Genomic DNA, 55,622 nt, shown 5'->3' on the forward strand with positions numbered 1-55,622 from the left:
CGCTACGCGCCTCCCCCCCCTGATGGACACCTTCGCTCAGCCTGCCGATGGGGCGGGTGGATCAAGATCAAAAGCCAGAGCACGGCGACCTGCCGGTCGGCCTGAGTGGTAAGGGCGGGCGAGGCGGTCTACCGGCCGACCTGCTTTTGTGGGAGCGGGCTTGCCCGCGATGACGATATCCGCCACACCATAGATCTGGGGGTATACCCCCCCCGCAGCTGCCGAGCCCGCCAGCCAAGGGCGGTAAAAGACAAAGGGGCGGCGGTGTGCGCGGGGTTTTTCGAGCAAGCTTGCAGGGAATGAATGTTTAGCGAATCTGCAACCAAGGTTCTTCAAGTGTGGATTTAACGACGTATTGCCCCGTGTGACGCTGTTCGCCCTCTGTGTTCTGCGGTTTGCCTTATGGACGGTTGCTCGATCGACACTCACCCCGCCGCGGTGCCTGGCGCTCGTGCGTCATGCCGTCAGTCTCGGCGTCGATTCCTGCCCGCCAGCGCCTTGAACCTGTCTGCCCTGCCTTCGGAACTGGCCTTTTGGGCGCTATGGCACTGCCGCCATGCGCGCCCACCGGACGCGCGTATTTCCCGTTGAATCCCCTCAATGGCCCCGGTGTTGCGCCGGGGCCTGACTGGCGGTGCCTGCGCGCCTGCCTGACCCGGACATACGAGCGTTCCCATGAGTGTTGCCCCGAGCCCCTTTGCCTCCCTGCAAGAAGCCAGCGATTTTCTGCAAGCCAACCCGGATATCGAAATGTTCGAGCTGTTCATTGTCGATAACAACGGCGTGCCCCGGGGCAAGCTGTTGCATCGCGATGAGTTGCTGGCGGTTTACCAGAGCGGGCGGCCGCTGCCCAGCACCATTCTGGGCCTGACCATCAATGGCGATGACGTGGAAAACTCCGGGCTGGTCTGGGAAGTCGGCGACATCGATTGCCGCGCCTACCCGGTCAGCGGCAGTTTGCAGCGCATGCCCTGGCGGCAGATTCCGACGGCGGCGGTGCAGGTCAGCATGCACCCGCAAGAAGGTATGCCGGCGACCGTGGCCGATCCTCGGCGTTTGCTGGCCAAGGTGATCGATGGGCTCAAGGCCGATGGTTATTACCCGGTGATGGCCGCGGAACTGGAGTTCTACCTGCTCGATCAGCAGCGCGACAGCCAGGGTCGGCCGCAACCGGCGCGGGACGTCGACGGTGGAAGGCCGCGCTCGACCCAGGTCTACGGGTTGCGCGAGCTGGAGCAGATCGAGCCGTTTCTCGCTGACCTCTACGCCGCCTGCAAGCTGCAGGGGATCCCCGCGCGCACGGCGATCTCCGAATACGCTCCGGGCCAGGTCGAGATCACCCTCGAACACCGCGAAGATGCCCTGCAAGCCATGGACGAGGCGGTGCGCTACAAGCGCCTGGTCAAGGGCGTGGCCCACAAGCACGGGATGAGTGCCTGTTTCATGGCCAAACCGTTCGATGACCTGGCCGGTACCGGCATGCACATGCACGTCAGCATCGCCGACAAGGACGGCAACAACCTGTTTGCCAGCGACGCCCCCGATGGCACGCCACTGCTGCGCCAGGCGGTCGGTGGCATGCTCAGCACCTTGCTCGACTCCTTGCTGTTGTTCTGCCCCAACGCCAACTCCTATCGCCGCTTCCAGACCAACAGTTATGCGCCACTGGCCGCCACCTGGGGCGTCGACAACCGCACCGTGAGCCTGCGGGTGCCCGGTGGGCCGGCGTTCTCGCGGCATATCGAGCACCGCATCTGCGGCGCCGATGCCAACCCCTACCTGGCCGCCGCGGCCATCCTGGCCGGTATTCATCGCGGCATTCGCGAGCAGTGCGACCCGGGAGCGCCGGTCGAGGGTAACGGCTACGCCCAGGCCAAGGAGCTGCTGCCCACGGACTGGCTGACCACCCTGCGTGCGCTGGAAGGTTCGGCCTGGGCCCGGGATGCCTTGGGTGCGCCATTCCTCGGGGTCTACCTGGCGGTCAAGCGTGCCGAGTATCGCCAGTTCATGGGCGAAGTCGGCGAGCAGGACTGGCGCTGGTACTTGCATCAGGCGTGAGACAGCAAGAGTTAACAAACAAGACGCCGACAAACAGTGGTTAACCCACTATTTGTTGGCGTCTTTTTCACGAAATATTGATGGATGGCTGCTTAAAGTTTGTGCTGTGGTCAGGAAAGAATAGTTCGTTCTTTGCTGGCGGCACTTACTTCAGGAACAAGCAGACCGCCCATGTTTAAAATAAAAGCCGTGCGCCCGGAATGGGCGACGTTGATTGCCAGTGCGTGTCTGTTGGCTGGCCACAACGCTGTCCTCTGGCAACACCTGTTCGACATTACCGCCAGCGATGCCCGGGGCATCGGCATGCGGGTGGCGTTCGGTGTCATGCTGCTCTGTGCCTTCAACCTGGTCCTGACCCTGCTGGCCTTGCGTCCATTGTTCAAACCCGTGCTGACCCTGGTGTTCATGGCCAGTGCCGGTGTGGCGTATTTCATGAGTCAGTACGGCGTATTGATCGATGCCGGCATGTTGCGCAACTTGGCCGAGACCAATGCCACCGAAGTGCGTGACTTATTGTCACTGAAGTTGCTGGCGTACACCTTGTTATTGGGAGTACTGCCGTCCTTTATTCTGTGGAAGACCCCGATTAGTTATCGACGCTGGCACCGTGAGTTACTCAGTAAAGTGTTGGTCGTCGGCGCCTCGGCCGTGGTGATCGGTGGCGTGGCACTGCTGAACTATCAAGGCCTGTCTTCGTTGTTTCGCAATCACCACGAATTGCGCGTGATGGTGGTGCCGAGCAATTACATCGGCGCCTCCATCGGTTACCTGCGCGAGCAAGTGCAGTCGGCGCAGCAACCGTTCGTCAAGCTGGGCGAAGACGCCCAGCGCAATCCGGCCTGGCAGACCCACGGGCGCAAATCCCTCACCGTACTGGTGGTGGGCGAAAGTGCCCGCGCCGAGAACTTCGGCATTCTTGGCTACGAGCGCGACACCACACCGCAACTGGACAAGGAAGCGGGGCTGATCGCCTTCACCGACGTACATTCATGCGGCACGGAAACCGCGGTCTCGGTGCCCTGCATGTTCTCCAACATGGGGCGCAAGGGCTACGACGCCAGCAAGGCGAAGAATGAAGAAGGCCTGCTGGACGTGCTCAAGCATGCTGGGCTGGATGTGATCTGGCGGGACAACCAATCGGGCTGCAAGGGCACCTGCGACCGGGTGACCCTGGAAGATGTCAGCAACCTCAAGGACCCGGTGCTCTGCGCCAACAGTGAATGCCGTGATGAAATCCTCCTGCAGGGCTTGCAGCGCTTTATCGACACCCTGGACAAGGACACCGTGCTGGTCCTGCACCAGATGGGCAGCCACGGTCCGGAGTACTTCAAGCGCTACCCCAAGGAGTACGAGCGCTTCACCCCGGTGTGTGAGAGCAACGCACTGAACAATTGCAGCCGGGAAAGCATCGTCAATGGCTACGACAACACCCTGGTCTACACCGACCATGTGCTGTCGACCCTGATCGACCTGTTGCGCAGCAACCAGGGCAAAGTCGACACCGCCATGCTGTACCTGTCGGACCACGGCGAATCCCTGGGCGAGTACAACCTGTTCCTGCATGGCACGCCCTACATGCTTGCCCCCGATCAGCAGAAGCATATCGCGATGCTCGCCTGGTTCTCCGACAGCTATCAGAAAGCGTTCTCGGTCGACACCCACTGCTTGCAACTGAGCCGCGAAAAGCCCCTGAGCCAGGACAACCTGTTTCATTCGATGCTGGGGCTGCTGGAGGTCAACAGCAAGGTCTACAACCCTGGCCTGGACCTGTTCGCCGGCTGCCGAGGTGCCATGGTCGACGGCGTCCTGGCCAAGGATTGAACGCCAGCCTCCCTGGCTGGCCTCAAGGTACGCAAGCACCTTGAGGCTGAATTCGCGACCGCCGGCTTAAAGACCCTCATGCACCAGAATGTGTTGCCGGGCATTGCGGCGACACCGGTGTAGGTGCTGCGCGAACGCGACCAGGACTGCCTGGCCGCGTGCCGTAGATCATTTCGCCTACGCTCTTGCTCAGTGGATGCGCGGAAATCGCCGGGGGCGATATATACTGCGCGCCATTCTTCAAGGGAGAGCCGTGTGGCCATCGATATTCACTGGATTCGCGACAACGATAGCCTCGGTCAGTTTTGCGCCCAATGGCAGCAGTTGCCGTTCGTCGCCCTCGACACAGAATTCATGCGGGTCGACACCTTCTATCCGATTGCAGGCTTGCTGCAGATCGGCGACGGCGTGCGCGCTTACCTGATTGACCCTTTGACCATCGACAACTGGCAGCCCCTGGCCGCCTTGCTGGAAAACCCGGCTGTGCTCAAGGTGCTGCATGCCTGCAGCGAAGACCTCGAAGTCCTGCTGCGCCTGACGGGCAGCCTGCCGGCGCCGCTGTTCGATACCCAGCTGGCCGCCGCCTACCTGAACCTGGGCTTCTCCATGGGCTACTCGCGCCTGGTCTCGCAAGTGCTGGACATCGACCTGCCCAAGGGTGAAACCCGCTCGGACTGGCTGCAACGTCCGCTGTCGGAGACCCAGATCAGCTACGCCGCCGAAGATGCCCTGCACCTGGCAGAAGTGTTCGTGCGCCTGCGGCCCAAGCTCTCGGACGAAAAGTTCGCCTGGGTCCTGGAGGACGGCGCCGAACTGGTGGCCAACCTGCGTCGCGAAACCGACCCGTACGAGGTCTACCGCGAGGCCAAGCTGGCCTGGAAACTGTCCCGCGCCCAATTGGCCGTGCTGCGCGAGCTCTGTGCCTGGCGCGAGCTTGAAGCCCGGGCCCGTGACCTGCCGCGCAACCGCATCGTGCGTGAGCATTCGCTGTGGCCGTTGGCCCGGACCCAGCCGGACAACCTGGCAGCGCTGGCGAAAATCGAAGACATGCACCCGCGCACCGTGCGCCAGGACGGCGAGTTCCTGCTGGACCTGATCAAACGGGCCGCCAGCGTGCCCCCCGAGCAATGGCCAGCCGCTGTGCCCGAGCCATTGCCGATCGAAGCCGCCGCCCTGGTCAAGCGCCTGCGCGCGCTGGGCCAGGCCGAAGCGGAGCGCTTGAACATCGCCCCCGAATTGATGTTGCGCAAGAAGACCCTGGAGGCCTTGCTCAAGAGCGGCTTCCCGGACGGTCCCTACCAATTGCCTGAATCGCTGCGTGGCTGGCGCCGCGAACTGATGGGCCAGGCCTTGCTCGACAGCCTGGCCACTGCCGGAGAACAGCCTTGAAACGTATTTGCTCGATCTACCGAAGCCTGAAGAAAAACGAAATGTACCTCTACGTGCTCAAGAGCGATGCCCTGGAGCGTGTACCGGAAAGCCTGTTGCTGGCCTTCGGCAAACCCCATCACGCTTTCGACCTGGTGCTGACCCCGGAGCGCAAGCTCTCGCGCGAGGACATTAACCAGGTCCTGGAAAACCTCGACAAGCAGGGCTACCACCTGCAAATGCCGCCGGCCGAAGACGAGTACATCGAGCACTTGCCCGAAGAGTTGCTGCGACGTAACGATCCGATTTGACGGCGACCGGCACAGGCTTGGTTCCGGTCCCGGTTCCGGGCCTGTCGCCCCACGACACTGGATATTTTCTGGCGGTGGCCGCAAACGGGGGAGCACACTCCTTCGGCGGCCTTGTGCACTGTTTTTTAAGGTTTGAACCATGCGCGTTCTGATTGCCGAACACGACCACGCTGTGTATGCCCAACTCCTGGGTCAGTTGGCGCCCGAGCTGCAGGTCATGACCAGCGGCGACTCCGCGGAGCTGGCCGGCCTGGCCGCCGATTGCCCGGTATGGCTGGGGCAACCCGACCTGCTGGCGACCCTCTTGCGCCAAGGCCACCAGCCCCAGTGGCTGCAGTCGACCTGGGCCGGCATCACGCCGCTCTTGGTCGAGGGCTTGCCGCGCCATTACCGCCTGACCCGGGCCGTGGGGATTTTCGGCCAGGTCATGGCCGAGTACGTGCTGACCTACATGCTCGGTCACGAGCGTGAAGTGCTGCCGCGCCTGGTCAGCCAGGTCGAGCGCAAGTGGGACAATCGCCAGGGCCAGAGCCTGGCCGGGCGCAAGGTGTTGATCGTCGGCACCGGGGACATCGGCCAGAGCGTTGCCGAGTTCCTCAAGCCCTTTGGTGTCCAGTTGTACGGCATCGCCAGCACGCCCCGTGAACAGGCTCCGTTCATCGAAGTGGCGGGGCTGCAGGAGCTGGGGCGCCTGGTGGGTGAAGTCGACTACGTGGTCAACCTGCTGCCCAACACCCCGAGCACCCATGATCTGTACGACGCCGCGCTGTTCCAGCAGTTCAAGCCCACGGGCCTGTTCATCAACGCCGGGCGCGGTGTGGCGGTGGTCGATGCCGACCTGGTGGAAGCCTTGAAGGAAGGGCACCTGGCCGGTGCCGTCATCGATGTCTGCCGCCAGGAGCCGCTGCCCCAGCGCCATCCATTCTGGACCGCCTGGGGCTTGCTGTTGACCGGCCACAGCTCGGCACCGACCTCGCCGGCAAAGATGGTGCAGTTGTTTGTCGAAAACCTGCGGGCCTATCAGGCCGGGCAAGCGCTGCGCGGCGAAGTGGATTTCAACCGCGGCTATTGAAACTACCCCCGCACCCCCAACCCCCAACCCCACACTGGTTTTGTGGGGGTATGGGGGGTTTAGCAACTCCCCCGGAAATACAGTGCTTACAGGGTGAAATCACCCTCGGCCGCCAGTTCGCTCAGTGGCCGGCGTGGGCTTGGGACTTCCCGGGTTTGCAGGTACTCGGCCAGGCTGGCCTTGTCGCCCAGCTTGCCGATCGCCACGGCCGCGTGCAGTGCGTAGCCTTCTGGAATATTCAGCTCTTTGCGAGTCAGCTCCTGATCGAAGCCGGCCATGCCGTGGGTGTGCCAGCCGCTGATGGAGGCTTGCAGGGCCAGGTGGCCCCAGGCCGAACCGGTGTCGAAGGTGTGCCACAAGGCCGGGGTTTCGGCATCGGCACCCGGCGCTATGAAGGTGGTTTTCGAGATCACGATGACCAGCGCCGAAGCGTGCTGGGCCCAGCCACGGTTGAACTCATTCAGCAGGCCAAGGAAACGCTCCCAGTTCGGCGTGTCACGGCGAGCGTAAAGGAACCACCAAGGTTGCGAGTTGTAGGCCGAGGGGGCCCAGCGGGCGGCTTCGAAGAAACTCAGCAGGGTTTCTTGCGGGATGGCTTCACCGGTAAAGGCCCGTGGCGACCAGCGCTCGGTGAACTGCGGGTGGATGGCATATTCGGCAACGCGGGGATTGGCGCTCATGAAAGAGATTCCTGGCAAGGTCGATAAGGGAACACGGCAGTCAAAACCGGGGGTGCACAGTTGCCTGGGCAGTGGGGTTTTTGCGACGCCAGGCAGCTCGCCCTGGTGCAACGCGGTCGGCGTCGATGGCACCCTGGGCCGGGGTCGTTGTGACCTGCAAAGCTACTGCGCCCCGGGAAAAGTGACAAGTGCCGGCGTACCGGCAGTCGCCAGCGCTTGGCCCGCGCGGGCTTGGGCACTAGACTGGCGACCTTTTCCATCGCTGATGCAGATGCTTGAACCATGGCCGCCAAAGTTGAACCGTTCTGGATACGCAAGACCCTCGCCCAACTCGACCAGCAGGAGTGGGAGTCGTTGTGCGATGGCTGTGGTCTGTGCTGCCTGCAAAAGCTCGAGGATGAAGACGACAACAGCGTCTACTACACGCGTATCGCCTGCAAACTGCTGGACCTCAAGACCTGTCAGTGCAGCGACTACCCGAACCGCCGCGAGTCGGTGCCGGACTGCATCCAACTGACGCCGGGCAAGGCCGATGAGTTCAAGTGGTTGCCGCCGACCTGCGGTTATCGCCTGGTCAGCGAAGGCAAGGACTTGCCGCTCTGGCATCACCTGGTGTGTGGCGATCGCGACGCGGTGCACCATGAGCGCATCTCCCAGTCCGGGCGCATGCTCGCCGAGGGCAGTGTGGCCGAGGATGATTGGGAAGATCATCTGATTTTTCGCGCAGGCTAAGCGTCGCGCGTTGTCCACGTGAAACACGAAGGAGTGTGTATGGCTGTGCGCTTGCCATTGGCATTGTCGCTGCTGCTGAGTTCATCGGCGTGGGCGGCCAAGAAGGTCGATCTGGATTATCACGTGCGCCTGTTGCCGCAAAGCGATCAGGCCGAAGTGCGCCTGACCCTGGCCCAGGGCTCGGTGGTGCGCAGCCTGGATTTCGATCTGGCGGACGGCAGCCGCTACAGTGATTTCAAGGCCGACGGCCAGTGGCAACTGACCCCGGGCAAGGCCGTGCGCGGCGTCTGGCGACCAGCGGCCGACAAGGCCAGCCTGACCTATCGGGTGCGTATCAGCCAGGCGCGAAAGAACGCCACGTTCGAGACGCGCATGACACCGAGCTGGGCCTTGATGCGCGGTGATGACCTGGTGCCGGCAGCGCGCCTGGATCAACAAGATGGCATCGAGTTGGTGTCGCGCCTGGCGTTCGAATTGCCGACGGGCTGGCAAAGCATCGAGACGGCCTGGCCGCGCATTGGCAAGAACCGCTTTCGCATCGATAACGTTTCCCGACTGTTTGACCGGCCGACCGGCTGGATGCTTGCCGGCAACCTGGGCACGCGCCGGACCCGCCTGGGCGAAACCGAAGTCACGGTCGCCTCACCGCGCGGGCAGGGCATGCGCCGCATGGACGTGCTGACCCTGCTGACGTTCGTCTGGCCGCAGGTGCAGGCGCTGTACCCTCGGCATCCGGGCAAGCTGCTGATCGTCGGCGCCACCGACCCGATGTGGCGCGGCAGCACGGCCGGATACGAATCGATCTACCTGCACAGCCGCCTGCCGCTGATCAGCGAAAGCGGCAACAGCCCGATGCTGCGTGAGCTGGCGCAGTTGTTCGCGCGCATCAGCGACGAAGAACGCAGTGACTGGATCAGCGAAGGTTTTGCCGAGTACTACGCCATCGAACTGCTGCGCCGGTCTGGCGGCATGAGCGATGAGCGTCATCAGGTGCTGGAAAACAGCCTGGCCAAGACCGGCCATGGGGTCAGCAGCCTGCGGGGTGAACAGGCCAGCACGGCCCAGGTCGCCCGGGCGGTGTTGCTGATGCAGGAGCTGGATCGCGAGATTCGCCTGAAAACCCGCAACAAGCGCTCACTCGACGACATGCTCCGCGGGGCCATGCACCTGGAACGGGTCAGCACCCAGGAGTTCGTCGCACTGGCCCAAAGCATCATCGGCGAGCCATCGAAAGTCCTGGGTAGCGAGTTGTTGCGCTAGCGGGTGTGTCGCGGGGGGCTACACCCCAGCCTTGGGTGAGTTCAACGAGTCGTTGCCCGCTACGGTCGCGGCCTCGGCATTGGCCTTGAGGGTTTTCAGGTCTTCACCGGCCCGTTCGATTTTCGCGCGCACGTTGTCCAGGTCCTGGCGGCTTTTTTCCAGGAAGCTTTTGGCCGAGCTGTGGCCGGTGATCCCCCGCGCCAGGGCGACGCCACCGAGCGCCACCTGAATCAAGCCGAACACACCGCCACGGCGCAGGCCCTTGCCCACCATCACCACGCCACCCGCCAGCGAGCCGATGCGCTCCCAGCCTTGCACGTTCTGGGTGGGTGGGGTCTGGAAGGGAGTGGAGTTGATACGTTCTACGCGTTTGAGCTCGTTCATCATCTGTCTCCTCAAGGGGCAATGGATACAAAACTGACTGCGCCAGGGCTCGAGTCGTTCCGTCGGGCGTGGGGCCGATCAGCGGAATTTAGGCCCGGAACGGGTATTAAGGCCCTTGGCCATGCGGTCGTACAGCACCACGTTGACGGTGGCGGCCAGGTTCATGCAGCCGGTGGTGGGAATGTAGACCACGTCTTCGCACCAGTCGCGGATCTCTTTGTCCAGCGACCCGTCTTCGGGGCCGAAGATGTACAGCGCGCGGTCCGGGTGAGTGTACTCGGGCAGCGAGCGGGCGCCTTCCACCAGTTCGACCGCAACCGGGACGCAGCCCAGCGGGAGGATTTTTTTCAGGTCGTCGATGCCGATCAGCGGAATGTCGTAGTGCACCCGCTTGGTGTCGGTGACGAAGTCGGCGGCGCGTTCATAGCGCTTGCCGGTGTAGAACACCGACGCCACGCCATAACAGCCAGCGGCGCGCATCACCGAGCCAACGTTCTCCGGTGATTTGGGGTTATACAAACCAATGCAGCTGTACCGTTTGTCTGCCACGAGCGGGGTGCCTTCGGGAAAAAGAGGGCGATTATACGGGGATTGGTTGGCTGCGGTCAGTTTGAAGACTGGGAGTGACTGGGCAATCGCTATCGCGGGCAAACGGAGCGCCGCGATAGGGCCAGGTCAGGCGCTGAGGATTATTCGTCTTTTTTCATCAGCCCGGCCAGCGCGGCAAACGGGTTGTGGGTCGCCTTGGCGATTTTCGGGGTGCTCAGGGAGCCTTCGCTGAAGTACTGCTGGTCGGTGTAGCGCGAGTGCTCGTTGTCGTGGCAATACAGGCACAACAGCTCCCAGTTGGAACCGTCCTGCGGGTTGTTGTCGTGGTTGTGGTCGCGGTGGTGCACGGTCAGCTCGCTCAGGCGCTTGCCGGAGAACTCACGGGTGCAGCGCCCGCAGACGTGGGGATACATCTTCAGGGCCTTGTCGCGGTAACCCATTTCCTTGTCGCGCTGGTTGTCAGCGAGGATTCGGTCCAGTTTCGAAGTATTGGTTGGGGTGGACGAACTCATGGGTTCACCTTTGTAGAAGACGAATGACGGTTATCAACAGAGTTTAGCTCAGCCCTTGAGCTTCTCGGCAATCCAGATGGTGTGGCGGGTGCCCTTGTTGCCGTGGGCGAACACCTGCACCTCTTCGGCCTTGAAGCCGGCTTTTTTCAGTTTGTCGGAAAACTGCCGGTCGTCACTGGCCGACCACACCGCCAGCACGCCCTTGGGGCGCAGGGCCTTGGCGCAGGCGGCCAGGCCACCGGCGGAGTACAGCCAGCTGTTGGCTTTCTGGGTCAGGCCTTCGGGGCCGTTGTCGACGTCGAGCATGATCGCGTCGAAGCCCTGGGGCTCGGCTTGCAGGACCTTGGCCACGTCTTCCATGCGGATCACCGTGCGCGGGTCCAGGAGCGGCTTGCCGGCTTTCTCGCCCAATGGCCCGCGGTTCCACTCCACCACCCCCGGCACCAGCTCGGCGACCACCACTTGCGCGCTCTTGCCCAGGTGCTTGAGCGCCGAGGCGAGGGTGAAGCCCATGCCCAGGCCACCGATCAATACCCGCGAGTTCGGCCGGCCGGCGACCTTGCGGCAGGGAATCTCCGCCAGGGCGTCTTCGGAGCCGTGCATGCGGGTGTTCATCAGTTGCCCGCCGTCGCCGCCCTGGATCTTGATGACGAAATCTTCGCCGTACTCGAACAGGCACAGGGCTCCGCCGTTTTCGGGGATGGGGGTGGTGTCGAGCAGAACGAAACGTTTCATGGGAATCTCATTGGGAAAACTGGCATTGATCAGGGCATTCTTGCGCGGTTGGGAGTAGCCTTGAAGTCTCAAGCAAGGGCAACGGAGCCATTGATGAAGCGCACCATTCTAACGGTCATTGTGCTGGCCGCGCTCTCGATAAGTGCGGGTCACGCGCAAGAGTTGCAGGCAATCCCGGTCACACCTTCGGCGGCCCCCGGTTCACCCGGCACCGCAACCCCCACGCCCTATCCGCAAATCACCCCCACGCCAGTACCCAAGGCCGGCAGCGGCAGCAGCCGTGAGCTGCTGTTGCCGCCCATCGAAAAGCCCAAGCCGCCCAAGGACCAGACCTTGCCGGGGCTGGAACCAACCCCGGCCAAGAGCAAGACACCAGGCGGTTAGTCGGGTTGGCTGAAGCCCTGTAGCAGCCGGCGAGCCTGCGAGGCTGCGTCAACGGCCGCAGGACGTTCATTCAACTGGGCAATACCGCCGCCGAGGGTCGCTGCGTTACCCAACGCAGGCTTCGCCAGCGGCTACACGAGTCGGGTTGGCCGGTGCGTCAACGGCAGATCCCCAATACCTTGAACACAAAGGCGTATTCCAGGGCCACATCGCGCAGGCCCTGGTAGCGCCCGCTCATGCCGCCGTGCCCGGCACCCAGTTCGGTCTTGAGCAGCAACAGGTTGTCATCGGTCTTGGTCACCCGCAGTTTCGCCACCCACTTGGCGGCTTCCCAGTACTGCACGCGGCTGTCGTTGTAGCCAGCGATCACCAGGGTCGCCGGGTAGGCTTGCGCGCGGACGTTTTCGTAAGGCGCGTAGGCCTTGATCCGTGCATAGACCTCGGGCTCTTGCGGGTTACCCCACTCGTCGTATTCGGTGACGGTCAGCGGCAGGTCCGGGTCGAGCATGGTGTTGAGCACGTCGACAAAGGGCACCTCGGCAATGGCCGCGGCGAACAGCTCCGGGCGCTGGTTGAGCACCGCGCCAATCAGCAGGCCGCCGGCGCTGCCGCCGCTGATCGCCAGTTGTGCCGAGCGGGTGAAGCCGTGGGCGATCAGGTGTTCGGCGCAGGCAATGAAGTCATCGAAGCTGTTCTGCTTGTGTGCCTGCTTGCCTGCGCGGTACCAGGCCTCGCCCAGCTCACCGCCGCCGCGGACATGGGCGATGGCAAAGGCTACGCCACGGTCGAGCAGGCTCAGGCGTGCATGGGAAAACCACGGGTCGAGGCTTTCGCCGTAGGCGCCGTAGCCATAGAGGTAGAGCGGGGTGGGCTGGCCGAGCATTTCCCGCTTGACCACCAGGCTGATCGGCACCTGGGTGCCATCCGGGGCCGTCGCCCACAGGCGCTGGCTGACGTAATCATCGGCATCGAACGGGCCGAGCACCGGCGTTTCCTTGAGCACTTGCTGGGCACCGCTGGCCAGTTCCAGCTGGCGTACCTGGGCCGGGCGATTCAGCGCTTCATAACGCAGGCGGATCCTGTCGCTGACAAACTCCAGGCTGTTTTGCACATACAGGCTATAGGCCGCATCCGGCAGTTGCACGCGATACGTCGGCAGGCCCTGTGGGTGCACTTCGATGATCGGCAAGCCGCCGATGCGCAGGCTCAGGGTCATGGCGCTGGCGTTCAGGGTCAGGCCTTCGAGCATCACCTCGTCACTGTGGGGGATCAGGTTCTGCCACTGGTCCTCGCTGGGCACCCGCCCGGTGTCCGGCGCCTGGTACAAGGCGAAGTTGATGCCGTCGCGGTTGGTGCGGATCAACCAGCACCATTGCCCGTCGAGTAGGCCATGGTCGACGTCGTATTCATGGTCTTCGACCCGCGGCGCCAGGCAACTGAAGGCCTGCTGCGGCTGGGAGGCATCGAGTGCCCAGACTTCACTGGTGGTCTTGCTGCCCAGCGACAGCAGTAACTGGCGCTCGGAACTGGCGCGATAGCAGTGCAGGAAAAAACGCCCGTCCGGCTCATGGAACACTTCTTCGGCAGCGGTGCCGTCCAGGCGGTAGCGGTACAGCTTGTGCGGGCGATGGGTGTCGTCGAGCTCGGCGAAGAACAGCGTCAGGCTGTCGTTGGCCCAGGTCATGCTGCCGTCGCAGTCTTGGAACGAAAGCTCGCTGACCTTGCCGCTGACCAGCTCCTTGACGAACAGGGTGTAAACCTCTTCGCCCGTGGTGTCCAGGCTGTAGGCCAGGCGCTGGTGGTCCGGGCTGATACTGAAGGCGCCCAGGGAGAAAAAGCCGCCATTGGCCAGCACGTTGGGGTCTAGCAGCAGTTCTTCGGCGCTTTCATCGACCAGCAGGCTGTCATCGGCCGGGCGCGGGCAGCGGTAATGCCGGGCGTACTCGTCACCGGCGGTGGTGCGGGTGTAGTACAGGTATGGACCCCAGGGGGAGGGCAGCGACAGGTCGGTTTCGAGAATCCGCCCCTTGATTTCATTGAACAGACTGTCACGCAGCTCGGCCTGGTCAGCCAGCATGGCTTGCTGATAGGCGTTTTCGGCCTTGAGGTAGTCGAGGACGGGTGCCGTGTCCCGTTCCTGCAGCCAGGCGTACGGGTCATCCCCGTCGGCCTTGTGGGCAATCGGGGCGCTGTTGGCGTGGGCGGAGTGGGGCATGGGTGGCTCTCGGCAAGTGTGCAAAAAGGGCTTCACGGACAGCGGTGCAGCCTGATCAGTGAAAAGCCGTTATCATAAGCGCCTCTTTGCCTGCCATGCCATGGACACCATGACCGAGAACGACTATCTGATCGCTTGGGGCCTTTACGCCTTTGCCGCTTTGGGCTGCCTGTTGGTGTGGATGCGCATGACCCGCTGGATGTGGCGCTACCTGCGTGAGCCGCTGCGCCTGATCATGGTGGTGCTGCTGTTCAGCCCGACCATCATCGACCCGGTAAAGGAAAAATTCGCCCCAGCCATCGCCATTACCGCCCTCGACCTGCTGTTCAAGGTCGGCAACAACGCCTGGCGCACCATCTCCGACCTGTTCATGTACGGCATCATCGCCCTCGGGTTGTACCTGGTGTTCGCGCTGATCCGCCTGCCGATCGAGCGCGCCGCCAAGGCGCGCAAGCAGCAATCCGCTGCCGCCCGGGCCGCGGCCCAGGCGGCTGATCCCGAGGACGACCAACCCTTCGGCGGGGCCGGCGATGATCGTTATGGTCGCCCCCCCGTGCCGAGCAACCCCCAGCGTTCGCGCGTCGAACCCCGTCTCTGATAGCCCTGCATTGAAGCGAGAGTCCCGGCATGTGTGAGTTATTGGGCATGAGCGCCAATGTACCGACCGATATCGTGTTCAGCTTCACCGGGCTGATGCAGCGCGGCGGGCGCACCGGTCCGCACCGTGATGGCTGGGGCATCGCCTTCTACGAAGGCCGTGGCCTGCGCCTGTTCCAGGACCCGGCGGCGAGTTGCGATTCGCAAGTCGCGCAACTGGTGCAGCGTTATCCGATCAAGAGCGAAGTGGTGATCGGCCATATCCGCCAGGCCAACGTCGGCAAGGTCTGCCTGTCCAACACCCATCCCTTCGTGCGTGAATTGTGGGGGCGCAACTGGTGTTTCGCCCACAACGGCCAGCTCGCCGGGTTCCAGCCGACGGCCAGCTTTTATCGGCCGGTGGGCGACACCGACAGCGAAGCGGCGTTCTGCGATGTGCTCAACCGAGTGCGTGAAGCCTTCCCGGAGCCGGTGGAGGTCGAGCAGTTGCTGCCCAGCCTGGTGGCCGCCTGCGCCGAATACCGCAGCAAGGGCGTGTTCAATTGCCTGCTCAGCGACGGTGACTGGCTGTTCTGCTATTGCTCCACCAAGCTGGCACAGATCACCCGCCGCGCACCCTTTGGCCCGGCGCGCCTGAAGGACGTGGACGTGATCGTCGACTTCCAGGCCGAGACCACCCCCAACGATGTGGTGACCGTGATCGCCACCGAGCCGTTGACCGAAAACGAAACCTGGACTCGCTACGAACCGGGCCAATGGAGCCTGTGGCGGCGCGGCGAATGCGTCAGCCACGGCCAGACCGAATAGGGATCCGCCGCTATGTTGCTCAGTTATGTGCGTCTGGTGTTGTTTGCCATCGGCCTGTTGGTGGGCGTCCAGGTGCCTGGTTTCATCAATGATTACGCCAAGCGGGTCGAAGCCCACCTGATCGAGTCGCAGACGGGCCTGCAGGGTTTCCAGAACACCGCCGAGCAGTTTTTCAAGGGTGACCTGCAAGCACTGGTGGCCCACTACCGCGCCAGCGAAGACCCGATCTTTCGCAGCGATGCCGACAGCCTGAACACCTTGCTCACTCGCCAGGTGGCGCTGGACAAGCAGTTCCAGGCGATGCAAGGCCCGTGGTACATCCGCGTCCTGCAAGTGGTGCTGGTGGCCGACCCGGACATTCGCAAGGAAACCTGGAACGGCTACAGCTACCAGATCCTGCTGACCCCCGAAGCCATGGCCTGGGGGCTGGGCGGGGCGATGTTGCTGTCCTTCGGCCTGGAATGCCTGTTCCGCCTGATCGACTGGGTGGTGCTGGGCGGCAAGCGCCTGCGCCAGAGCCGGCCGATCGAAGAGCGGGATTTGCGCGGGTTGTAACCGCGAGGAGGGTGCTGGCCCCATCGCGGGCAAGCCCGCTCCCACGGTTTGAAGGACATTGTGGGAGCGGGCTTGCCCGCGATGGCCGTCAACGATGACGCGTATCAGGCGTTCGCCAGCACGATGTAGTCCTCACCCACCTTGCGCCCATAGTCTTGCACCACCTGCTGGCACAGCGCGACAATCTCCTCGACCCATTCCGCCCCCACTCGCCACGACACCACCACCTGAAGGTTGGGCGGGCGCTGGTCGATGGCCAGCAGGGTCAGCTCGCCGCGCGCCAGTTCTTCGCTCACCAGCACCGGCGGCAAGGCGCCAATGCCGAAGCCGTCACGCAGCAGGCAGGTGATCGCCGACACCGAGTTCACGCAGTTCAGGCGCGGCGCAAGCACACCGTTGGCCTGCATCAGGCTGAGCACTTCCTGGTGCGGGTGGGAGTTTTTCGAATAGGTGATGATCCGCTCGCGGGCCAGTTCGGCGAGGCTGGCGTACTCGCGGTTGTAGATCGAGTTGCTGGCAACGATCCAGCCGATCGGGTGGCTGGCCAGTTCCAGGCTGCGCACACTTTCCTGGCGCAGCAGATCGGTTTGCAGAATCAGATCGAGAAAGCCCTTTTGCAACTGATCGCAGAGGTTGAGCGAGGTATCGGCGACCAGCTCGATTTCCAGCAACGGATAGTGATCGGTGATCTGCGCCACCAACGGGCTGAGCCAAGTGTGGATCACCGTGTCCATCACCCCGATGCGCACCCGTCCGGCCTTACTCGAGCGAGTTTCCAGGGACTGCTTGAGCGCCTGCATGGTGTCGATCATCTGCTCGGCATAGTCGAGCACCTTCAAGCCTTCGGGCGTCAGCTTCACCCCCCGTGAATCGCGCAGGAACAGCTTCACCCCCAGCTCGCCTTCGAGCACCGCGATGCGGCTGGAAATCGAGGCCTGGGTGGTGAACAGCTTGTCGGCGGTGAGGCGAAAACTTTTCAGCCGGGCGACCCAGACGAAGGTTTCGAGGAACTTGAGGTTCATGAGATCAACTTTTTCTTATGCCTTGGCAGGGGTTTTATTCGTTGGACGGGCAGGGCGCCGTCGTCGAAAAATGCGCCAGAGCCCACGATATGCGTCGTAGCGGCTCAGAACAATACCAATAAAAATTACGCGGAGATTCGCCATGAGTGCGCCCGACACGACCGACGCTGTCCAGACCCCGGTCGGCAGCCGCCCCGGTCCCTTTGACTGGTATCGCAACATCAACCAGCAAGAGCGCCGTACCTTCTGGAGCTGCAAGATCGGTTATGGCCTGGATGGCATGGACACCCAGATGCTCAGCTTCGTGGTGCCGACGCTCATCGCGATGTGGGGCATCACCACCGGCGAAGCCGGCTTGATCCACACCAGCACCCTGATCGCCTCGGCCATCGGTGGCTGGGTCGCCGGGATCCTCTCCGACCGCATCGGCCGGGTGCGCACCTTGCAACTCACCGTGCTGTGGTTCGCCTTCTTCACCTTCCTCTGCGGCTTCGCGCAAAACTACGAACAACTGTTGATCGCCCGGACCCTGATGGGCTTCGGCTTCGGGGGTGAATGGACCGCGGGCGCGGTACTGATCGGCGAAGTGATTCGCGCCAAGGACCGCGGCAAGGCGGTGGGCATGGTGCAATCGGGCTGGGCCCTGGGATGGGGCCTGACGGCGATCCTCTACGCCATTCTGTTTTCCCTGCTGCCGCCCGAAGATGCCTGGCGCGCGCTGTTCCTGCTGGGCATCGTGCCCGCGGTGTTCGTGATCTTCGTCCGTCGCCTGGTCAAGGACCCGGAAATCTACCGTGAAGCCAAGGCCCGCCAGGAGCCGAGCAACCCGTCGAAGTTCTACGAGATCTTCGCCCCCGGCATGCTCAGCACCACAATTCGCGCCTCGTTGCTGACCACCGGTGCCCTGGGCGGGTACTACGCAATCACGTCCTGGTTGCCGACCTTCCTGAAAAACGAACGTGGCTTGAGCGTGCTCGGCACCGGCGGTTACCTGGCCATGGTGATTGTCGGCTCCTACGTCGGTTATGTGATCAGCGCCTACCTGACCGATATTCTGGGGCGCAAGAAGAACTTCATTCTGTTCGCAGTCGGCTCGTTCACCATTGTCCTGCTCTACACCCAGTTGCCGGTCAGCAATGGCGTGATGCTGTGGCTGGGCTTTCCCCTGGGCTTTTTTGCCTCGGGTATCTTCAGCGGCATGGGGGCCTTTCTCACCGAGCTGTTCCCGACCCGGATCCGTGGTTCGGGCCAGGGCTTTTGCTACAACGTGGGGCGGGCGCTGGCGGCGTTGTTCCCGCTGCTGATCGGCCTGCTCAGCCAGAGCGTGCCACTGAGTGTGGGGATCGGTGCGTTCGCGGCGGTGTCCTACGGCGTGGTGATCCTGGCGGCCCTGAGCCTGCCGGAAACCCGTGGCAAGCAACTCGACGCGCAGTAACTGCTACTCTGCGGGGCTGTTCGAAGCCCCGTGGTCAAAACGATAAAAATTCACAGGAGCACTCACCGTGAGCCGCCTGTTACTGAACTGCGATATCGGCGAAAGCTTTGGCAGCTGGACCATGGGTCTGGATGCCGAGGTGATGCCGTTCATTGATTGCGCCAACGTCGCCTGCGGTTTCCATGCCGGCGACCCCAGCATCATGCGCAAGACCGTCAGCCTGGCCCTGAGCCATGGCGTGCGGGTCGGCGCCCATCCGGCCTATCAGGACCTGCAAGGGTTTGGTCGCCGGTCCATGGCCTACAGTGCCCAGGAAATCCAGGACCTGCTGCACTATCAGATCGGCGCGCTGGACGGTATCTGCCGTGCCCAGGGCGCACGCGTGAGCTACGTCAAACCCCACGGGGCGATGTACAACGACATGATGGCCAACCCGGCGCAGTTGCGCGCAGTGATTCAGGCCGTCGCGGCCTACGACCGGCAACTGCCGCTGATGCTCATGGCGACCCGTGACAACCGCGCTGCCCAGGCACTGGGTGATGAGTACGGGGTGACGCTGTGGTTCGAAGCCTTCGCCGACCGTGCCTATGACAGCGCCGGGCACCTGGTGTCGCGGCAGTTGCCAGGCGCGGTGCATCACGATGGGGAAAAAATCATCGAGCAGGCGTTGATCATTGCCCGTGGCGCGGAGTTGCTCGCCAGCGACGGCAGCCCTTTGTTGCTGCAGGCCAACACCCTGTGCGTGCACGGTGACAACGCCAGTTCGGTGGCAGCCGTGCAGCGTATCCGCGAGGCCTTGAATCAGCAGAGCCCATCATGAAACCACGGGTTGAAGTGGTGGCGATCGACTGCCTGATGGTCCGTCTGTTTGATGAAATCGCCGAAAGCAACATGCCGTGGATGCTCGCCGCCGCTGCGCGGCTGCGGGAAAGTTTCGCCGGGCACCTGATCGACCTGGTGCCGTCCTACACCACCTTGATGGTGCATTACGACCTGCTCGCCCTGACCCCGGCCCAGGCTCGGGAGCGGATTGCCCAGGCCCTCAACGGTCTGACGCCGGATGCCCAGGCCAGTGGTCAGTGTCATGTGCTGCCGGTCTGGTACCACCCCAGTGTCGGCCCGGAACTGAGCCTGCTGGCGCAGCGCAGTGGCTTGGCGGTGGACGAGGTGATCCGTCGCCACAGTGAGCGCGAGTATCAGGTGTTCGCCCTCGGGTTTGCCCCGGGCTTTGCTTTCATGGGCCTGGTGGAAGAAGTGCTGGCCGCGCCGCGCCTCAATACCCCGCGCAAGCGGGTGGCGGCCGGCAGCGTCGGGATCGCCGAGCGCCAGACGGCGGCCTATCCGGTGGTCTCGCCAGGGGGCTGGAACCTGATTGGCCGCACCCCGGCCAGACTGTTCGACCGTGGGCGCGAGGGCTACAGCCTGATGCAGCCGGGCGATACCGTGCGTTTCGCGGCGGTCAGCCACGCCGAGTTCGTCAACCTGGGTGGCGATGACACCCCGCTGGAGGTATCGGCATGAGCCGCTTGAGCATTGAGGCCAGCACCGCGCTGTGCCTGTTGCAGGATGCCGGGCGCTTCGGCGTGCGTCACCTGGGCGTGACCCAGGGCGGGGCGGCGGACTGGCTGTCGATGTCCTGGGCCAACCGTCTGCTGGGCAACTCGCTGGACGCGGCGGTGATCGAGGTGACCCTCGGCGGCTTGACCCTGCAGGCGCAGGACGAGTGTTGCCTGGCACTGGCGGGCGCCGACCTCGGCGCGTTGCTGGACGGCCAGCCCCTGGCCCCGTGGCGCAGCTTTGTCCTGCGCAAGGGCCAGCGCTTGCAGTTCACCCAACCGCTGCTGGGGGCGCGGGCTTATCTGGCAGCACCCGGTGGCTTCGCTGCGCCGCCGGTGTTGGGCAGTTGCGCCACCGTGGTGCGCGAGGCGCTGGGGGGGCTGGATGGCTTCGGTCGCCCGTTGGCCAAAGGCGCCGAACTGAGTTACGCCGGGCCGGCGGCGACGCTGTGCGAAGTGCCGCGCGAACAGCGCCCGGACTTCGCTCGTGCGCCTGTGCTGGACCTGGTACTCGGTGCGCAACATGGCGAGTTCAGTGGGCAAAGCCTGTTCGATGCCTTCAACAGCGCCTGGACCCTGGACACCCGCGCCGACCGCATGGGCATGCGCTTGCTGGGCCCGGCCTTGCAGTACCAGGGCCGGCCGATGATTTCCGAAGGCATCCCGCTGGGGGCGGTGCAGGTGCCACCAGACGGGCAGCCGATCGTGTTGCTCAATGACCGGCAGACCATTGGCGGTTATCCACGGTTGGGGGCGCTGACGCCACTGGCCCTGGCCCGCTTGGCGCAGTGCCTGCCGGGGCAGTCGGTGCGACTGGCGCCGGTGCTGCAGGAGACCGCGCATCGCCAGCACCGGGAATTGCTGCAGCGGTTCAGGTGATCGTAGGCTTGGCAGCGAGAGACAGGGTGGGAGCTGCCGAAGGCTGCGATCTTTTGATCTTGGCTTTGTGGCCATATCCTGCCGGTCGGCCTGAGTGGTAAGGGCGGGCGAGGCGGCCTACCGGCCGGCCTGTGTTTACGGGTGTATGGATTGCCCCTGTGGGAGCGGGCTTGCCCGCGATGAGCATCGGTATCTACGCAACTTTAGTAGCGGACTGTGGCGAGGGAGCTTGGTCCCGTGGTGGCCTCTGCTGGGCCGACCGGGGTGTTGGATTAGGCCGAGTACATATCCATTCTTGCGGTAACGGCCACCTATGGTTCCGCCCTGACGGCGGCTCACTTTTGGAGGAGCCCAAAAGTAAGCAAAAGGCTCTTGCCCCACCACTCGGCACCTCGCTTGGGCTCGGTGTTCCCTCACTCCGGCTTGAATCCGTGGGCCGCCGCCCCGCGCCATCCATGGCGCGGGGCGGCTAACCCGGCGTCCTGCCGGGTTACCCACGGATTCCAGCCTGCGTTCGGCCAGCGTGGTTAACGGGGCGCCCAGGATCAAGAGCCAGAACCAGAGCCAGATCAAAAGATGGCTGACTTCGTCAGTGTCTTAGGAAGTAGAAGCTACACCGCGCATGCCCCAATGATCAGGTCGGCTCTTAGGCCGCCTCGCTTTGTTTTTGATCCTGGGCGCCCCGTTAACCACGCTGGCCGGAATCCGATATTGATTTGGGGGGTAAACCGGCAGGACGCCGGGTTAGCCGCACTGGGCCAGGGATGGCCCATTGCGGCGGCCCCCCAAATCAATGTCGGAGTACGGGCATGCCGAGCCTAAGCGAGGCACCGAGTGGTGGGGTAAGAGCGTTTTGCTTACTTTTGCGCTGTTCAAAAGTGAGCCGCCGTCAGGCGGAACCATAGGAGGCCGTTACCGCAAGAATGGATATGTACTCGGACCAGGATCCAACATCCTGGTCGCACCACAGTTGTGTAGATACCTATGCCGCGATGGGGCCAGAACATTCAACCTCGCCGGTGCCTGACCCACCGCCATCGTCGGAACGGCGCCCGGAGCAGGCGGCGATCCGTCCGAGCGTTAAACGGTCATTTGGAAAGAAACCGCATCCCTTCTTCCAGCCCACGCAAGGTCAGCGGATACATCTGGTCCTCGATCAAGTCGCGCACGATGTTGGTCGAGGAGGTATAGCCCCACGTATCTTTGGGGTAGGGGTTGATCCAGATGAGCTTCTTGTACTTCTCCATGAAACGCTGCATCCACACGTAACCCGGCTCTTCGTTCCAGTGTTCGACACTGCCACCGGCCTGGGTGATTTCATAGGGCGCCATGGCGGCGTCGCCGATGAAGATCACTTTGTAGTCGGCGCCGTACTTGTGCAGCAGGTCCTGGGTCGAGGTGCGCTCGGAGGTGCGGCGCATGTTGTTCTTCCACACCGACTCATAAACGAAGTTGTGGAAGTAGTAGTACTCCAGGTGCTTGAACTCGGTCTTGCAGGCCGAGAACAGCTCCTCGCAGGTCTTCACGTGGGCGTCCATCGAGCCGCCGATGTCGAACAGCAGCAACAGCTTCACGGTGTTGCGCCGCTCCGGCCGCATCTGGATGTTCAGCAGTCCGGCATCGCGCGCGGTGTGGTCGATGGTGCCATCGATGTCCAGCTCTTCCGCTGCACCCTGGCGCGCGAATTTACGCAACCGGCGCAGGGCCACCTTGATGTTGCGAGTGCCCAGTTCCACCGAGTCGTCGAGGTTCTTGTACTCGCGCTGATCCCATACCTTCACCGCCTTGCCCTGGCGCTTGCCGGCATCGCCGACCCGGATCCCTTCGGGGTTGAAGCCACCGGAGCCGAACGGGCTGGTGCCGCCGGTGCCGATCCATTTGTTGCCGCCGGCATGGCGTTCCTTCTGTTCTTCGAGGCGTTTCTTGAATTCTTCGATCAGCTTGTCCAGGCCGCCCAGGGACTGGATCTGCGCGCGCTCCTCATCGCTGAGGGAACGCTCGAACTCCTTGCGCAACCAGTCTTCGGGAATCAGCGCCTGAAGGTGGTCGTCGAGTTTTTCCAAGCCATTGAAGTAGGCGCCGAACGCCCGGTCGAACTTGTCGAAATGCCGTTCGTCCTTGACCAGGATCGCCCGCGCCAGGTAGTAGAACTCGTCCATGTCGGCGAAGGTCACGCGCTGTTTCAGCGCGTTGATCAGGTCCAGCAGTTCGCGCACCGAGACCGGAACCTTGGCCGCGCGCATTTCATTGAACAGGTTGAGCAGCATGGCAGCAGCCTCTTAGCGGGTGCCGCGACGGCTCATGAACGCCAGGCGCTCGAGCAACTGCACGTCCTGCTCGTTCTTCACCAGGGCCCCGGCCAGTGGCGGGATGGCCTTGGTCGGATCGCGTTCGCGCAGCACCGCTTCGCCGATGTTGTCGGCCATCAGCAGCTTGAGCCAGTCCACCAGTTCCGAGGTCGACGGCTTTTTCTTCAGCCCCGGCACCTTGCGCACGTCGAAGAACACGTCCAGCGCTTCGCTGACCAGGTCTTTCTTGATGTCCGGGTAGTGCACGTCGACGATCTTCTGCAGGGTGGTGCGGTCCGGGAAGGCGATGTAGTGGAAGAAGCAGCGGCGCAGGAAGGCGTCCGGCAGCTCTTTTTCGTTGTTGGAGGTAATGATGATGATCGGCCGTTGCTTGGCCTTGATGGTCTCGTCGATTTCGTAGACGTAGAACTCCATCTTGTCGAGTTCTTGCAGCAGGTCGTTGGGGAATTCGATGTCGGCCTTGTCGATTTCGTCGATCAGCAGGATCACCCGCTCATCCGACTCGAAGGCTTCCCACAGCTTGCCCTTCTTCAGGTAGTTGCGGATGTCATGGACCTTGTCCACGCCCAGCTGGGAATCGCGCAGGCGGCTGACCGCGTCGTACTCGTACAGGCCCTGGTGGGCCTTGGTGGTGGACTTGATGTGCCAGGTGATCAGGCGCACGCCGAAGGATTCGGCCAGTTGCTCGGCCAGCATGGTCTTGCCGGTGCCCGGCTCACCCTTGACCAGCAGTGGCCGCTCCAGGGTGATGGCGGCGTTGACCGCCAGCTTCAGGTCATCGGTGGCGACGTATGCGCGGGTGCCTTCGAACTTCATCGGTAATTCCTCGAACAGTAGCGCCGACCTGCGCCGGGCAGGGCGGGGGAAAGAGAGCATATGCCCGACTATAACGCGGCGCCCGGTCGACTGTGAACGCAGACGGCTTATTCAGTCTCTGAATGGGGCGTCACATGGTGACTCAGTCAGCCGACGGCTTGGGCTGCTCGTATCGTGCATTAAAAGCCTTGATGAAGCCGTTACGCAGAATCTGCAGGAAGGCCTGGAAGGCGCTGATGTCCTGTTTATGCACGCTGCCACTGAGTTCGACCCGGGTGGCGAACTGGTTTTTCGGTTGATTCTTGAGCACGGTTTCAGTGGTGCCGACCAATGCCTCCCAGACCGAACGGAAGAGGCCTTTCTTTTCGTTGGCCACATCCTGCTGCCAGTTGAACACGTCGACGTCACGCAGCAGCGGCTTGATATAGCCCTTGAGCTGGCCCTTGTTGGCCTGGGCTTCGATGACCACGTCGCCGTGGCCGGCATTGAAGTCGAACTTGCCGTAGGCCGCGGCGAAGTCGTTCATGCGCTTGAGTTCGATGTCCTTGACCCGCAGGCGGAACTCGAACGCCTCGAAATTGCTCAAGGGGTCGAAGGTCGCGTTGGTTTCCAGCGGTGCATGCCCCAGCAGCAGGGCCTTGCCCTCGAAGCGTGCGTCGCGCCGGCCCTTGACGTTGACCACGTTGGTCAGGTTGAACACGCTGGCATCGACCTGGGTGGCCTGCATGTCGACCGGCGGTTTGGAGGTGAAGTTGTGAAAGGTGATGCGCCCGTTATCGATGCGCACTTCGTCCAGGGTGATGGGCAGCAGTTTGCCCAGTTGTGCCCGCCAGTCGGTGCCACGACCGGTCTGGGAAGCCTGCTTGTTGCCGCCGTCGACGAAGTTCAGCTCGGGTTTGACGAACAGCACTTTGGCCACCACCGCACGGTCGTACCACAGTGAATGCCAACTGACGGACAGGTCGATCAGCGGCGCCTTGACGAACGGGACCGGGACCTTGCCCTGGACCTTGACGATTTCCAGTCCATTGATCCGGTAGGCGCCGCGCCACAAGGCCAGGTCGACATCGCTGATCTGCCCGCGGTAGTCGCCCATCTCGGCCAGCTTGTCGTTCAGGTAGTCGCGCACCAGGTAGGGCAGGGCGACGTGCAGGGCCACCAGCAGCAACGTTATGCCGGCCAGCGACCAGAGGGGCCAACGGTATCGACGTTTCATGGCGTCTCGCTCAGGGTGTATAGAACGATGGACTGCGTGGGCGCGCAGACGTTCGTCTCGACTGGACGCCCAAGGGGGCGAGGCATACCCTTGAAGGCTTCTTCAACGCTGTACAAGGACCCAGCCATGAGCCGCATTTTTGCTGACAACGCCCATTCCATCGGCAATACGCCGCTGGTGCAGATCAACCGTATCGCGCCGCGTGGCGTCACCATCCTGGCCAAGATCGAAGGGCGTAACCCGGGTTACTCGGTCAAATGCCGGATCGGCGCGAACATGATCTGGGACGCTGAAAGCACCGGCAAGCTCAAGCCGGGCATGACCATCGTCGAGCCGACCTCGGGCAACACCGGCATCGGCCTGGCTTTCGTCGCGGCCGCGCGTGGCTACAAGCTGATGCTGACCATGCCCGCCTCGATGAGCATCGAGCGGCGTAAGGTGCTCAAGGCCCTGGGGGCTGAACTGGTCCTGACCGAGCCGGCCAAGGGCATGAAGGGCGCGATCGAGAAGGCCGCAGAAATCCTTGCCAGCGATCCGACCCAATACTTCATGCCGCAGCAGTTCGATAACCCGGCCAACCCGGCCATCCATGAAAAGACCACCGGTCCGGAAATCTGGAACGACACCGATGGCGCGGTGGACGTGCTGGTGGCCGGCGTAGGCACCGGCGGCACCATTACCGGCATCTCGCGCTACATCAAGCACACCCAGGGCAAGCCGATTCTTTCGGTGGCGGTGGAACCTGTGGTCTCGCCCGTGATCACTCAATGGATGGCCGGTGAAGAAATCAAGCCAAGCCCGCACAAGATCCAGGGCATCGGTGCCGGTTTTGTGCCGAAAAACCTTGATCTGTCGATCGTCGACCGGGTCGAGCTGGTCAGTGACGAGGAGTCCAAGGCCATGGCCCTGCGCCTGATGCAGGAGGAAGGGATCCTCTGTGGTATTTCCTGTGGCGCGGCGATGGCGGTGGCGGTGCGCCTGGCCGAGACTGCGGAAATGCAAGGCAAGACCATTGTGGTGATCCTGCCCGACTCCGGTGAGCGTTATCTGTCGAGCATGCTGTTCAGTGATCTGTTCACTGAGCAGGAGAATCAGCAGTAAGGCGTAGGGGTAGGGGCGAGTGGGTTGGCGATGACGGTGCGAGCGATGGGTTGCTTCAGAGAGTGCGCGTTATCGTTAAGGTTTTTTCGCGAGCAAGCTCGCTCCTACAGTTAAAAAATAAAGGAGTGAGGGGGGGGCGGTGGTTGGGGTTGACCCCGGTCAGCCAGGGTTCAGCTGGCGTGTGTTACTTAGCTTTGTTGCGCAAACCTCAATACTGAATGTTAGGAAGTGCGATTTTTTGCAAGGCCGGCTGTGAGTATCATGGCCGCCTGCCGCGTCGGGTAAATGGCGCTGTGCAGTGACGTTATTTTTCAAGGAGTTGTAGCATGAGTTTTTCTTTCGCCGCCAAGGCTTCGTTGTTGCTGCTGTTCGTGGGCAGCACCCTCTATGTGCACTTGCGCGGCAAGGCGCGGTTGCCGGTCTTGCGGCAGTTCGTCAACCATTCGGCCTTGTTCGCCCCCTATAACGCCTTGATGTACCTGTTTTCCGCAGTGCCGTCCAAGCCGTACCTGGACCGCAGCAAGTTTGCCGAACTGGATGTGCTCAGGGACAACTGGCAAGTGATTCGCGACGAGGCCATGCACCTGTTCGACGAAGGCTACATCCGCGCCGCCGAGCACAACAACGACGCCGGGTTCGGTTCATTCTTCAAGAAAGGCTGGAAGCGTTTTTACCTCAAGTGGTACGACAAGGCGCTGCCTTCGGCCGAGGCCCTGTGCCCCAGGACCGTCGCGCTGGTCAACAGCATCCCCAACGTCAAGGGTGCGATGTTCGCCCTGTTACCCGGTGGCAGTCACCTCAACCCCCACCGCGATCCGTTCGCCGGCTCCCTGCGTTATCACCTGGGCCTGTCCACGCCGAACTCCGACGCCTGCCGCATTTTTGTCGACGGCCAGGCCTATGCCTGGCGCGATGGCGAAGACGTGATGTTCGATGAAACCTACGTGCACTGGGTCAAGAACGAAACCGAACAGACCCGGGTGATTCTGTTCTGTGACATCGAGCGGCCGTTGAGCAACCGCCTGATGACCCGTCTCAATCGCTGGGTCAGTGGCCTGCTGGGCCGCGCCACCGCACCGCAGAACCTGGATGACGAGCGGGTGGGCGGGATCAACCAGGCGTATGCCTGGAGCAAGAACTCCAGCGACCGGTTCAGTGCCGTCTTCAAGCAATGGAAACGTCGCAATACCAAGCTGTACCGCATCCTGCGCCCGGTGTTGGCGGTGCTGGTGTTGACGTTGCTGGGGTACTGGCTGTTCGGTTGATCGCCCATCCGCAAAACCGATGCCCGAGCCGCCTGCAAGAGGTTGTTGCAATCCATGTCGAGCGCTGGTTATAGTCAGGGCTCGTCGGGCGTGAAGCCCGCTGCTTTCCTCTCCTGAAAAAAGATCCGTCCATGCCTGCATCCCACCTCAACGCGGTAGTCGATTCAGCGGTCAACGCTGGCGTCGTGCCGTGCGGGAATTTGCAGCCTGCGCAGATCAGTCACTACCCCCCTCCTGTCAGTCGCACGCCAGTGTGCGCGGTGGTCTCGCCGCCAGGTGTCGGTTGCTCGGTCTGATCAGCATTCACTGCTGTTCCCAGCGCCGTTCCTGAACACAACAAAACCGAATTTCAGCCTTGGCTGAATTGGCTTATTGCCTGATGACAGGTGGTCTAGATGTTGCTCATTTCAAAAAATACCGCGCTTGCGGCGGCTTCCACGAGCCTGTTCGTTCTGCTCTGGAGTAGCGGGGCGATTTTCTCCAAATGGGGGCTGGCCCATGCCTCGCCCTTTGCCTTTCTCCTGATCCGCTTTGCCATTGCCTTGTGCGGGCTGGTGGTGTTGGTGCCGCTGCTCAAGCTCAAGCTACCCCAGGGGCGCACAGCGACCTGGTATGCCGCGGCTACCGGGCTGGTGCTGTTGGGGGCGTATCAGATCTTTTATCTGCTGGCCCTGGACTTGAAGGTCACCCCGGGGGTGATGGCGACGATCATGGGGGTGCAGCCGATCCTCACCGTGGTCCTGATGGAGCGCCAGCGCAGTTGGCGCCGGATGTTCGGCCTGGCGTTGGGCCTGGCGGGGCTGATCATGGTGGTGTACCAGGGGATTGGCCTGGCCGGGATGTCACTGGCCGGGATGTTTTTTGGCCTGCTGGCCCTGGTGAGCATGACGGTCGGCTCCATCATGCAAAAACACATCACCCAGAACCCCCTCGGCACGTTGCCGGTGCAGTACCTGGCGGGGCTGTTGCTGTGCGCGGTGTTCGTACCGTTCCAGCCGTTCCACTTCGAACACAGCAGCGGCTTCATCGTGCCGGTGCTGTGGATGGGGCTGGTGGTATCGCTGCTGGCGACCCTGTTGCTGTACCGCCTGATTGCCCGGGGCAACCTGGTCAACGTCACCAGCCTGTTTTACCTGGTGCCGGCGGTGACGGCGGTGATGGATTACCTGATTTTTGGTAATCGACTGGCGATGCTGAGCCTGCTGGGCATGGCACTGATCATCGTGGGCCTGGTGTTTGTGTTCCGCCAGTCGAGGTGATGCTTCAATCTTCAGTGCCTGGTGAGGCGATTCAAGGACGGATCGCCACCCTGGCCGGGCGCAGCACCATCCACAAGGCCGCCGAGATCAACACACCGCCATACAGGTGCGCCATCGACAGCGGTTCGTCGAGAAACAGCGCGCCCCAGAGCACGCCGAACGGCGGGATCATGAAGGTCACGGTCATCGATTTGACCGGGCCGATGGACGTCAGCAGGCGGAAGTACAGGATGTAGGCGAAGGCGGTGCAACCCAGGCCCAGGCCCAGCAACGACAACCAGACACTCCAGCCGCCCCAGCTCACGGGCGGCTGACTGATCACGCTGTAACCGAACAACGGCAGCAGAAACAGGGTGGCGCCGAGCATGCTGCCCAGGGCCGAGAGGCGGCTGTCGAGGCCGCCTTGCTGGTCGAGCCAGCGCCGGGCGAGGAAGCCGGCGAAACCATAGCAGGTGGTCGCCAGCAGGCAGGCGAGGGCGCCCATCAGCAACTCCAGGTCAAAGGCCACGGGGCCGGCGCGGGTCAGGATGGCCACGCCAAACAGGCCCAACGCAACCCCGGCCATCTTCGACAGGTTCAGGCGTTCGCTGAAAAACAGGCCGCCGATCAGCACCCCCATCAACGGCGTGGTGGCGTTGAAAATCGCCGAGTAGCCGGCGGGCAGCACTTGGGCGGCCACCGAGTACATGGTCGCCGGGATCCCCGAGTTGATCACCCCCAGCAGCAATACGGTCTTGAACTTGCCGCGAAAATCCCAGTGGGTGCGCATCAGCGCCAGGATCAGCAGCAAGCCGGTGGCGGCAATCGACACCCGGAAAAAGGCCGTGGGGACCGTACCGATCACCGGGGCGATGATGCGCATGAACAGAAAGCTCGCCCCCCAAATGGCAGCCAGGGCCAACAAACGCAGAATATCGACGGGGTTCACAGCGCGTTCCTTGATTAATCAGCGCGCCAGTGTCGCTGTCAGCCAGGGCCAAGGCAATGGTTGCGTTGCCTGACAATTGGCCTCTAAGCTCAGGCTCCAACGATAAGTACCATCTCGCAGAGGTCTTCACATGCCGCAGCCATGGCCCGCCGCCGATATCGCCCAGATGATCCTCGACGGCTTTGACGATTACCGCGAGCATTTTCGCCAGATCACCGATGGCGCTCGGGCGCGATTCGAACAGGCGGCATGGCAGGAGGCGCAGGTCGCGTCGGCGGCACGGATCAACCTCTACGAAGAAAAGGTCAACGAAGTGGTGGGGCGCCTGCACGCGGCCTTTGCCGCCGAGACCTTGCTGGAGGTCAGTTGCTGGCCACTGGTCAAGAGCGCCTACATCAGCCTGATCGATCTGCGGTTCGACGATGAACTGTCCGAGACCTGGTACAACTCGACCTTCTGCGGGCTGTTCAGTCACGACCTGATCAGCGACGGCAGCATGTTCATCCACACCACCCGCCCGAGCCTGCGCCGGGCCCGGGCGGCGCAAACCCGCACTTACAAGCCCCAGGGGCAATTGTCGGGAATGCTGGCGAGCATCTTTAGCGACTACCGCTTCAGCGAGGACTACGCCGACCTTAGCGCAGACCTGCGCCGGCTCGAAGCACAACTGCGCGAGAACCTGCCCGACTGGGTGTGCAAGGACCCTCACCTGGCGGTCGAGCTGTTTTCCTCGGTGCTCTACCGCAACAAGGGCGCCTACCTGGTGGGACGCATCTACACCGCCGATGAACAGTGGCCGCTGGTGATCCCGTTGCTGCACCGCGAGGGCCGGGGGATCCAGATCGATGCCTTGATCACCGACGAAGCCGACGTGTCGATCATCTTCTCCTTCACCCGCTCCTACTTCATGGTCGACGTGCCGGTGCCGGCGGAGTTCATCGGCTTTCTCAAGCGCATCCTGCCGGGCAAGCACATCGCCGAGCTGTACACCTCGATTGGCTTCTACAAACACGGCAAGTCGGAGTTCTATCGGGCGCTGATCAATCACCTGGCCAACACCGATGATCAGTTCATCATGGCCCCCGGGGTGCGCGGCATGGTGATGAGCGTGTTCACCCTGCCGGGCTTCAACACGGTGTTCAAGATCATCAAGGACCGTTTTTCGCCGTCGAAAAACGTCGACCGGGCCACGGTGATCGAGAAGTACCGCCTGGTGAAAAGTGTCGACCGGGTCGGGCGCATGGCCGATACCCAGGAGTTCGCCGACTTTCGTTTTCCATTGAGCAAGTTTGATCCAGCGTGCCTGGAGGAGTTGCTCGAGGTCGCGGCCTCGACCGTGGCCGTGGAAGGCGACACGGTGCTGATCCGCCACTGCTGGACCGAGCGGCGCATGACGCCACTGAACCTGTACCTGGAAAACACCAACCCCGCGCAGGTGCGTGAAGCGCTGGAAGACTACGGGCTGGCGATCAAGCAACTGGCGGCGGCGAACATCTTCCCCGGGGACATGCTGCTCAAGAACTTTGGCGTCACCCGTCACGGCCGCGTGGTGTTCTATGACTACGACGAAATCTGCTTCCTGACCGAAGCCAACTTCCGCCATATCCCAGAGCCGCGCACCCCGGAAGATGAAATGGCCTCCGAACCCTGGTACTCCATCGGCCCGCTGGACGTGTTCCCCGAAGAGTTCCCGCCATTCCTGTTCGCCGACGCCGGGCAACGCAAGCTGTTCGACCAACTGCACGGCGAGCTGTACAACGCCGACTACTGGAAAAGCCTGCAAGAGGCGATTCGCGCGGGCAAGGTGATCGACGTGTTTCCGTATCGGCGCAAGGGGTTGGATAACGAGTAGACCCCCCCCTCTGTAGGCGCTGTCGAGTGAAACGAGGCTGCGATCTTTTGATCTTGATTTTTGAAGATCAAAAGATCGCAGCCTGCGACAGCTCCTACAGAACCGCCCGCAATCCCCGCCAAATCTGCGACAATCGCCCCCCTGCGCCACTAGACGACCCTTGCGTACCTGATGACTGACGAATCGCCTTCCATCGACAAACTGCTGAACAACCTCGACCACGCCATGCTCGCCGACCGCCACCGGCTGCGACGCCAGTTGCTCGAGCTGCGCAAGAAACCCGACGAGGCCAAGCTGGCCTTGTGGGTCACGCGTATGCAAGCGTCCTGCGACCAGGTACTGACGCGGCGTGCCAGCCTGCCGGTGATTCGTTACGACGACAGTTTGCCGATTGCCGCCAAGCGCGACGAAATCAAGGCAGCGCTGCTAAAGCACCAGGTGCTGATCATCGCCGGGGAAACCGGTTCGGGTAAAACCACCCAGTTGCCGAAGATCTGCCTGGAAATCGGCCGCGGCCAGCACGGCCTGATCGGGCACACCCAGCCCCGGCGGATTGCCGCGCGTAGCGTCGCCAGCCGGGTCGCCGAGGAACTGGCGACGCCGCTGGGCGCGCTGGTCGGCTATCAGGTGCGGTTCGAGGACCAGAGCGATTCCAACACCCTGATCAAGCTGATGACCGACGGCATCCTGCTGGCGGAAACCCAGAACGACCGCTATCTCGAGCGCTACGACACGATCATCGTCGACGAAGCCCACGAACGCAGCCTGAACATCGACTTCCTGCTCGGTTACCTGAAAACCCTGCTGCCGCGCCGTCCCGACCTGAAAGTCATCATCACTTCGGCGACCATCGACCTGGAGCGCTTCTCCAAGCACTTCGACGACGCGCCGATTGTCGAAGTCTCGGGGCGTACCTTCCCGGTGGACACTTGGTACCGGCCGCTGACGCTTGAGCAGGACGAGGAGGGCAACCGGGTCGAAGACGACCTGACGGTGGACCAGGCGATCCTCGCCACCCTCGATGAAATCGCCGCCCATGAACGCAGCGAGCGCCGCAGCCCGGGTGACGTGCTGGTGTTCCTGCCCGGCGAGCGAGAGATTCGTGACGCCGCCGACATGCTGCGCAAGGCCCAGCTCAAGCACACTGAAATCCTGCCGCTGTATGCTCGCCTGTCACCGGCCGAGCAGCAGCGGATCTTCCAGTCGCACCCGGGGCGGCGCGTGGTCCTGGCGACCAACGTCGCGGAAACCTCGCTGACGGTGCCGGGCATTCGCTACGTGATCGACAGCGGCACTGCGCGCATCAGCCGCTACAGCTACCGGGCCAAGGTCCAGCGCCTGCCGATCGAGGCCATCTCCCAGGCCAGCGCCAACCAGCGCAAAGGTCGCTGCGGGCGAGTCGAGCCGGGCATTTGCATTCGCCTGTACAGTGAAGAAGACTTTATCGGCCGGCCGGAATTTACCGACCCGGAAATCCTGCGCACTAACCTGGCGGCGGTGATCCTGCAGATGCTCCATCTGCGCCTGGGCGAGATCACCGATTTCCCGTTTATCGAACCGCCGGATGGCAAGGCCATCAGCGACGGCTTCAACCTGCTGCAGGAACTGTCAGCGGTGGACCGCAACAGTCAGCTGACGCCGCTGGGCCGGCAACTGGCGCGTCTGCCGGTAGACCCGCGCATGGGCCGCATGTTGCTGGAAGCGGCCCGGTTGGGCAGCCTCCAGGAAGTGTTGATCGTCGCCAGCGCCATGTCGATCCAGGACCCGCGCGAGCGACCGCCGGAGCGTCAGCAGGCGGCCGATCAGGCCCACGCGCAATGGAAGGACGTCGACTCGGACTTCGCCGGGCTGGTCAATCTGTGGCGCGGCTTTGAAGAGCAGCGCCAGGCGCTGACGGCCAGCCCGTTGCGCAACTGGTGCCGCAAGAACTTCCTGAACTACCTGCGCCTGCGCGAGTGGCGTGACTCCCATCGCCAGTTGAGCCTGATCTGCCGCGACATGCAGCTGTCACTCAACAAAGAACCGGCGGACTACCCGAAACTGCACAAGGCGGTGTTGTCCGGCTTGCTCAGCCAGATCGGCCAGAAAACCGAGGAGGGCGACTACCTTGGCGCCCGCCAGCGGCGGTTCTGGATTCACCCCTCATCGGGCCTGGGCAAGAAGCGCCCGCAATGGCTGATGACCGCCGAACTGGTGGAGACCACCAAACTCTATGCGCGCATGGTGGCCAAGATCGATGCCGACTGGATCGAACCGCTGGCCGGGCACCTGATCAAAAAAAACCACTTCGAACCCCATTGGGAGAAGAAGCGTGGGCAGGTGGTGGCGTACGAGCAGATCACCTTGTTCGGGCTGATTATCGTCGGTCGCCGTCCGGTGCATTACGGGCCGATCGATCCGCTGGTATCGCGCGAGCTGTTTATCCGCGAAGCCCTGGTACGCGGCGAGATCCAGTCCAAGGCCAAGTGCCTCACGGCGAATGCGCAACTGCTCGAACAGCTCGATGAACTGGAAGCCAAGGCTCGCCGGCGCGACATCCTGGCGGACGAAGAAACCCTGTTCGCCTTCTACGACGCGCGCTTGCCGGCAGAGATTCACCAGACCGCGACCTTCGACAGCTGGTACCGGGTCAACAGCCAGAAAGACCCGCAGTTGCTGATCATGCGCGAGGAAGACGTGCTGGCGCGCGAGGCCAACGAAATCACCGCGGCGCACTACCCGGACACCCTGCGCCTGGGCGACCTGACCCTGCCGTTGAGTTACCACTTCGAACCCAACCATCCCCGTGATGGCGTGACCCTGCGCGTACCGGCCCCGCTGTTGCCGATGCTGCCGCCGGAGCAACTGGAGTGGCTGGTGCCGGGGGTGATCGAGGCCAAGTGCATCGCCCTGGTGCGCAACTTGCCCAAGGCCTTGCGCAAAAACTTCGTGCCGGTGCCGGACTTTGTCAGGGCGGCCCTGCAACGCATCACTTTTGGCGATGGCTCGCTGCCCCAGGCGCTGGGCCGGGAGTTGTTGCGCATGACCGGCGCCCGGGTCAGCGACGAGGCCTGGGCCGAAGCCGCGCAGCAGGTGGAAAGCCATCTGCGGATGAACCTGGAAATTGTCGACGGCCAGGGCAAGTTCCTCGGCGAAGGCCGCGACCTGGCCGAGCTGACCGCCCGTTTTGCCGAAGCCAGCCAGGCGGCCCTGGCGGTGCCACAGACTGCGAAAAGCCAACAGCCGGTGGAGGCCAAGGTCTTCGCCGCCGTGGCGCAGCAAACCCAGCAGAAGATTGCCGGGCTGTCGATGACGGTCTACCCGGCCTTGGTCGAAGAGGCGGGCACGGTCAAGGAAGGGCGCTTCTCGACCCCGGCCGAGGCCGAGTTCCAGCACCGCCGCGCCTTGCAGCGCTTGCTGATGCAGCAACTGGCGGAGCCGGCGAAGTTCCTGCGGGGCAAATTGCCGGGGCTCACCGAGCTGGGCTTGATGTACCGCGAGCTGGGGCGGATCGACGCGCTGGTCGAAGACATCCTGTTGGCCAGCCTGGACAGTTGCATTCTCGACGGTGAGCCGAGCCTGCCCCGCGACGGCGCCGGGCTGGCAGCGCTGGCCGAACGCAAGCGCGGCGGCTGGACCGAGCATGCCGAGCGCCTGGCGAAGCTGACCCTGGAGCTTCTCAAGCTGTGGCACGGTCTGCAAAAGCGCTTCAAGGGCAAGATCGACCTGGCGCAAGCGGTGGCCTTGAATGACATCAAGCAACAGTTGAGTCACCTGGTGTACCCGGGTTTTGTCCGGGAAACCCCGATGGTGTGGCTCAAGGAGCTGCCGCGCTACCTCAAGGCCGTCGAACAGCGCTTCGAGAAACTCGGCGCACAGGTGCAGAAGGACCGGGTCTGGAGCGGCGAATTGTCGGCGCTCTGGGCGCAGTACCAGGCCCGCGCCAGCAAACATGCCCAGGAAGGCAAGCGCGATCCACAGCTGGAGCTGTACCGCTGGTGGCTGGAAGAATACCGGGTGTCGTTGTTTGCCCAGCAACTGGGGACCAAGGTGCCGATCTCCGACAAGCGCCTGAACAAGCAGTGGACCCAGGTCGAACCCTGAGATCTCCTTGTGGGAGCGGGCTGACCTTCGACAGGGATGTTGAAGGTGATGGCCTCATCGCGGTCAGGTGTTGGGTCGATGGCCGTTTGATCCAGCCAATAGGGCCAAACCCCGAGGTTTATGGCAAACTTCGCGCCTATAAACGCCGGTCCCGTGGTTTTGCGCGTCTGCAGGCCAGGACGGATCGGAATAAAGCGACGCCAGGTCGATGCCCTCTGACGGGACACGACCCTTTATGTATTGGTACGTCGGTGCCAATGCTTTCTGCCTGAACAGATTAGAGAAACGACCATGCATAACGTCGTCATCAGCGGCACCGGCCTGTACACCCCGGCCAACAGCATCTCCAACGAAGAGCTGGTGCAGTCTTTCAATATTTACGTCGCCCAGTTCAATGCCGACAACGCCCAGGCCATCGAGCGCGGCGAAGTCGAGGCGCTGACCGAGTCCAGCGCTGCCTTTATCGAAAAAGCCTCCGGGATCAAGAGCCGCTTTGTCATGGACAAGGAAGGCATTCTCGACCCCGCGCGCATGGCGCCACGGCTGCCTGAGCGCTCCAACGACGAATGGTCGGTGCTCTGCCAGATGGCCATCGGCGCTGCCGAACAAGCCCTGCAACGTGCTGGCAAGACCGCCGCGGACATCGACGGGGTGATCGTCGCCTGTTCCAACCTGCAGCGCGCCTACCCGGCCATCGCCATCGAAGTCCAGGAGGCCCTGGGCATCCAGGGGTTCGGGTTTGACATGAACGTGGCCTGTTCCTCGGCCACCTTCGGCATCCAGGCCGCCGCCAACAGCGTGCAACTGGGCCAGGCCCGGGCCATCCTGATGGTCAACCCGGAAGTCTGCACCGGTCACCTGAACTTCCGTGACCGCGACAGCCACTTCATCTTTGGCGATGCCGCGACGGCGGTGATCATCGAGCGTGCCGACCTGGCGACCTCCCCGTACCAGTTCGACGTAGTCAGCACCAAGCTGTTGACCAAGTTCTCCAATAACATCCGCAACAACTTCGGCTTCCTCAACCGCGCAGCGCAAGAGGGCATCGGTGCCCGCGACAAGCTGTTCGTCCAGGAAGGCCGCAAGGTGTTCCGTGATGTTTGCCCGATGGTCGCGGAGCTGGTGGGTAGCCATCTGCAGGAAAACAGCCTGAACGTCAGCGACGTCAAGCGCTTCTGGCTGCACCAGGCCAACCTCAGCATGAACCACCTGATCGTCAAGAAGTTGCTGGGCCGCGAAGCCACGGAAGAAGAGGCACCGGTAATCCTCGACACCTATGCCAACACCAGTTCGGCCGGTTCGGTGATTGCTTTCCACAAGCATCAGGACGATTTGCCAGCCGGTTCCCTGGCGGTGCTCAGCTCGTTTGGCGCCGGTTACTCGATTGGCTGCGTGATCCTGCGCAAGCGCTGATCCTGCCCTAGCCAAACGTCCCTCACAGCCTGCGGTCGCACCGCAGGCTGTCGCTTGCCCTCGCTCGCCATCCCCCTATCTCGCGGCTTACCGCCCGCTCGACAACGCGTAGCAGATTTATTTCTTTTCGAAGTAAAAAAGTTCCGTTGTCATCAAATCTTTATCTAATGGCAACTTGCCTGCAATACGCCCTCGCCAAGATTCCCTCCCAACACAAGCGGGCCTGAACCGCGTGTTTCCAGCTTTAGACCACCAATTAGGGGAACTCTTCGATGATCCGTAAGCACTTCGCCGGTTTTGCTGCCAGCGCACTGGCCATGGCAGTGACCGCCCAGGCTTTCGCTGGCACCGTCACCTCTGACGGCGCTGATATCGTAGTCAAGACCAAGGGCGGCCTTGAGGTCGCAACCACCGATAAAGAATTCAGCTTCAAACTGGGTGGCCGCCTGCAGGCGGACTACAGCCAGTTCGACGGTATTTACACCAAAAATGGTGACACTGCGGATGCGGCCTACTTCCGTCGCGCCTTCCTGGAACTGTCCGGCGTGCTCTACACCGACTGGGCCTACACCATCAGCTACGACTTCGCCCATAACGCCGGCGACTCCGACAACGGTTACTTCGACGAAGCGTCCCTGGCCTACAACGGCTTCAAGCCGGTATCGATCAAAGTCGGCCGTTTTGACCCGGACTTCGGCCTGGAAAAGGCCACCAGCTCCAAGTGGGTCACCGCGCCAGAGCGCAACATGGCCTATGACATGGTCGACTGGGCCAACGGTCACCAGAATGGCCTGGGCCTGCAAGCCTCGAGCACCTTTGCCGAGTCGTTCTATGCCTCCGCCGGCGTATTCAGCAAGGACACCGACGACACCGACGGCAACAGCGTCAAGCAGGTCAACGGGCGTTTCGTCTTCGCCCCGATGCACGAAGCCGGCAACGTCTTGCACTTCGGCCTGAACCTGGCGTCCCGCGATGTCTCGGATACAGCCTTCGACTCCCGTTATCGCACCCGGATGGGCATGCGTGGCGTGGAAACCCTGGGCGGCAACGATGCGGGCAGCAACGGCAACCGTCCGGTGCTGGGTGGCAGTTCCTCGTCGCCGGCCGGCTCCTTTGACCGTGACGACGCGTTGGGCCTGGAAGCCGCCTTCGCCATGGGTCCGGCCTCGATCCAGGGTGAATACATCACCCGCAAGACCAAGGCCGACGCCAGCGCCTATGAAGACATCAAGGGCCATGGCTTCTACGTACAGGGCGCCTACACCCTGACGGGTGAATCGCGCGGCTATAAAGTCGGCAAGTTCGACGCGATCAAACCGGCCAACAAGTCGATTGGCGCCTGGGAAGTGTTCTATCGCTACGACAGCCTGACCGTCGAAGACGACAACATCACCACCGCCACCCTGACCCGTGACGTCGGCGATGCCGAAGCCAAGGTGCACACCCTGGGCGTCAACTGGTACGCCAACGAAGCGGTGAAAATCTCCGCGGCCTACCTCAACGCCAAGACCGAGAAGGTCACCAACGCTACCGCCGCCAGCGGCACGACCCCGGCCCAACGCACCGGTGATGACAACGGCGACGGTTTTGTGGTCCGCGCGCAATACGTGTTCTAAATCGCAGCACCCGCAGCACGAGCTCTTACTTCATCCGTTAAAGCTCCTTTCGTTTCACCCCGCCTCGGCGGGGTTTTTTTATTTCGGCAAGCCTCAGGGATGGGCGATACTCGGCAGGTCTTGGGGTTGTGCCTGCGGGGAACAGAATGCCGTTACATGTTTTGCACAGTCTGTCGGACATTGCGTCGTCAGAGTGGGACGCCCTGGTACCCGACACTCAGCCGTTCCTGCGCCATGCGTTTCTCAGCAGCCTGGAAGACAGTGCCAGCCTCGGCCCGCATTCGGGCTGGCGGCCGGAACACCTGCTGCACATCGAAGAGGGGCGCTTGCTGGCGGCGTTGCCCAGTTACCGCAAATGGCATTCCTATGGCGAGTACGTGTTCGACCATGCCTGGGCCGATGCCTGTGAGCGTGCGGGAATCGCTTATTACCCCAAGCTGCTGAGCGCTGTGCCATTCAGTCCGGTCAGTGGACCGCGTTTATTGGCGGCCGATGGGCAGGATGGGGTTGAGCTGCTCAAGAGTCTGCCGGGCTATCTGGAGATCGAAGAACTCTCCAGCGCCCATATCAATTTCACCGATGCCTTTACCGACGCCGCCCTGGTCGAGCAGCCGGGCTGGTTGCAGCGTATCGGCTGCCAGTATCACTGGCAGAACCGCGGCTACCGGGACTTCCAGGACTTTCTCGATGTGCTCAGCTCGCGCAAGCGCAAGCAGATGCGCAAGGAGCGCGAGCAGGTGGCGGGGCAGGGCATCGAGTTTGAATGGTTGCAAGGGCAGCAACTGGATCAGGCGCAGTGGGATTTTGTCTATGCCTGCTATGCCAATACCTACGCCGTGCGCCGGCAGGCACCCTACCTGACCCGGGCGTTTTTCAGCCTGCTGGCCGAGCGTATGCCGCAAGCGATTCGTGTGGTGTTGGCCAAGCAAGGTTCGCGGCCGGTGGCCATGGCCTTCAGCCTGGTGGGCGGCGATAGTGTTTATGGCCGCTATTGGGGCTGCCTGGCGGAGTTCGACCGCTTGCACTTCGAGACCTGCTTCTATCAGGGCATGGAGTATGCGATTGCCAACGGCTTCCAGCGGTTTGATGCCGGTGCCCAGGGCGAGCACAAGCTGATTCGTGGATTTGAACCGGTGATCACCCACTCCTGGCATTACTTGCGCCACCCTGGACTCAAGTCCGCGGTGCAGGACTTCCTGGCGCGCGAGCGCGTTGGGGTCTTGGGGTATGCCGAGGAAGCGAGGAGCGCCTTGCCCTATCGACAAGGCTGATCCTCGCGCCCGCGCGCGGTTCAGTTGTCCTCTTTGCCCAGCCCGCGATAGACCACGCCGCCAATCACGGCGCCCAGCAGCGGCGCCAGCCAGAACAGCCACAGTTGCTGGATCGCCCAGCCGCCGACAATCAGCGCCGGTCCGGTGCTGCGTGCCGGGTTGACCGAGGTGTTGGTGACCGGGATCGAGATCAGGTGTATCAGGGTCAGTGCCAGGCCGATGGCGATCGGGGCAAAGCCTGCGGGTGCACGTTTGTCGGTGGCGCCGAGGATGATCAGGATGAACATCGCGGTCATCACCAGTTCCGTGACAAACCCTGCGGCCATCGAGTAGCCGCCGGGGGAGTGTTCACCGTAGCCGTTGGAAGCCAGGCCGCTGGCCAGCTCGAAGCCGGGTTTGCCGCTGGCGATGAAGTAGAGCAGGGCGGCGGCGATGATCCCGCCGAGCACCTGGGCGATGACATAGGCCGGCAGTTCCTTGGCCGGGAAGCGACCGCCGACCACCAGCCCGAGGGATACCGCCGGGTTGAGGTGGCAACCCGAGATGTGGCCGATGGCGAAGGCCATGGTCAGCACGGTCAGGCCAAACGCCAGTGACACCCCCAGCAGGCCGATGCCCACCTCGGGAAAACCCGCCGCCAGCACCGCACTGCCGCAACCACCCAACACCAGCCAGAACGTACCTACCAACTCTGTAGCCGAACGTTTTAACAGAGACATGAGAGTGTGCCCTTTCGAGTTGACGCTGCCGTGTGTCTCCGCAGATGGACGACAGAACCATCTCCAGAACCTTTGCTGAGTGAAGCAGGGTTTTTCTGGAATGCCAGTTCGACGAAAAACCCCGGAGGCCCTGAACAAGGGGCTCTGGGGGCTAATGGGGCATATCGAGCAGCATTTGTGGGAGCCATTTGGGCGACGCTGGCTCGCTACGATCTCAATCGATACCGACAAACCCTCCGGTTTGGTGCTGCCACAGCCGTGCATACAAGCCGCCATGGGCGAGCAGTTCGGCGTGGCTGCCGCTTTCGGCGATCTGGCCGTTTTCCAGGACCACCAGGCGGTCCATGCGGGCGATGGTGGAGAGGCGGTGGGCGATGGCGATCACCGTCTTGCCCTGCATCAGGGTTTCCAGGCTTTCCTGGATTGCCGCTTCGACTTCCGAGTCCAGGGCCGAGGTCGCTTCGTCCATGATCAGGATCGGGGCATCCTTGAGCAGCACCCGGGCGATGGCGATCCGTTGGCGCTGGCCGCCGGACAGCTTCACCCCGCGCTCACCGACGTGGGCATCGAAGCCGGTCCGCCCTTCGGCGTCCGACAGCAGCGGGATGAATTCATCGGCCCGGGCCTTGTGCGCCGCTTCCCAGAGTTCGGCGTCGGTGGCGTCGGGTTTGCCGTACAGCAGGTTGTCGCGGATCGAGCGGTGCAGCAGCGAGGTGTCCTGGGTGATCATGCCGATCCGCTCGCGCAGGCTTTCCTGGGCGACGTGGGCGATGTTCTGGCCGTCGATCAGGATCTGCCCGTGCTGCACGTCGTACAGGCGCAGCAGCAGGTTGACCAGGGTCGATTTGCCCGCGCCCGAGGGGCCGATCAAGCCGATTTTCTCCCCGGGCTTGATGACCAGGTTGAGGTCGCTGATGATTCCGCTTTTTTTGCCGTAGTGAAACGCCACGTGCTCGAAGCGCACCTCGCCCCGGGCCACTTCCAGGCGGGGCGCCGGTTCGCGGTCGGTGACGCTGATGGGCTGGGCGATGGTCTGCAGGCCGTCCTGGACCATGCCGATGTTTTCGAAGATGCCGTTGACCACCCACATGATCCAGCCCGACATGTTGACGATGCGGATCACCAGGCCGGTGGCCAGGGCAATCGCTCCCACCGAGATCAGCGACTGGGTCCATAGCCACAACGCCAGGCCGGTGGTGGCGACGATCAACAGGCCGTTCATGGTGGTGATGACCACGTCCATGCTGGTGACCACACGGCCGGCCAACTGGGATTTTTCGGTCTGCTCCTCGATGGCCTCGCGGGCGTACTGCTGTTCGAAGTGGGTGTGGGCGAACAGCTTGAGGGTAGTGATGTTGGTGTAGCCGTCGACAATCCGCCCCATCAGTTTGGAACGGGCATCGGACGACACCACCGAGCGCTCCTTGACCCGGGGGACGAAGTAGCAGAGGGCGGCGATGTAGGCGACGATCCAGGTCAGCAGCGGGATCATCAGGCGCCAGTCGGCCTCGGCGAACAGCACCAGCGAGCTGATGGCATAGATCAGCACATGCCACAACGCATCCACGGCCTGCACCGCGGAGTCGCGCAATGAGTTGCCGGTTTGCATGATGCGCTGGGCGATGCGTCCGGCGAAGTCGTTCTGGAAGAAATTCAGGCTCTGCTTGAGCACGTAGCTGTGGTTTTGCCAGCGGATCATGCTGGTCATGCCGGGGCTCAGGGTCTGGTGCACCAGCAGGTCGTGCAGGCCGACAAACACCGGCCGCAGAATCAGGGCCACCACGGCCATCCAGGCCAGCTCGGCACCGTGCACCTTGAAGAAGTCGGCATTCGGTGTGCCCTGGGCGAGGTCGATGATTCGGCTCAGGTAGCTGAACAGCGCCACTTCGACCAGTGCGGCAAACAGGCCCACCACCAGCAGCGCAACGAAGCTGGGCCAGACCTGGCGCAGGTAGTAGGTATAGAAAGGCAGGACTCGGTCGGGCGGGGCCGCCGTCGGGGCTTCACGGAAGATATCGATGAGTTTTTCGAAGCGGCCATAGAGCATCAGTCAAACGCCCGCGTACGGGCTCTCCTTTTTTGATGCGAGCGGCGCGATCAATCATCCGCTGCCGCTCAGGACGCCCTGTACAGCTTAGTCGATGCGCTTGGCCGACTTGATCAGCACCGGGTCGATCGGCACGTTCTGCATGCCTTGTTTGGTGGTGGTTTGCGAGTTGACGATGATGTCGACGACGTCCATGCCCTTGACCACTTTGGCGAATACCGCGTAGCCGGCATCGCGGCCCGGGTCGAGGAAAGCGTTGTCGGCGACGTTGATGAAGAACTGGCTGGTGGCCGAGTTCGGATTGGACGTACGGGCCATCGACAGGGTGCCACGCACGTTGTGCAGGCCATTGCTGGCTTCGTTCTTGATCGGTGCCTGGGTGTCTTTCTGCGCCATTTGTGGGGTGAAGCCGCCGCCCTGGACCATGAAGCCCGGGATCACCCGGTGGAAAATGGTGTTGGTGTAGAAGCCGCTGTCGACGTACGCAAGGAAGTTCTTGGTACTGATCGGCGCCTTGACCGGGTCCAGTTCGATTTCGATCTGGCCGTTGGTGGTCTCGAGCAGTACGTGGGGAGCCTTGGCCGCTTCGGCGGCCATCAGGTTGGCGGCGAACAATACAGAGCCGGCCACGAGGGCGATTTTTTTCAGCATGGGTCAGTGATCCTGGGTAGTGGTGTCGACTGTGGTTAAAAACTCAAGCAGGGTTTGGTTGAAGCGGTGTGGCTGGTCCAGCGGGGTGGCGTGGCGGGAATCGTCGATCACCACCAGGCGCGCATCGGGCAGCAGTTTGACATAGGCCGCCTTGAGCGCCACCGGGGTGTAGTCGCGGTCGGCGCTGATGACCAGGGTTGGACAGGTCACTCGTGACAGTCGTTCCTCGACCCCCCAGCCAACAATGGCATTGAAGCTGGCGAGATAAGCACGTTTGTCGTTTTTTGCCCAGCGCTCGGCCATCTTTTGCCGCAGCCCGGCCTGGTCCGGCTTGGGGAACAGCTTGGCGCCCAGGGCTTTGCCGATGGTGCGAAGGCTCAGCACGTGCATCAGGCTCCAGCGCTTGAACCATTGCCAGTAGTCATCGGCGCTGCGCAGCTTGACCTGGGGCGCGCTGTTGACGATGCACAGGCTCTTGAGCAGCGTCGGTTGATCCACCGCCAGTTGAAAGCCGATCATCCCGCCCATGGACAGCCCCACCAGGTGGGCCGGGCCGAGGTTGAGGTGCTCGATCAAGGCCACCAGGTCGGCGCTGAAGCCGGCAATGCTGTAGCGCTCACGGGGTTTGTCGGAGCGGCCATGGCCGCGCACATCAGGGACGATCACCCGGTAGTGCGCCGCGAGCTGGGGAATCTGCTGCTCCCAGTCCAGGGTGCTCGACCCCAGCCCGTGTACCAGCAGCAACGGTGTGCCGTGGCCATACTCCTCGTAGTGCAGGGTGCAACCTTCATGCTCGAAATAGGCCATGGCGCAACTCCTTGTCAGGCTTGTTCTGGGGCGGCGAACGGGGCATCCAGTGGCGCGGTGTCGAAGGTGCGCAGCAGTTCGATGAGGATCTGCGTGGCCGGGCCCAAGGGTTTGTCCTTGTTGGAATAGAGATAGAAGCTGGGGTTGCGGCTGCCACCCTGGTCCAACGGTAGCAGCTTGAGCACACCTTCCTTGAGTTCACGTTCGATCATGTGCCGGGGCAGCCAGGCAAAACCCAGGCCGCTGCTGACGAAGGTGGCGGCGGTGGCCAGGCTGCCCACGGTCCAGCGCTGCTCGGCCCCCAACCAGCCGACGTCGCGCGGCTGTTGCCGGCCGGAGTCGCGGATCACCACTTGCAACTGGCTTTCCAGGTCCTGGAAGTTCAACTCGCGATTGAGCCGGTGCAAGGGGTGCTCGGGGTGGGCCACCGCGACAAATTCGACATCGCTGAGCTCCGCCCCGAGGTAACCGGGAATGCTGAACCCACAGATGGCCAGGTCGGCCACACCTTCGAGCAGTACTTCTTCGACTCCGGACAGCACTTCTTCGCGCAAGCGCACGCGGCAGCCCCGGCTTTGCGGCATGAACGCGGTGAGTGCGCGGACCAGCCGGGCACTGGGGTAGGCGGCGTCGACCACCAGCCGCACCTCAGCCTCCCAGCCTTGCTCCATGTGGTGGGCCAGGTCTTCCAGCTGGCTGGCCTGCTTGACCAGTTGCCGCGAGCGCCGCAGCAGCACGCCACCGGCCTCGGTCAGCACGGCCTTGCGCCCGTCGATGCGCAGCAGCGGCACGCCGAGTTGGTCCTGCATGCGCGCCACGGTATAGCTGACGGACGATTGCGAGCGGTGCAGCACTTCGGCCGCCTGGGCGAATCCGCCGTGGTCGACCACGGCCTGCAGCGTGCGCCATTGATCAAGGGTCACGCGGGGCGCTTTCATGATGGGCTCCTCTTGTCCTAAGCTGGCGGCTTCCATTGGAGGCTGCCGAATGAAAAAAATCTGTTGTGTGCTGCTGGCGATGTTGCCGTTGAGTGCGTTTGCCTATCCCATCGATGTCGAAAAACACCTCAATGGCCTGAAGATTGACTACACCACCTACGCCACCGACTACGACATGGGCTCCATTACCCTGAACAACTACGGCGATAAAGCCGCTGACTGCAAAGTGATCTTTCGCAATGGCCCGGAGTCTCCACGCACCCGCCGAGTGACTGTCGAGCCGGGGCGCAGCGCCGAGCTGTCGGCCAAGTTCAGCCGCAGTATCATCAAGCTTTATCTCACGGTGACCTGTACCCCGAAATGATTGGCAACGGGACGCGCGGTTGGGCATGCCTCGCTTATAAACGAATTTATTGATGGGTTGTAGCAGTTATTTGCGCTTTTTCATCGATATGACTCTGTTTAGTCTCCACTCCATCGACTTACAGCATTCACCGATGGAGGCTACATCCCATGTCCCGCGTTCTGATCATCGAAAGCAGTGCCCGCCAGCAAGACTCGGTATCCCGTCAACTGACCCAGACCTTCATCGAGCAGTGGCAGGCCGCACATCCGGCCGACGCGATCAGCGTTCGCGACCTGGCGAGCCAGCCGGTGCCGCACCTGGATGCCAACCTGCTGGGGGGCTGGATGAAGCCTGCCCCGCAGCGCACGGACAGCGAACAGGCTTCGCTGGAACGCTCCAACCTGCTGACCGACGAACTGCTGGCCGCCGATGTCCTGGTGCTGGCCGCGCCGATGTACAACTTCGCAATCCCCAGCACCCTCAAGGCCTGGCTCGACCACGTGCTGCGCGCCGGGGTCACCTTCAAATACACCGCAACCGGCCCGCAAGGCCTGCTCAGCGGCAAGCGCGCCTATGTCCTGACCGCACGCGGCGGAATCTACGCCGGCAGTAGCAGCGATCACCAGGAACCCTACCTGCGTCAGGTCATGGCGTTCATTGGGATCCACGATGTCACCTTCATCCATGCCGAAGGCATGAACCTGGGCGGTGATTTCCAGGCCAAGGGCCTGGACCAGGCCAACGCCAAGCTGGCCCAGGTCGCTTGAGATGTTAATCGTCAGATAATCGCTGGATGGTCTAGTGGGCTGGCGTACCCCTTCAAAGTTGCATGCGTATCGAACCTCCCTTTGCACTTGTTGCTCCTGAGTGCTCCTGCCCGATTGCACGCTTTAGCGAGATCGGGCTTTTTTTTGCCTGCGATTTAACAGGCACCTAAAAACCTTGTGGGAGCAAGCCTGCTCCCACAAGGAATTTGTATTCTTTGGGTGTTCGCGATCAGCCGCAAAAACCGCTATCGTCGCCGCCATTGAAAAATGAGGCGAACATGGGCTACCTACTTTTTGTCACGCTGATCCAGGCGTTTTCCTTCAGCCTGATCGGCGAATACCTGGCCGGTCATGTCGACAGCTACTTTGCGGTGCTGGTGCGAGTGGTCCTGGCCGGGCTGGTGTTCATTCCGCTGACCCGCTGGCGTTCGGTGGAACCGGCGTTCATGCGCGGGATGCTGGTGATCGGCGCCTTGCAGTTCGGCGTGACCTACGTCTGCCTGTACCTGAGCTTTCGTGTGCTGACGGTGCCGGAAGTGCTGCTGTTCACCATCCTCACCCCGCTGCACGTGACCTTGATCGAAGATGCCCTGAACCGCCGCTTCAACCCCTGGGCACTGGTGGCAGCGCTGGTGGCGGTGGCGGGTGCCGCCGTGATCCGCTATGACCGCATCAGCCCGGACTTCCTCATGGGCTTCTTGCTGCTGCAACTGGCCAACTTCACCTTCGCCGCGGGGCAAGTGATGTACAAGCACCTGGTGGCGCGTCACCCCAGCGACCTGCCGCACTACCGACGTTTTGGCTACTTCTACCTGGGGGCTTTGTTGGTGGTGTTGCCAGCGTTCCTGCTGTTCGGCAAAAGCAACTTCCTGCCCGAAGCCCCGCTGCAATGGGCCGTGCTGCTGTTTCTCGGCCTGGTGTCCACGGCGCTGGGCCTGTACTGGTGGAACAAGGGCGCCTGCCTGGTCAACGGCGGGACCCTGGCGGTCATGAACAACCTGCACGTGCCGGTGGGCTTGCTGCTCAACCTGCTGATCTGGAACCAGCATGAAGATCTGGGGCGGCTGTTGTTGGGCGGCCTGGTGATCGTGGCGGCGGTGTGGATCAGCCGGTTGGGGATTCGCCAACCGGCCACCGTCACCTGAGGTTGGGCACTACCCGCGCTGTTGTTCCAACGGCGTGATGTGGCTGGCCCCCAGCACCGCCGGCAGGATCCCGGCCCGCAGGTCGTTGCCGCTGGGTTGCTGGTACAGGCTCAGGCCAAACTCCGGCAGCACCGCCAGCAGGTAGTCGAAAATGTCGCCCTGTATGCGTTCGTAATCGGCCCAGGCGGTGGTGCTGGTAAAGCAATAGATTTCCAGCGGCACGCCCTGGGCGGTGGTCTGCATCTGGCGGACCATGCAGGTCATGTTCGGCTGGATCTGCGCATGGCTCTTCAGATAGGCCAGCGCGTAGGCGCGGAAGGTGCCGATGTTGGTCATCCGCCGGCGGTTGGCTGACATCGCCGCGACGTTGCCCTGGGCCTCGTTCCAGGCCTTGAGTTCGGCCTGCTTGCGCGTCATGTAGTCGGTGAGCAGGTGGATATGGGTCAAGCGCTGCTCTTCGTCATCGGTGATGAAACGCACGCCGCTGGCATCGATGAACAGGCTGCGCTTGATCCGTCGCCCGCCGGAGGCCTGCATGCCGCGCCAGTTCTTGAATGACTCGGACATCAGGCGCCAGGTCGGGATCGAGACGATGGTCTTGTCGAAGTTCTGCACCTTGACCGTGTGCAAGGTGATGTCCACCACATCGCCATCGGCGCCCACCTGGGGCATTTCGATCCAGTCACCGACCCGCAGCATGTCGTTGCTGGTCAGTTGCACGCTGGCGACGAACGACAGCAGGGTGTCCTTGTAGACCAACAAAATCACCGCCGACATGGCACCCAGGCCTGACAGCAGCAGCAATGGCGAGCGGTCGATCAGGGTCGCGACGATGATGATCGCGCCGAACACGAACAGCACCATCTTCGCCAGTTGCACATAGCCTTTGATCGATCGGGTCCGGGCGTGTTCGGTGCGCGCGTAGATGTCCAGCAGGGCATTGAGCAGGGCGCTGATGGCCAGCACCAGAAACAGGATGGTGAATGCCAGGGCCACGTTGTCGAGAAAGTTGCGGGTGACCTTGTGCAGTTCGGGGATCAGGTTCAGGCCGAACTGGATCACCAGCGACGGCGTCATCTGGGCCAGGCGGTGGAAGACCTTGTTGTTGAGCAAGTCATTGAGCCAATGCATGGCAGGTTGCCGGCCGAGCAATTTGACGGCGTGCAGGATCAGGTAGCGCGCCACTCGTCCGACGACCAGCGCCACCGCCAGCAACATCAGCAACGCCAGGGCGGAGTAGACGCGCGGGTGCTGCTCCAGCGCTGTCCAGAGTTCTTGGGTATTGAGCCAGAGCTGTTTGAGATCCATAAGCTAAAACGATTCTTCTGTAGGACGGGACGGGGCCGATTAGAGCATTTAAGCGATGTCGGGTTCGGTTTGGCGACAAATCAGTTAACAAAATACCCACTGTTTGCGACCGTTTGCATAAAGAAACTCGGCCTGAGCGCTCGAAACCGGTACCCTATGCAGCTGTTTTTTTGCATTTCTTCGAGGTAGCACCCGTGTTTTCCCAATTCGCCCTGCACGAACGCCTGCTCAAAGCCGTGGCCGAGCTTAAATTTGTCGAGCCAACGCCTGTGCAGGCAGCGGCTATCCCGCTCGCGCTGCAAGGGCGTGACCTGCGGGTGACGGCGCAAACCGGTAGCGGCAAGACCGCCGCCTTTGTCCTGCCGATCCTCAACCGCTTGATCGGCCCGGCGAAAGTCCGTGTCAGCATCAAGACCCTGATCCTGTTGCCGACCCGTGAGTTGGCCCAGCAGACCCTGAAAGAAGTGGAACGCTTCTCGCAGTTCACCTTCATCAAGTCCGGCCTGATCACCGGCGGTGAAGACTTCAAGGTCCAGGCCGCCATGCTGCGCAAAGTGCCGGACATCCTGATCGGTACGCCGGGGCGGATGATCGAGCAACTGAACGCCGGCAACCTCGACTTGAAAGAAGTCGAAGTGCTGGTACTCGACGAAGCCGACCGCATGCTCGACATGGGGTTCTCCGAAGACGTCCAGCGCCTGGTCGACGAGTGCACCAACCGTCAGCAGACCATGCTGTTCTCCGCCACCACCGGCGGTTCGGGCCTGCGCGAGATGATCGCCAAGGTCTTGAACAACCCTGAGCACCTGCAGCTCAATGCGGTCAGTCAACTGAATGCGACCACTCGCCAGCAAATCATCACCGCTGACCACAACCAGCACAAAGAGCAGATCGTCAACTGGCTGCTGGCCAACGAGACCTACCAGAAGGCCATCGTCTTCACCAACACCCGGGCCATGGCCGACCGTATCTACGGTCGCCTGGTGGCGCAGGAGTACAAGGCGTTTGTCTTGCACGGTGAGAAAGACCAGAAGGACCGCAAGCTGGCGATCGACCGTCTGAAGCAGGGCGGGGTGAAGATCCTGGTGGCCACCGACGTCGCCGCTCGCGGCCTGGACGTGGACGGCCTGGACCTGGTGATCAACTTCGACATGCCCCGCAGCGGCGACGAATACGTGCACCGTATCGGCCGTACCGGGCGTGCGGGTAACGATGGCCTGGCGATCTCGCTGATCTGCCACGGCGACTGGAACCTGATGTCGAGCATCGAGCGCTACCTCAAGCAGAGCTTCGAACGCCGCACCATCAAGGAAGTCAAAGGCACCTACGGCGGACCGAAAAAGGTCAAGGCTTCGGGCAAGGCCGTTGGCGTGAAGAAGAAAAAGACCGACGCCAAGGGTGACAAGAAGAAGTCAGCCGCCAAGGCACCGACCAAGCGCAAGATCGCCAACCGGCCGAAGACCGACGCCCTGTCGCTGGTCAGCAAGGACGGCATGGCCCCGCTCAAGCGCCGCAAGCCGCAAGAGCCAGCGGCGGAGTAACGCGCTGCGCTGATCGCCAAAACCCGGACCTGGTCCGGGTTTTTTTGCACTGTCGCAACGGCTTGCGGGATCAACCGTCGACCTTTTTCTCTGCGGTATCCAGCTCCTTGAGCCGCTGGTCAATCAACTGGCACTTGTCCGGCAGGTCCGCGGCGGCGGTATCCAGGTCCATTTTCTGCAGCTCGTCGTTGATTTCCTTGGCCTTGGTCGGGTTCTGCTCGGTGAGCGTGGCCACTCGCTGGGCCAGTTGCTCCCGTTTGGCAGTGGCTTCTTCCGGCGTGCAGGCCCAGGCGGGCAGGGCGCTGCACAGTGTGGCGATCAAGGTCAGTTTCAGCAGGCTGTTCATGGCAGTGGGCCTCGGGTTGCCGTTCTACGGTTACCCGGTTGAGGGCCTGCGCCAGGGAAAAGTTCAGCCTGTTGTCATGAGTGGCAGCAACTGGTGCCAGCGTTCTCCTCATAGCGATCGTGATGGCGTACCCACTCCATGATCTGGTCTTCATTGCGTCCCTTGGGCGTCAGGTCCAGGTAGTTGTAGACGCCCACCAGCAAGTCCAGGCCGCGGGCGTAGGTGGAGTAAGTGTGGAAAATCTCGCCGGCTTGATTGCGATAAAACACACTGAGGCCGGGGAGTTCTTCTTCGGAGCCGTCGGACTTTTCGTAGTTGTAGGTTGCAGTGCCTGCCGCCACGTCTTGCGCACGGACCGAGACGCCGAAGTCGTAGTTGAAATCGCACCCTTCTGACGACACCCAGTCGAACGCCCAGCCCATGCGCCGCTTGAAGGCCTGGAACTGGGCCAGTGGCGCGTGGGACACCGCCACCAATGCCACGTCATGGTGGGACAGGTGCTGGTTGGCGCCGTCGATGTGGTCAGCGAGGAAGGAGCAGCCCGGACAACCTTCGTCCCAGCCGTCGCCGAACATGAAGTGGTAGATGACCAGTTGGCTGCGACCGCCAAACAGGTCGGCCAGGCTCAGTTCGCCCGTTGCGCCCTGGAAGCGATAACCTTTGTCGATTTTCACCCAGGGCAGGGCGCGGCGTTCGGCGCTGAGTTTGTCCCGTTCGCGGGTGAAGGCCTTTTCGTGGGCCAGGTGTTGGCGGCGGGCGGCCAGCCATTGTTCCCGGGACACCACCGGATGATCGTGAATGTGCATGCTGTGTTCTCCTGCCTGCTGAGGCGTTCGTCGATCCGCATTACGCGGTTGAACCGTCCTGCTCCATCTAGTCGTCTGGTCGACAGGGATTCGACATACCGTCGGTCGGGAGTGGTAAAAATTCCGGCTGAACGGCTACCGATCGCACCGGTCACAACCTATGCAGACCCTCTCACTTGCAACTTTGGAGGTTGAATCAGGATGACGACTTATAACTGGGACTTGATCGAACGGCTGTTGCACGAAGCGCAGAACAGCGCTGGCCACAGCTTTACCCCGCGCCCCTACGCCGAACAGCATGCCGCCGCCAAGGCCGCCGAAGGTGAGTCGACCGGCAATCTGGACGAGTTGAAGGTGACGGCCACCGAATATGAAAAGTTGTTGCTGGACCGTGGATTCATCGAATCGCGCCCCGAGGATCAGGGCGGCAATGGTGAGAACTTCATCCTCACGCCTCGCGGCTCAAGCTTGTTGAGCCTGCTCGACAGCAGCATTCCGGGCAACGACCACCCTCGCCAAGTGCTGGATGAGCAGGCCGATGCGCTGGATCCGCTGACCTTTGATGAGGTGGCGGGCAAAGCGCAGATCGCCTGACAGGTCACTGTCACAGGGTCAACACGGGGCTCAGGCTTTGAGGCATTGCAGGGCGTTGAGGTCGCTGCGCAGCTTGGCGATTTTCTGCGCCAGGCGCTGGCGCTGATTGGCGCTGCTCTGGGCCATCAGGTCGACAAGCAGGCTGCGGGCCTGGGCTTCGGTGGCGCTGAAGGCCTGGCGGTAGGCGGGAGTCCACAGGCTTTCGCGGTCCACCAACAGGGTTTCGATCCGCGAGGCAAAATCCGCGCTCTGGCGTTGCGCCATGGCCGCGCTGAACTGTGCCTGCCAATGGGCGCGGTTGGCGATCCATTGCGGGTTCTGCTCGCCGAGCGTCGTGGACCAGGCCACCACGCGATCTTTCTGCGCTTGATTGAGCGGCCCCAGCCAGTCGGTCAGGCGTTTTTCCATGCGTTCGCCCCGTTGACGGATTTGCTGGGCCAGCGTTGGTTTGAGGTAGTTGTCCTGGCGCTTGCGCAAGTCTTTGGCGAAGGCCTGGTTCATTTCCTTGACCTGTTGATCACTCATGCCCTGCAACAGCTCAACCGCCGACGGAGTGATTTGACGGGCGGTCTGGGCAATTGCCTGCCTGGCTTCCTGGCTGCGACTTTGCAGCGCGTCATCGCTGACCTGGTTGCTGGTCACCATTTGCTCCAGCCGGCCCAGCCAATCGAGGTAACCGGGCAACTGGGTCGAGCAATGCCAGCTCAGGGTTTGCCGGAGGCGCTCGCCGAGCCAGTCCTTCTGCTCGCTGTTCATGTCCAGGTAATCGTCGAGCGTCCAGGGAATCAGCACATCGAGGTTGCGATAGGCCAGGTCCACGCGGTTGCAGGCCGTCAGTGCCAGGCACAGGCACAGAAGCAGACTCAGGTGGTGCAACCAGCGCGTCATGGGCCAATCCTTGCGAAGGCGTTGTCCTGGTATCTGAACGCACAAACCGGGTGGCAGTTCAGCCCATCAATAAAACGTGTGTTCAGCCTTGAAGGTGAACAGCCCGTCGCATTGGCTGTTGTGCCCGGAATAGGCGCTGCACGCGTTGCCATTGAGGTTTGAATCACTGTAGATCAGGTTCAGGTCGATGCCCATCCACGGCCGTGACAGCTTGACCGACCAGTCGTTGAAGGTGGACACATAGTCGCCATCGGCGATCGACACCGGGCTGTTCAGCCGGTGGCTGGTGTATTTGAGGCTGAGCCCGATGCCGAAGGGTTCGTTGCCACTGAGGTTGGCGAACAGCGTGCTGTTGCGTCGGTCGGGATCGTTGCTGAAGGCGGCGCCGAAGCGGCTGCCGAGCAGGGTCAGGCCGCCGAAAAACTCCTGGCTGTCGAGGGTGTCCAGTTGCGGGTAGCTGTAGTGGATCATGCCCACTTCATAGCCCAGGGTCTGGTCAAAGGGTTGTTTGAAGCCCAGGTAGGAGTCGACTTCCAGGTTGCTGGCGGGCGACAGGCCCATGCTCGGCGCCCACTGGCCGGCATACCAGCCGCTGTCGTGGCTCAGGTCCAGGCCGCCATGGAAGGACCCGCTGCTGGACGGCTTGACCAGGCCCTGGGCCATGCTGCGGCTCGGGCTGGTGCCCAGCTTGAGGTCGTAGGCACCGAGTTCGCGCTGGAATATCTGCGCGTCGGCGTGCATGCAGGCCAGCAGGCTGATCAGGAAAATCGTCGGTTTGAACATACGGGGGGAGGTTACGGGTAGTGCGGGGAGTGTTCCAGTCCTAGCGCTTCGATATCCAAAGCGCTTAGGGACCAGGGTGACGCGAGGGGGTATTACTTTTTGCCCAGGGTGATCTGCTTGGACGGGCCGAATGTCTGGCCGCTGACGCCTTTGGCAATTTGCTGGATCTCGCCACCGGACTTGAGGAAAGCAGCAATCTGGTCGTTGATCGATTCGCTGGTTTCAACGGCTGGAGCTGGCTTTGCTTTGCTGTTGGATGCTTTTACGCGCATGGCGGCCATTAACCTGTAGAAAATTAACTTGGCCAGGCATCGTACAGGAAATACTTGACAATTGCTTGGTAAATATCCTCTGGAATACCTGGGGCGCCAGCTCGATCAATACAAAGTTAGCGTTGTAAATGTTCCCCTAAGCCACTGTTTTAAATAAGAACCTGGGTGCAGAAGCGCGCCAGTATGGCGCATTGATAAGCGTGATCGTGGGCGAACCGGCCTGACGAGCGGGGTCAATTGGCCAGGCCAACCCCAGGAAAATCGCGCCTTGCAGCGGAAATTTCACAGCCGGTCCTGCGGCCACCCAACGGCGGCGGTAAAAACGGGTAGAATGCCGCCCACGCAATGAGGGTATTGGAAATGGCTTTAGTCGGGCGCTACAACAGTTTGCAAGTGGTTAAACACACTAACTTCGGTTTATATCTGGACGGCGGCGCGGATGGCGAAATCCTGTTGCCTAATCGTTATATTCCAAAAGATATTCCCAGCGAAGATGAAGACTGGCTCAACGTATTTGTTTATCTGGACAGCGATGACAAACTCATTGCCACGACAGAAAAACCGAAAGTTCAGGTCGGTGAGTTTGCCAGCCTGAAAGTGGTTGAGGTCAACAGCATCGGCGTGTTTCTCGACTGGGGCCTGCCCAAGGACCTGTTGCTGCCGTATTCCGAAGAAAAGCGCCAGATGACCGCCGGTGAATACTGCGTGGTGCATGTCTATCTCGACAAGCACACCCGTCGTATCACCGCGACCGCGCGCCTGGACCGCTACCTGGACAAAACCCCGGCCAACTACACGCCCGGCCAGGAAGTTGACCTGCTGGTGGCCGAAGCGACCGATATGGGCTTCAAGGCGATCATCAACAACAAGCACTGGGGCCTGATCCACAAGAACGAAATCTTCAAGTTCATGCGCGCCGGCAAGGAAGAGAAGGGGTTCATCAAGGAAGTGCGGGCCGATGGCAAGATCAGCCTGAGCCTGCAACCCGTCGGTGAAGAAGCTGCCACCAGCCTGAACTCGAAGATCCTCGCCAAGTTGCGTGACAACAACGGCACCTTGCCGGTCAGCGACAAGAGCGACCCGGCACTGATCAGTAGCCTGTTTGGTGTCAGCAAGGGCAACTTCAAGAAGGCCATCGGCGCGCTCTACAAGAACGGCCAGATCGTCATTCACCCGGACCGTATTGAACTGAGCTGAGCCTCACACGGGGTGATGGCTTGATGAGGTGTGGGAGCGAGCCGGTTCGCTCCCACATTGGTCCATGTACCCACTGCTCCTTTTGAGTCACTGCCATGCCCACGACCCTGTGTGAGGTTGCCTGATGATTGCCACCCGACGCAGCGTCGATGGCTTTGCCCTGCAAGTGATGCTTGGCCTGTGCCTGGTGTGGGGCATCCAGCAGGTGATGATCAAGTGGGCGGCGGCGGACATCGCGCCAGTGATGCAGGCGGCCGGTCGCTCCGGGATCTCGGCATTGCTGGTGGCGCTGTTGATCTGCTGGAAAGGCGGCTGGGATCAGGTCAGTGCCACCTGGCGCGGCGGCTTGCTGCTGATCGCAATACTCAGTGACCAGGTGACCCACGTGAACCTGACGGGTGTGGCA

52 protein-coding genes and 1 pseudogene are annotated in these 55,622 nt (G+C 62.3%); 31 read left to right on the forward strand and 22 right to left on the reverse strand.

The window, feature by feature from the left end:
* Positions 1 to 675 precede the first annotated feature (675 nt).
* From AACY45_RS21275 to AACY45_RS21295, 5 genes are all read left to right on the forward strand, one after another.
* A complete protein-coding gene (locus AACY45_RS21275; RefSeq protein WP_339547240.1) occupies positions 676 to 2,058 on the forward strand; it encodes a glutamine synthetase family protein in 1,383 nt (460 codons plus the stop codon).
* Positions 2,059 to 2,229: 171 nt separating this feature from the next.
* A complete protein-coding gene (locus AACY45_RS21280) occupies positions 2,230 to 3,879 on the forward strand; it encodes a phosphoethanolamine transferase (protein ID WP_339547241.1) in 1,650 nt (549 codons plus the stop codon).
* A gap of 255 nt (positions 3,880 to 4,134) precedes the next feature.
* The gene (gene rnd / locus AACY45_RS21285) at positions 4,135 to 5,268 is read left to right on the forward strand and encodes a ribonuclease D (RefSeq protein WP_339547242.1); all 1,134 of its coding nucleotides are present in this window, start codon (positions 4,135 to 4,137) and stop codon (positions 5,266 to 5,268) included.
* Complete coding sequence (locus AACY45_RS21290; protein ID WP_339547243.1) at positions 5,265 to 5,558, forward strand: YcgL domain-containing protein; 294 nt, start codon at positions 5,265 to 5,267, stop codon at positions 5,556 to 5,558. Before rnd ends, AACY45_RS21290 begins: the two co-directional genes overlap by 4 nt.
* A 139-nt stretch (positions 5,559 to 5,697) precedes the next feature.
* Positions 5,698 to 6,630 (forward strand): D-2-hydroxyacid dehydrogenase, encoded by a 933-nt coding sequence (locus tag AACY45_RS21295; RefSeq protein WP_339547244.1) that lies wholly within the window; start codon positions 5,698 to 5,700, stop codon positions 6,628 to 6,630.
* Positions 6,631 to 6,716: 86 nt separating this feature from the next.
* Here AACY45_RS21295 and AACY45_RS21300 read toward each other — a convergent pair whose 3' ends face one another.
* On the reverse strand, positions 6,717 to 7,310 hold the full coding sequence (locus AACY45_RS21300; RefSeq protein ID WP_339547245.1) for a nitroreductase family protein: 594 nt from the start codon (positions 7,308 to 7,310) through the stop codon (positions 6,717 to 6,719).
* 282 nt (positions 7,311 to 7,592) lie between these two features.
* Here AACY45_RS21300 and AACY45_RS21305 point away from each other — a divergent pair, with 282 nt between their 5' ends.
* Positions 7,593 to 8,042 carry a YcgN family cysteine cluster protein gene (locus AACY45_RS21305; protein ID WP_095171655.1) on the forward strand — a complete coding sequence of 150 codons (450 nt, stop codon included), beginning with the start codon at positions 7,593 to 7,595 and terminating at the stop codon, positions 8,040 to 8,042.
* Positions 8,043 to 8,081: 39 nt separating this feature from the next.
* Positions 8,082 to 9,302, forward strand: coding sequence for a hypothetical protein (locus AACY45_RS21310; RefSeq protein WP_339547246.1), 1,221 nt, complete (start codon positions 8,082 to 8,084; stop codon positions 9,300 to 9,302).
* A gap of 18 nt (positions 9,303 to 9,320) precedes the next feature.
* On the opposite strand, the gene AACY45_RS21315 is transcribed toward AACY45_RS21310, so the two are convergent.
* The 4 genes from AACY45_RS21315 to AACY45_RS21330 all read right to left on the reverse strand — a co-directional run bounded on the left by AACY45_RS21315 (position 9,321) and on the right by AACY45_RS21330 (position 11,482).
* Positions 9,321 to 9,686: a YgaP family membrane protein gene (locus AACY45_RS21315; protein WP_339547247.1), complete on the reverse strand. Its 366-nt coding sequence runs from the start codon at positions 9,684 to 9,686 to the stop codon at positions 9,321 to 9,323.
* 78 nt (positions 9,687 to 9,764) lie between these two features.
* Positions 9,765 to 10,235 (reverse strand): RNA methyltransferase, encoded by a 471-nt coding sequence (locus AACY45_RS21320; RefSeq protein WP_095171660.1) that lies wholly within the window; start codon positions 10,233 to 10,235, stop codon positions 9,765 to 9,767.
* Between the two features lie 140 nt (positions 10,236 to 10,375).
* On the reverse strand, positions 10,376 to 10,747 hold the full coding sequence (locus AACY45_RS21325) for a YajD family HNH nuclease (protein ID WP_339547248.1): 372 nt from the start codon (positions 10,745 to 10,747) through the stop codon (positions 10,376 to 10,378).
* 48 nt (positions 10,748 to 10,795) lie between these two features.
* Positions 10,796 to 11,482 (reverse strand): spermidine synthase, encoded by a 687-nt coding sequence (locus AACY45_RS21330; protein ID WP_339547249.1) that lies wholly within the window; start codon positions 11,480 to 11,482, stop codon positions 10,796 to 10,798.
* Positions 11,483 to 11,575: 93 nt separating this feature from the next.
* Between AACY45_RS21330 and AACY45_RS21335 the strand changes: the two genes are divergently transcribed.
* Complete coding sequence (locus AACY45_RS21335) at positions 11,576 to 11,866, forward strand: hypothetical protein (protein WP_339547250.1); 291 nt, start codon at positions 11,576 to 11,578, stop codon at positions 11,864 to 11,866.
* Between the two features lie 157 nt (positions 11,867 to 12,023).
* On the opposite strand, the gene AACY45_RS21340 is transcribed toward AACY45_RS21335, so the two are convergent.
* A complete protein-coding gene (locus tag AACY45_RS21340; protein ID WP_339547251.1) occupies positions 12,024 to 14,081 on the reverse strand; it encodes a S9 family peptidase in 2,058 nt (685 codons plus the stop codon).
* 100 nt (positions 14,082 to 14,181) lie between these two features.
* On the opposite strand from AACY45_RS21340, the gene AACY45_RS21345 reads away from it, so the two are divergent.
* Genes AACY45_RS21345 through AACY45_RS21355 form a run of 3 tightly spaced genes read left to right on the forward strand, consistent with a single transcriptional unit; the run spans position 14,182 to position 16,040 of the window.
* Positions 14,182 to 14,679, forward strand: a complete 498-nt coding sequence (locus AACY45_RS21345; protein ID WP_339547322.1) for an MFS transporter — start codon at positions 14,182 to 14,184, stop codon at positions 14,677 to 14,679.
* Positions 14,680 to 14,708: 29 nt separating this feature from the next.
* Positions 14,709 to 15,485, forward strand: a complete 777-nt coding sequence (locus tag AACY45_RS21350) for a class II glutamine amidotransferase (protein WP_339547252.1) — start codon at positions 14,709 to 14,711, stop codon at positions 15,483 to 15,485.
* Between the two features lie 12 nt (positions 15,486 to 15,497).
* Complete coding sequence (locus tag AACY45_RS21355; RefSeq protein WP_339547253.1) at positions 15,498 to 16,040, forward strand: DUF2937 family protein; 543 nt, start codon at positions 15,498 to 15,500, stop codon at positions 16,038 to 16,040.
* Between the two features lie 104 nt (positions 16,041 to 16,144).
* Here AACY45_RS21355 and AACY45_RS21360 read toward each other — a convergent pair whose 3' ends face one another.
* Positions 16,145 to 17,062: a LysR family transcriptional regulator gene (locus tag AACY45_RS21360; protein ID WP_339547254.1), complete on the reverse strand. Its 918-nt coding sequence runs from the start codon at positions 17,060 to 17,062 to the stop codon at positions 16,145 to 16,147.
* A 142-nt stretch (positions 17,063 to 17,204) separates the two neighbouring features.
* Here AACY45_RS21360 and AACY45_RS21365 point away from each other — a divergent pair, with 142 nt between their 5' ends.
* The 4 genes from AACY45_RS21365 (at position 17,205) to AACY45_RS21380 (ending at position 20,932) form a co-directional block, all read left to right on the forward strand.
* The gene (locus tag AACY45_RS21365; RefSeq protein ID WP_339547255.1) at positions 17,205 to 18,497 is read left to right on the forward strand and encodes an MFS transporter; all 1,293 of its coding nucleotides are present in this window, start codon (positions 17,205 to 17,207) and stop codon (positions 18,495 to 18,497) included.
* 67 nt (positions 18,498 to 18,564) lie between these two features.
* Positions 18,565 to 19,317: a 5-oxoprolinase subunit PxpA gene (locus AACY45_RS21370; RefSeq protein WP_339547256.1), complete on the forward strand. Its 753-nt coding sequence runs from the start codon at positions 18,565 to 18,567 to the stop codon at positions 19,315 to 19,317.
* Entirely contained in the window at positions 19,314 to 20,018 is a 705-nt protein-coding gene (pxpB, locus tag AACY45_RS21375; RefSeq protein WP_339547257.1) for a 5-oxoprolinase subunit PxpB, read from the forward strand. Before AACY45_RS21370 ends, pxpB begins: the two co-directional genes overlap by 4 nt.
* Positions 20,015 to 20,932: a 5-oxoprolinase subunit C family protein gene (locus AACY45_RS21380; RefSeq protein ID WP_339547258.1), complete on the forward strand. Its 918-nt coding sequence runs from the start codon at positions 20,015 to 20,017 to the stop codon at positions 20,930 to 20,932. Before pxpB ends, AACY45_RS21380 begins: the two co-directional genes overlap by 4 nt.
* Before the next feature lie 1,088 nt (positions 20,933 to 22,020).
* On the opposite strand, the gene AACY45_RS21385 is transcribed toward AACY45_RS21380, so the two are convergent.
* The 3 genes from AACY45_RS21385 to AACY45_RS21395 form a co-directional block, all read right to left on the reverse strand.
* Complete coding sequence (locus AACY45_RS21385) at positions 22,021 to 23,199, reverse strand: vWA domain-containing protein (RefSeq protein WP_339547259.1); 1,179 nt, start codon at positions 23,197 to 23,199, stop codon at positions 22,021 to 22,023.
* Between the two features lie 12 nt (positions 23,200 to 23,211).
* Positions 23,212 to 24,057, reverse strand: coding sequence for an AAA family ATPase (locus tag AACY45_RS21390; RefSeq protein ID WP_339547260.1), 846 nt, complete (start codon positions 24,055 to 24,057; stop codon positions 23,212 to 23,214).
* 142 nt (positions 24,058 to 24,199) lie between these two features.
* Positions 24,200 to 25,273: a DUF748 domain-containing protein gene (locus AACY45_RS21395; protein ID WP_339547261.1), complete on the reverse strand. Its 1,074-nt coding sequence runs from the start codon at positions 25,271 to 25,273 to the stop codon at positions 24,200 to 24,202.
* A gap of 126 nt (positions 25,274 to 25,399) precedes the next feature.
* On the opposite strand from AACY45_RS21395, the gene cysK reads away from it, so the two are divergent.
* From cysK to AACY45_RS21415, 4 genes are all read left to right on the forward strand, one after another.
* Positions 25,400 to 26,374 carry a cysteine synthase A gene (gene cysK / locus AACY45_RS21400; RefSeq protein ID WP_339547262.1) on the forward strand — a complete coding sequence of 325 codons (975 nt, stop codon included), beginning with the start codon at positions 25,400 to 25,402 and terminating at the stop codon, positions 26,372 to 26,374.
* A gap of 326 nt (positions 26,375 to 26,700) precedes the next feature.
* Positions 26,701 to 27,639: an aspartyl/asparaginyl beta-hydroxylase domain-containing protein gene (locus AACY45_RS21405; protein ID WP_339547263.1), complete on the forward strand. Its 939-nt coding sequence runs from the start codon at positions 26,701 to 26,703 to the stop codon at positions 27,637 to 27,639.
* Between the two features lie 131 nt (positions 27,640 to 27,770).
* Positions 27,771 to 27,935 (forward strand): hypothetical protein, encoded by a 165-nt coding sequence (locus tag AACY45_RS21410; RefSeq protein ID WP_339547264.1) that lies wholly within the window; start codon positions 27,771 to 27,773, stop codon positions 27,933 to 27,935.
* 99 nt (positions 27,936 to 28,034) lie between these two features.
* Positions 28,035 to 28,898 carry a DMT family transporter gene (locus AACY45_RS21415; protein ID WP_339547265.1) on the forward strand — a complete coding sequence of 288 codons (864 nt, stop codon included), beginning with the start codon at positions 28,035 to 28,037 and terminating at the stop codon, positions 28,896 to 28,898.
* A gap of 31 nt (positions 28,899 to 28,929) precedes the next feature.
* Here AACY45_RS21415 and AACY45_RS21420 read toward each other — a convergent pair whose 3' ends face one another.
* Entirely contained in the window at positions 28,930 to 29,826 is an 897-nt protein-coding gene (locus AACY45_RS21420) for a DMT family transporter (RefSeq protein ID WP_339547266.1), read from the reverse strand.
* A 130-nt stretch (positions 29,827 to 29,956) separates the two neighbouring features.
* Between AACY45_RS21420 and aceK the strand changes: the two genes are divergently transcribed.
* The 5 genes from aceK to AACY45_RS21445 all read left to right on the forward strand — a co-directional run bounded on the left by aceK (position 29,957) and on the right by AACY45_RS21445 (position 40,061).
* Entirely contained in the window at positions 29,957 to 31,678 is a 1,722-nt protein-coding gene (aceK, locus tag AACY45_RS21425; RefSeq protein ID WP_339547267.1) for a bifunctional isocitrate dehydrogenase kinase/phosphatase, read from the forward strand.
* Between the two features lie 171 nt (positions 31,679 to 31,849).
* Positions 31,850 to 35,761, forward strand: a complete 3,912-nt coding sequence (hrpA, locus tag AACY45_RS21430; protein ID WP_339547268.1) for an ATP-dependent RNA helicase HrpA — start codon at positions 31,850 to 31,852, stop codon at positions 35,759 to 35,761.
* Positions 35,762 to 36,052: 291 nt separating this feature from the next.
* Positions 36,053 to 37,174: a beta-ketoacyl-ACP synthase III gene (locus tag AACY45_RS21435; RefSeq protein ID WP_339547269.1), complete on the forward strand. Its 1,122-nt coding sequence runs from the start codon at positions 36,053 to 36,055 to the stop codon at positions 37,172 to 37,174.
* A 272-nt stretch (positions 37,175 to 37,446) separates the two neighbouring features.
* Entirely contained in the window at positions 37,447 to 38,790 is a 1,344-nt protein-coding gene (locus tag AACY45_RS21440; protein WP_339547270.1) for an OprO/OprP family phosphate-selective porin, read from the forward strand.
* 146 nt (positions 38,791 to 38,936) lie between these two features.
* Entirely contained in the window at positions 38,937 to 40,061 is a 1,125-nt protein-coding gene (locus AACY45_RS21445) for a GNAT family N-acetyltransferase (RefSeq protein ID WP_339547271.1), read from the forward strand.
* Positions 40,062 to 40,081: 20 nt separating this feature from the next.
* On the opposite strand, the gene aqpZ is transcribed toward AACY45_RS21445, so the two are convergent.
* The 5 genes from aqpZ to AACY45_RS21470 form a co-directional block, all read right to left on the reverse strand.
* Positions 40,082 to 40,780: an aquaporin Z gene (aqpZ, locus tag AACY45_RS21450; protein WP_339547272.1), complete on the reverse strand. Its 699-nt coding sequence runs from the start codon at positions 40,778 to 40,780 to the stop codon at positions 40,082 to 40,084.
* Between the two features lie 214 nt (positions 40,781 to 40,994).
* The gene (locus AACY45_RS21455) at positions 40,995 to 42,827 is read right to left on the reverse strand and encodes an ABC transporter ATP-binding protein (protein WP_339547273.1); all 1,833 of its coding nucleotides are present in this window, start codon (positions 42,825 to 42,827) and stop codon (positions 40,995 to 40,997) included.
* A gap of 87 nt (positions 42,828 to 42,914) precedes the next feature.
* A complete protein-coding gene (locus tag AACY45_RS21460; RefSeq protein WP_339547274.1) occupies positions 42,915 to 43,478 on the reverse strand; it encodes a peptidylprolyl isomerase in 564 nt (187 codons plus the stop codon).
* Positions 43,479 to 43,481: 3 nt separating this feature from the next.
* Positions 43,482 to 44,285: an alpha/beta fold hydrolase gene (locus AACY45_RS21465; RefSeq protein ID WP_339547275.1), complete on the reverse strand. Its 804-nt coding sequence runs from the start codon at positions 44,283 to 44,285 to the stop codon at positions 43,482 to 43,484.
* 14 nt (positions 44,286 to 44,299) lie between these two features.
* Positions 44,300 to 45,223 (reverse strand): LysR family transcriptional regulator, encoded by a 924-nt coding sequence (locus tag AACY45_RS21470; protein ID WP_339547276.1) that lies wholly within the window; start codon positions 45,221 to 45,223, stop codon positions 44,300 to 44,302.
* 49 nt (positions 45,224 to 45,272) lie between these two features.
* On the opposite strand from AACY45_RS21470, the gene AACY45_RS21475 reads away from it, so the two are divergent.
* The 3 genes from AACY45_RS21475 to AACY45_RS21485 all read left to right on the forward strand — a co-directional run bounded on the left by AACY45_RS21475 (position 45,273) and on the right by AACY45_RS21485 (position 47,481).
* The gene (locus AACY45_RS21475; protein WP_339547277.1) at positions 45,273 to 45,587 is read left to right on the forward strand and encodes a 3-phosphoglycerate kinase; all 315 of its coding nucleotides are present in this window, start codon (positions 45,273 to 45,275) and stop codon (positions 45,585 to 45,587) included.
* Positions 45,588 to 45,736: 149 nt separating this feature from the next.
* Complete coding sequence (locus tag AACY45_RS21480) at positions 45,737 to 46,336, forward strand: FMN-dependent NADH-azoreductase (RefSeq protein WP_339547278.1); 600 nt, start codon at positions 45,737 to 45,739, stop codon at positions 46,334 to 46,336.
* Between the two features lie 278 nt (positions 46,337 to 46,614).
* Positions 46,615 to 47,481: a carboxylate/amino acid/amine transporter gene (locus AACY45_RS21485; protein ID WP_339547279.1), complete on the forward strand. Its 867-nt coding sequence runs from the start codon at positions 46,615 to 46,617 to the stop codon at positions 47,479 to 47,481.
* A 9-nt stretch (positions 47,482 to 47,490) separates the two neighbouring features.
* On the opposite strand, the gene AACY45_RS21490 is transcribed toward AACY45_RS21485, so the two are convergent.
* Positions 47,491 to 48,789, reverse strand: coding sequence for a mechanosensitive ion channel family protein (locus AACY45_RS21490; protein ID WP_339547280.1), 1,299 nt, complete (start codon positions 48,787 to 48,789; stop codon positions 47,491 to 47,493).
* 194 nt (positions 48,790 to 48,983) lie between these two features.
* Here AACY45_RS21490 and AACY45_RS21495 point away from each other — a divergent pair, with 194 nt between their 5' ends.
* A complete protein-coding gene (locus AACY45_RS21495; protein WP_339547281.1) occupies positions 48,984 to 50,330 on the forward strand; it encodes a DEAD/DEAH box helicase in 1,347 nt (448 codons plus the stop codon).
* Between the two features lie 70 nt (positions 50,331 to 50,400).
* Here the strand turns inward: AACY45_RS21495 and AACY45_RS21500 are convergent, their stop codons facing one another.
* Together AACY45_RS21500 and AACY45_RS21505 are read right to left on the reverse strand one after the other, a co-directional pair.
* Complete coding sequence (locus AACY45_RS21500; RefSeq protein WP_339547282.1) at positions 50,401 to 50,676, reverse strand: hypothetical protein; 276 nt, start codon at positions 50,674 to 50,676, stop codon at positions 50,401 to 50,403.
* 74 nt (positions 50,677 to 50,750) lie between these two features.
* Positions 50,751 to 51,482: a DUF899 domain-containing protein gene (locus AACY45_RS21505; RefSeq protein ID WP_339547283.1), complete on the reverse strand. Its 732-nt coding sequence runs from the start codon at positions 51,480 to 51,482 to the stop codon at positions 50,751 to 50,753.
* A 201-nt stretch (positions 51,483 to 51,683) separates the two neighbouring features.
* On the opposite strand from AACY45_RS21505, the gene AACY45_RS21510 reads away from it, so the two are divergent.
* A complete protein-coding gene (locus tag AACY45_RS21510) occupies positions 51,684 to 52,076 on the forward strand; it encodes a transcriptional regulator (RefSeq protein ID WP_339547284.1) in 393 nt (130 codons plus the stop codon).
* A 30-nt stretch (positions 52,077 to 52,106) separates the two neighbouring features.
* Here the strand turns inward: AACY45_RS21510 and AACY45_RS21515 are convergent, their stop codons facing one another.
* The 3 genes from AACY45_RS21515 to AACY45_RS21525 all read right to left on the reverse strand — a co-directional run bounded on the left by AACY45_RS21515 (position 52,107) and on the right by AACY45_RS21525 (position 54,028).
* A complete protein-coding gene (locus AACY45_RS21515; RefSeq protein WP_339547285.1) occupies positions 52,107 to 52,964 on the reverse strand; it encodes a DUF6279 family lipoprotein in 858 nt (285 codons plus the stop codon).
* 66 nt (positions 52,965 to 53,030) lie between these two features.
* Positions 53,031 to 53,747 carry a TorF family putative porin gene (locus AACY45_RS21520; protein ID WP_339547286.1) on the reverse strand — a complete coding sequence of 239 codons (717 nt, stop codon included), beginning with the start codon at positions 53,745 to 53,747 and terminating at the stop codon, positions 53,031 to 53,033.
* Positions 53,748 to 53,839: 92 nt separating this feature from the next.
* Positions 53,840 to 54,028, reverse strand: coding sequence for a hypothetical protein (locus tag AACY45_RS21525; RefSeq protein ID WP_030131898.1), 189 nt, complete (start codon positions 54,026 to 54,028; stop codon positions 53,840 to 53,842).
* A gap of 351 nt (positions 54,029 to 54,379) precedes the next feature.
* On the opposite strand from AACY45_RS21525, the gene AACY45_RS21530 reads away from it, so the two are divergent.
* Together AACY45_RS21530 and AACY45_RS29330 are read left to right on the forward strand one after the other, a co-directional pair.
* Positions 54,380 to 55,216, forward strand: a complete 837-nt coding sequence (locus AACY45_RS21530) for a CvfB family protein (RefSeq protein WP_095170932.1) — start codon at positions 54,380 to 54,382, stop codon at positions 55,214 to 55,216.
* A gap of 124 nt (positions 55,217 to 55,340) precedes the next feature.
* A pseudogene (locus tag AACY45_RS29330) lies at positions 55,341 to 55,580 on the forward strand (EamA/RhaT family transporter); the annotation flags it as partial.
* Positions 55,581 to 55,622: the final 42 nt, after the last annotated feature.

Origin of the sequence: Pseudomonas sp. RA_35y_Pfl2_P32 (genome assembly GCF_963970735.1) — a bacterium.
Taxonomy (GTDB): Bacteria; Pseudomonadota; Gammaproteobacteria; order Pseudomonadales; family Pseudomonadaceae; genus Aquipseudomonas.

What these genes read in the sequence shown, in the direction of transcription:
- AACY45_RS21275 (WP_339547240.1), top strand. Translation starts at nt 676, where the DNA reads ATGAGTGTTGCCCCGAGCCCCTTTGCCTCCCTGCAAGAAGCCAGCGAT.
- AACY45_RS21280 (WP_339547241.1), top strand. Translation starts at nt 2,230, where the DNA reads ATGTTTAAAATAAAAGCCGTGCGCCCGGAATGGGCGACGTTGATTGCC.
- AACY45_RS21295 (WP_339547244.1), top strand. Translation starts at nt 5,698, where the DNA reads ATGCGCGTTCTGATTGCCGAACACGACCACGCTGTGTATGCCCAACTC.
- AACY45_RS21300 (WP_339547245.1), bottom strand. Translation starts at nt 7,310, where the DNA reads ATGAGCGCCAATCCCCGCGTTGCCGAATATGCCATCCACCCGCAGTTC.
- AACY45_RS21305 (WP_095171655.1), top strand. Translation starts at nt 7,593, where the DNA reads ATGGCCGCCAAAGTTGAACCGTTCTGGATACGCAAGACCCTCGCCCAA.
- AACY45_RS21310 (WP_339547246.1), top strand. Translation starts at nt 8,082, where the DNA reads ATGGCTGTGCGCTTGCCATTGGCATTGTCGCTGCTGCTGAGTTCATCG.
- AACY45_RS21315 (WP_339547247.1), bottom strand. Translation starts at nt 9,686, where the DNA reads ATGAACGAGCTCAAACGCGTAGAACGTATCAACTCCACTCCCTTCCAG.
- AACY45_RS21325 (WP_339547248.1), bottom strand. Translation starts at nt 10,747, where the DNA reads ATGAGTTCGTCCACCCCAACCAATACTTCGAAACTGGACCGAATCCTC.
- AACY45_RS21330 (WP_339547249.1), bottom strand. Translation starts at nt 11,482, where the DNA reads ATGAAACGTTTCGTTCTGCTCGACACCACCCCCATCCCCGAAAACGGC.
- AACY45_RS21335 (WP_339547250.1), top strand. Translation starts at nt 11,576, where the DNA reads ATGAAGCGCACCATTCTAACGGTCATTGTGCTGGCCGCGCTCTCGATA.
- AACY45_RS21340 (WP_339547251.1), bottom strand. Translation starts at nt 14,081, where the DNA reads ATGCCCCACTCCGCCCACGCCAACAGCGCCCCGATTGCCCACAAGGCC.
- AACY45_RS21345 (WP_339547322.1), top strand. Translation starts at nt 14,182, where the DNA reads ATGGACACCATGACCGAGAACGACTATCTGATCGCTTGGGGCCTTTAC.
- AACY45_RS21350 (WP_339547252.1), top strand. Translation starts at nt 14,709, where the DNA reads ATGTGTGAGTTATTGGGCATGAGCGCCAATGTACCGACCGATATCGTG.
- AACY45_RS21355 (WP_339547253.1), top strand. Translation starts at nt 15,498, where the DNA reads ATGTTGCTCAGTTATGTGCGTCTGGTGTTGTTTGCCATCGGCCTGTTG.
- AACY45_RS21360 (WP_339547254.1), bottom strand. Translation starts at nt 17,062, where the DNA reads ATGAACCTCAAGTTCCTCGAAACCTTCGTCTGGGTCGCCCGGCTGAAA.
- AACY45_RS21365 (WP_339547255.1), top strand. Translation starts at nt 17,205, where the DNA reads ATGAGTGCGCCCGACACGACCGACGCTGTCCAGACCCCGGTCGGCAGC.
- pxpB (WP_339547257.1), top strand. Translation starts at nt 19,314, where the DNA reads ATGAAACCACGGGTTGAAGTGGTGGCGATCGACTGCCTGATGGTCCGT.
- AACY45_RS21380 (WP_339547258.1), top strand. Translation starts at nt 20,015, where the DNA reads ATGAGCCGCTTGAGCATTGAGGCCAGCACCGCGCTGTGCCTGTTGCAG.
- AACY45_RS21385 (WP_339547259.1), bottom strand. Translation starts at nt 23,199, where the DNA reads ATGCTGCTCAACCTGTTCAATGAAATGCGCGCGGCCAAGGTTCCGGTC.
- AACY45_RS21390 (WP_339547260.1), bottom strand. Translation starts at nt 24,057, where the DNA reads ATGAAGTTCGAAGGCACCCGCGCATACGTCGCCACCGATGACCTGAAG.
- AACY45_RS21395 (WP_339547261.1), bottom strand. Translation starts at nt 25,273, where the DNA reads ATGAAACGTCGATACCGTTGGCCCCTCTGGTCGCTGGCCGGCATAACG.
- cysK (WP_339547262.1), top strand. Translation starts at nt 25,400, where the DNA reads ATGAGCCGCATTTTTGCTGACAACGCCCATTCCATCGGCAATACGCCG.
- AACY45_RS21405 (WP_339547263.1), top strand. Translation starts at nt 26,701, where the DNA reads ATGAGTTTTTCTTTCGCCGCCAAGGCTTCGTTGTTGCTGCTGTTCGTG.
- AACY45_RS21410 (WP_339547264.1), top strand. Translation starts at nt 27,771, where the DNA reads ATGCCTGCATCCCACCTCAACGCGGTAGTCGATTCAGCGGTCAACGCT.
- AACY45_RS21415 (WP_339547265.1), top strand. Translation starts at nt 28,035, where the DNA reads ATGTTGCTCATTTCAAAAAATACCGCGCTTGCGGCGGCTTCCACGAGC.
- aceK (WP_339547267.1), top strand. Translation starts at nt 29,957, where the DNA reads ATGCCGCAGCCATGGCCCGCCGCCGATATCGCCCAGATGATCCTCGAC.
- hrpA (WP_339547268.1), top strand. Translation starts at nt 31,850, where the DNA reads ATGACTGACGAATCGCCTTCCATCGACAAACTGCTGAACAACCTCGAC.
- AACY45_RS21435 (WP_339547269.1), top strand. Translation starts at nt 36,053, where the DNA reads ATGCATAACGTCGTCATCAGCGGCACCGGCCTGTACACCCCGGCCAAC.
- AACY45_RS21440 (WP_339547270.1), top strand. Translation starts at nt 37,447, where the DNA reads ATGATCCGTAAGCACTTCGCCGGTTTTGCTGCCAGCGCACTGGCCATG.
- AACY45_RS21445 (WP_339547271.1), top strand. Translation starts at nt 38,937, where the DNA reads ATGCCGTTACATGTTTTGCACAGTCTGTCGGACATTGCGTCGTCAGAG.
- aqpZ (WP_339547272.1), bottom strand. Translation starts at nt 40,780, where the DNA reads ATGTCTCTGTTAAAACGTTCGGCTACAGAGTTGGTAGGTACGTTCTGG.
- AACY45_RS21455 (WP_339547273.1), bottom strand. Translation starts at nt 42,827, where the DNA reads ATGCTCTATGGCCGCTTCGAAAAACTCATCGATATCTTCCGTGAAGCC.
- AACY45_RS21460 (WP_339547274.1), bottom strand. Translation starts at nt 43,478, where the DNA reads ATGCTGAAAAAAATCGCCCTCGTGGCCGGCTCTGTATTGTTCGCCGCC.
- AACY45_RS21465 (WP_339547275.1), bottom strand. Translation starts at nt 44,285, where the DNA reads ATGGCCTATTTCGAGCATGAAGGTTGCACCCTGCACTACGAGGAGTAT.
- AACY45_RS21470 (WP_339547276.1), bottom strand. Translation starts at nt 45,223, where the DNA reads ATGAAAGCGCCCCGCGTGACCCTTGATCAATGGCGCACGCTGCAGGCC.
- AACY45_RS21475 (WP_339547277.1), top strand. Translation starts at nt 45,273, where the DNA reads ATGAAAAAAATCTGTTGTGTGCTGCTGGCGATGTTGCCGTTGAGTGCG.
- AACY45_RS21480 (WP_339547278.1), top strand. Translation starts at nt 45,737, where the DNA reads ATGTCCCGCGTTCTGATCATCGAAAGCAGTGCCCGCCAGCAAGACTCG.
- AACY45_RS21485 (WP_339547279.1), top strand. Translation starts at nt 46,615, where the DNA reads ATGGGCTACCTACTTTTTGTCACGCTGATCCAGGCGTTTTCCTTCAGC.
- AACY45_RS21490 (WP_339547280.1), bottom strand. Translation starts at nt 48,789, where the DNA reads ATGGATCTCAAACAGCTCTGGCTCAATACCCAAGAACTCTGGACAGCG.
- AACY45_RS21500 (WP_339547282.1), bottom strand. Translation starts at nt 50,676, where the DNA reads ATGAACAGCCTGCTGAAACTGACCTTGATCGCCACACTGTGCAGCGCC.
- AACY45_RS21505 (WP_339547283.1), bottom strand. Translation starts at nt 51,482, where the DNA reads ATGCACATTCACGATCATCCGGTGGTGTCCCGGGAACAATGGCTGGCC.
- AACY45_RS21510 (WP_339547284.1), top strand. Translation starts at nt 51,684, where the DNA reads ATGACGACTTATAACTGGGACTTGATCGAACGGCTGTTGCACGAAGCG.
- AACY45_RS21515 (WP_339547285.1), bottom strand. Translation starts at nt 52,964, where the DNA reads ATGACGCGCTGGTTGCACCACCTGAGTCTGCTTCTGTGCCTGTGCCTG.
- AACY45_RS21520 (WP_339547286.1), bottom strand. Translation starts at nt 53,747, where the DNA reads ATGTTCAAACCGACGATTTTCCTGATCAGCCTGCTGGCCTGCATGCAC.
- AACY45_RS21525 (WP_030131898.1), bottom strand. Translation starts at nt 54,028, where the DNA reads ATGGCCGCCATGCGCGTAAAAGCATCCAACAGCAAAGCAAAGCCAGCT.
- AACY45_RS21530 (WP_095170932.1), top strand. Translation starts at nt 54,380, where the DNA reads ATGGCTTTAGTCGGGCGCTACAACAGTTTGCAAGTGGTTAAACACACT.